At 33.9% G+C, this 57671-nt stretch carries 54 protein-coding genes and 2 pseudogenes (2 of these 56 running past the window's edge); 29 read left to right on the top strand and 27 right to left on the bottom strand.

Going from position 1 to position 57671, the window contains the following annotated elements; all coding sequences use genetic code 11:
- From MK119_RS04790 to MK119_RS04780, 3 genes are all read left to right on the top strand, one after another.
- Positions 1–15, top strand: partial view of a DUF2589 domain-containing protein gene (locus MK119_RS04790; RefSeq protein WP_290671402.1) — the 3' end only. 522 nt of this gene lie to the left of the window's left edge; the window shows 15 of its 537 coding nt (coding positions 523–537); its start codon lies beyond the left edge, outside the window; the stop codon is at positions 13–15.
- 65 nt (positions 16–80) lie between these two features.
- A complete protein-coding gene (locus MK119_RS04785; RefSeq protein ID WP_290671401.1) occupies positions 81–890 on the top strand; it encodes a hypothetical protein in 810 nt (269 codons plus the stop codon).
- Positions 891–940: 50 nt separating this feature from the next.
- Positions 941–1477, top strand: coding sequence for a hypothetical protein (locus MK119_RS04780; protein ID WP_290671400.1), 537 nt, complete (start codon positions 941–943; stop codon positions 1475–1477).
- Positions 1478–1566: 89 nt separating this feature from the next.
- On the opposite strand, the gene sufD is transcribed toward MK119_RS04780, so the two are convergent.
- The 5 genes from sufD to MK119_RS04755 all read right to left on the bottom strand — a co-directional run bounded on the left by sufD (position 1567) and on the right by MK119_RS04755 (position 6093).
- Complete coding sequence (gene sufD / locus MK119_RS04775; protein ID WP_290671399.1) at positions 1567–2886, bottom strand: Fe-S cluster assembly protein SufD; 1320 nt, start codon at positions 2884–2886, stop codon at positions 1567–1569.
- Positions 2887–2898: 12 nt separating this feature from the next.
- Positions 2899–3651 (bottom strand): Fe-S cluster assembly ATPase SufC, encoded by a 753-nt coding sequence (sufC, locus tag MK119_RS04770; RefSeq protein ID WP_290671398.1) that lies wholly within the window; start codon positions 3649–3651, stop codon positions 2899–2901.
- 27 nt (positions 3652–3678) lie between these two features.
- Entirely contained in the window at positions 3679–4122 is a 444-nt protein-coding gene (locus tag MK119_RS04765) for a hypothetical protein (RefSeq protein ID WP_290671397.1), read from the bottom strand.
- 21 nt (positions 4123–4143) lie between these two features.
- On the bottom strand, positions 4144–5592 hold the full coding sequence (gene sufB / locus MK119_RS04760; RefSeq protein WP_290671396.1) for a Fe-S cluster assembly protein SufB: 1449 nt from the start codon (positions 5590–5592) through the stop codon (positions 4144–4146).
- 171 nt (positions 5593–5763) lie between these two features.
- Positions 5764–6093, bottom strand: a complete 330-nt coding sequence (locus MK119_RS04755) for an iron-sulfur cluster assembly accessory protein (RefSeq protein WP_290671395.1) — start codon at positions 6091–6093, stop codon at positions 5764–5766.
- A gap of 1276 nt (positions 6094–7369) precedes the next feature.
- Here MK119_RS04755 and MK119_RS04750 point away from each other — a divergent pair.
- A complete protein-coding gene (locus MK119_RS04750) occupies positions 7370–8362 on the top strand; it encodes a LamG-like jellyroll fold domain-containing protein (RefSeq protein ID WP_290671394.1) in 993 nt (330 codons plus the stop codon).
- A 58-nt stretch (positions 8363–8420) separates the two neighbouring features.
- Here the strand turns inward: MK119_RS04750 and MK119_RS04745 are convergent, their stop codons facing one another.
- Positions 8421–9491: a cytochrome c peroxidase gene (locus MK119_RS04745; RefSeq protein ID WP_290671393.1), complete on the bottom strand. Its 1071-nt coding sequence runs from the start codon at positions 9489–9491 to the stop codon at positions 8421–8423.
- Between the two features lie 178 nt (positions 9492–9669).
- On the opposite strand from MK119_RS04745, the gene MK119_RS04740 reads away from it, so the two are divergent.
- Entirely contained in the window at positions 9670–9852 is a 183-nt protein-coding gene (locus MK119_RS04740; RefSeq protein WP_290671392.1) for a hypothetical protein, read from the top strand.
- 94 nt (positions 9853–9946) lie between these two features.
- On the opposite strand, the gene MK119_RS04735 is transcribed toward MK119_RS04740, so the two are convergent.
- From MK119_RS04735 to MK119_RS04710, 6 genes and pseudogenes are all read right to left on the bottom strand, one after another.
- Complete coding sequence (locus MK119_RS04735) at positions 9947–10111, bottom strand: LuxR C-terminal-related transcriptional regulator (protein ID WP_290671391.1); 165 nt, start codon at positions 10109–10111, stop codon at positions 9947–9949.
- A 63-nt stretch (positions 10112–10174) separates the two neighbouring features.
- On the bottom strand, positions 10175–10465 hold the full coding sequence (locus MK119_RS04730; protein WP_290671390.1) for a two-component regulator propeller domain-containing protein: 291 nt from the start codon (positions 10463–10465) through the stop codon (positions 10175–10177).
- 1536 nt (positions 10466–12001) lie between these two features.
- A complete protein-coding gene (locus tag MK119_RS04725; protein ID WP_290671389.1) occupies positions 12002–12760 on the bottom strand; it encodes an MbnP family protein in 759 nt (252 codons plus the stop codon).
- 3 nt (positions 12761–12763) lie between these two features.
- The gene (locus MK119_RS04720) at positions 12764–14155 is read right to left on the bottom strand and encodes a hypothetical protein (RefSeq protein ID WP_290671388.1); all 1392 of its coding nucleotides are present in this window, start codon (positions 14153–14155) and stop codon (positions 12764–12766) included.
- Between the two features lie 3 nt (positions 14156–14158).
- A pseudogene (locus MK119_RS04715) lies at positions 14159–15411 on the bottom strand (choice-of-anchor B family protein).
- A 34-nt stretch (positions 15412–15445) separates the two neighbouring features.
- Complete coding sequence (locus MK119_RS04710; RefSeq protein WP_290671387.1) at positions 15446–16873, bottom strand: choice-of-anchor B family protein; 1428 nt, start codon at positions 16871–16873, stop codon at positions 15446–15448.
- An 88-nt stretch (positions 16874–16961) separates the two neighbouring features.
- Between MK119_RS04710 and thiL the strand changes: the two genes are divergently transcribed.
- Positions 16962–18008 (top strand): thiamine-phosphate kinase, encoded by a 1047-nt coding sequence (gene thiL / locus MK119_RS04705; protein ID WP_290671385.1) that lies wholly within the window; start codon positions 16962–16964, stop codon positions 18006–18008.
- Positions 18009–18032: 24 nt separating this feature from the next.
- Here the strand turns inward: thiL and MK119_RS04700 are convergent, their stop codons facing one another.
- Together MK119_RS04700 and MK119_RS04695 are read right to left on the bottom strand one after the other, a co-directional pair.
- Entirely contained in the window at positions 18033–18263 is a 231-nt protein-coding gene (locus MK119_RS04700; protein WP_290671383.1) for a hypothetical protein, read from the bottom strand.
- 253 nt (positions 18264–18516) lie between these two features.
- Entirely contained in the window at positions 18517–19299 is a 783-nt protein-coding gene (locus tag MK119_RS04695; RefSeq protein ID WP_290671381.1) for an alpha/beta hydrolase, read from the bottom strand.
- 60 nt (positions 19300–19359) lie between these two features.
- Between MK119_RS04695 and MK119_RS04690 the strand changes: the two genes are divergently transcribed.
- From MK119_RS04690 to MK119_RS04665, 6 genes are all read left to right on the top strand, one after another.
- Positions 19360–19908: a hypothetical protein gene (locus MK119_RS04690; RefSeq protein WP_290671380.1), complete on the top strand. Its 549-nt coding sequence runs from the start codon at positions 19360–19362 to the stop codon at positions 19906–19908.
- Positions 19909–21219: a branched-chain amino acid transport system II carrier protein gene (gene brnQ / locus MK119_RS04685; RefSeq protein ID WP_290671379.1), complete on the top strand. Its 1311-nt coding sequence runs from the start codon at positions 19909–19911 to the stop codon at positions 21217–21219.
- A 248-nt stretch (positions 21220–21467) separates the two neighbouring features.
- The gene (locus MK119_RS04680; protein ID WP_290671378.1) at positions 21468–22313 is read left to right on the top strand and encodes a helix-turn-helix domain-containing protein; all 846 of its coding nucleotides are present in this window, start codon (positions 21468–21470) and stop codon (positions 22311–22313) included.
- 652 nt (positions 22314–22965) lie between these two features.
- Positions 22966–23433 carry a carboxymuconolactone decarboxylase family protein gene (locus tag MK119_RS04675; protein WP_366512772.1) on the top strand — a complete coding sequence of 156 codons (468 nt, stop codon included), beginning with the start codon at positions 22966–22968 and terminating at the stop codon, positions 23431–23433.
- A 121-nt stretch (positions 23434–23554) separates the two neighbouring features.
- Positions 23555–23911 (top strand): hypothetical protein, encoded by a 357-nt coding sequence (locus MK119_RS04670; RefSeq protein ID WP_290671377.1) that lies wholly within the window; start codon positions 23555–23557, stop codon positions 23909–23911.
- Positions 23912–24007: 96 nt separating this feature from the next.
- Positions 24008–24388: a plastocyanin/azurin family copper-binding protein gene (locus MK119_RS04665; protein ID WP_290671376.1), complete on the top strand. Its 381-nt coding sequence runs from the start codon at positions 24008–24010 to the stop codon at positions 24386–24388.
- 58 nt (positions 24389–24446) lie between these two features.
- Here MK119_RS04665 and MK119_RS04660 read toward each other — a convergent pair whose 3' ends face one another.
- The 8 genes from MK119_RS04660 to MK119_RS04625 all read right to left on the bottom strand — a co-directional run bounded on the left by MK119_RS04660 (position 24447) and on the right by MK119_RS04625 (position 33084).
- Positions 24447–25037, bottom strand: coding sequence for a hypothetical protein (locus tag MK119_RS04660; RefSeq protein ID WP_290671375.1), 591 nt, complete (start codon positions 25035–25037; stop codon positions 24447–24449).
- 184 nt (positions 25038–25221) lie between these two features.
- Positions 25222–25722 (bottom strand): DUF6090 family protein, encoded by a 501-nt coding sequence (locus MK119_RS04655; RefSeq protein WP_290671374.1) that lies wholly within the window; start codon positions 25720–25722, stop codon positions 25222–25224.
- A 184-nt stretch (positions 25723–25906) separates the two neighbouring features.
- A complete protein-coding gene (locus MK119_RS04650) occupies positions 25907–27217 on the bottom strand; it encodes an aminopeptidase P family protein (protein ID WP_290671373.1) in 1311 nt (436 codons plus the stop codon).
- A gap of 107 nt (positions 27218–27324) precedes the next feature.
- Positions 27325–27495 carry a hypothetical protein gene (locus MK119_RS04645; RefSeq protein WP_290671372.1) on the bottom strand — a complete coding sequence of 57 codons (171 nt, stop codon included), beginning with the start codon at positions 27493–27495 and terminating at the stop codon, positions 27325–27327.
- Entirely contained in the window at positions 27485–27886 is a 402-nt protein-coding gene (locus MK119_RS04640) for a hypothetical protein (protein ID WP_290671371.1), read from the bottom strand. Before MK119_RS04640 ends, MK119_RS04645 begins: the two co-directional genes overlap by 11 nt.
- Before the next feature lie 27 nt (positions 27887–27913).
- Complete coding sequence (locus MK119_RS04635; protein ID WP_290671370.1) at positions 27914–29656, bottom strand: T9SS type A sorting domain-containing protein; 1743 nt, start codon at positions 29654–29656, stop codon at positions 27914–27916.
- A complete protein-coding gene (locus tag MK119_RS04630) occupies positions 29653–31371 on the bottom strand; it encodes a hypothetical protein (RefSeq protein WP_290671369.1) in 1719 nt (572 codons plus the stop codon). The genes MK119_RS04635 and MK119_RS04630 overlap by 4 nt, the downstream gene beginning before the upstream one ends.
- Before the next feature lie 1128 nt (positions 31372–32499).
- A complete protein-coding gene (locus MK119_RS04625) occupies positions 32500–33084 on the bottom strand; it encodes a Crp/Fnr family transcriptional regulator (RefSeq protein ID WP_290671368.1) in 585 nt (194 codons plus the stop codon).
- 186 nt (positions 33085–33270) lie between these two features.
- Between MK119_RS04625 and MK119_RS04620 the strand changes: the two genes are divergently transcribed.
- The 4 genes from MK119_RS04620 (at position 33271) to MK119_RS04605 (ending at position 38006) form a co-directional block, all read left to right on the top strand.
- Positions 33271–36126: a glycosyl hydrolase gene (locus MK119_RS04620; protein WP_290671366.1), complete on the top strand. Its 2856-nt coding sequence runs from the start codon at positions 33271–33273 to the stop codon at positions 36124–36126.
- A gap of 74 nt (positions 36127–36200) precedes the next feature.
- Complete coding sequence (locus MK119_RS04615; RefSeq protein WP_290671364.1) at positions 36201–36890, top strand: alpha/beta hydrolase; 690 nt, start codon at positions 36201–36203, stop codon at positions 36888–36890.
- Positions 36891–37264: 374 nt separating this feature from the next.
- A complete protein-coding gene (locus MK119_RS04610; RefSeq protein WP_290671363.1) occupies positions 37265–37456 on the top strand; it encodes a hypothetical protein in 192 nt (63 codons plus the stop codon).
- Between the two features lie 106 nt (positions 37457–37562).
- Positions 37563–38006: a hypothetical protein gene (locus tag MK119_RS04605; RefSeq protein WP_290671362.1), complete on the top strand. Its 444-nt coding sequence runs from the start codon at positions 37563–37565 to the stop codon at positions 38004–38006.
- 116 nt (positions 38007–38122) lie between these two features.
- Here the strand turns inward: MK119_RS04605 and MK119_RS04600 are convergent, their stop codons facing one another.
- Both MK119_RS04600 and MK119_RS04595 read right to left on the bottom strand, forming a co-directional pair.
- Positions 38123–38827, bottom strand: a complete 705-nt coding sequence (locus MK119_RS04600) for a LytTR family DNA-binding domain-containing protein (RefSeq protein WP_290671360.1) — start codon at positions 38825–38827, stop codon at positions 38123–38125.
- Positions 38817–39872: a histidine kinase gene (locus tag MK119_RS04595; protein ID WP_290671358.1), complete on the bottom strand. Its 1056-nt coding sequence runs from the start codon at positions 39870–39872 to the stop codon at positions 38817–38819. Before MK119_RS04595 ends, MK119_RS04600 begins: the two co-directional genes overlap by 11 nt.
- A 235-nt stretch (positions 39873–40107) precedes the next feature.
- Between MK119_RS04595 and MK119_RS04590 the strand changes: the two genes are divergently transcribed.
- Positions 40108–42462: a TonB-dependent receptor gene (locus tag MK119_RS04590; protein ID WP_290671356.1), complete on the top strand. Its 2355-nt coding sequence runs from the start codon at positions 40108–40110 to the stop codon at positions 42460–42462.
- Between the two features lie 73 nt (positions 42463–42535).
- Here the strand turns inward: MK119_RS04590 and MK119_RS04585 are convergent, their stop codons facing one another.
- Complete coding sequence (locus tag MK119_RS04585; protein ID WP_290671354.1) at positions 42536–43981, bottom strand: PLP-dependent aminotransferase family protein; 1446 nt, start codon at positions 43979–43981, stop codon at positions 42536–42538.
- Positions 43982–44072: 91 nt separating this feature from the next.
- On the opposite strand from MK119_RS04585, the gene MK119_RS04580 reads away from it, so the two are divergent.
- The 7 genes and pseudogenes from MK119_RS04580 to MK119_RS04550 all read left to right on the top strand — a co-directional run.
- The gene (locus MK119_RS04580) at positions 44073–44519 is read left to right on the top strand and encodes a GNAT family N-acetyltransferase (RefSeq protein ID WP_290671352.1); all 447 of its coding nucleotides are present in this window, start codon (positions 44073–44075) and stop codon (positions 44517–44519) included.
- Positions 44512–45915: a pyridoxal-dependent decarboxylase gene (locus MK119_RS04575; RefSeq protein WP_290671350.1), complete on the top strand. Its 1404-nt coding sequence runs from the start codon at positions 44512–44514 to the stop codon at positions 45913–45915. Before MK119_RS04580 ends, MK119_RS04575 begins: the two co-directional genes overlap by 8 nt.
- A 171-nt stretch (positions 45916–46086) precedes the next feature.
- A complete protein-coding gene (locus tag MK119_RS04570) occupies positions 46087–46584 on the top strand; it encodes a nuclear transport factor 2 family protein (protein ID WP_290671348.1) in 498 nt (165 codons plus the stop codon).
- A 60-nt stretch (positions 46585–46644) separates the two neighbouring features.
- On the top strand, positions 46645–47973 hold the full coding sequence (locus MK119_RS04565; protein ID WP_290671346.1) for a hypothetical protein: 1329 nt from the start codon (positions 46645–46647) through the stop codon (positions 47971–47973).
- 152 nt (positions 47974–48125) lie between these two features.
- Positions 48126–49805 (top strand): helix-turn-helix domain-containing protein, encoded by a 1680-nt coding sequence (locus MK119_RS04560; protein WP_290671344.1) that lies wholly within the window; start codon positions 48126–48128, stop codon positions 49803–49805.
- 101 nt (positions 49806–49906) lie between these two features.
- Complete coding sequence (locus MK119_RS04555) at positions 49907–50140, top strand: hypothetical protein (RefSeq protein ID WP_366512771.1); 234 nt, start codon at positions 49907–49909, stop codon at positions 50138–50140.
- Positions 50141–50350: 210 nt separating this feature from the next.
- Positions 50351–50656, top strand: a pseudogene (locus tag MK119_RS04550) (serine hydrolase); the annotation flags it as partial.
- 1073 nt (positions 50657–51729) lie between these two features.
- On the opposite strand, the gene MK119_RS04545 reads toward MK119_RS04550, so the two are convergent.
- Positions 51730–52695 carry a succinylglutamate desuccinylase/aspartoacylase family protein gene (locus MK119_RS04545; RefSeq protein WP_290671341.1) on the bottom strand — a complete coding sequence of 322 codons (966 nt, stop codon included), beginning with the start codon at positions 52693–52695 and terminating at the stop codon, positions 51730–51732.
- Entirely contained in the window at positions 52673–53581 is a 909-nt protein-coding gene (locus MK119_RS04540) for a RimK family alpha-L-glutamate ligase (RefSeq protein ID WP_366512770.1), read from the bottom strand. The genes MK119_RS04545 and MK119_RS04540 overlap by 23 nt, the downstream gene beginning before the upstream one ends.
- A gap of 251 nt (positions 53582–53832) precedes the next feature.
- Between MK119_RS04540 and MK119_RS04535 the strand changes: the two genes are divergently transcribed.
- The 5 genes from MK119_RS04535 to MK119_RS04515 form a co-directional block, all read left to right on the top strand.
- Entirely contained in the window at positions 53833–54219 is a 387-nt protein-coding gene (locus MK119_RS04535; protein ID WP_290671339.1) for a hypothetical protein, read from the top strand.
- Positions 54161–54610, top strand: coding sequence for a hypothetical protein (locus MK119_RS04530; protein WP_290671337.1), 450 nt, complete (start codon positions 54161–54163; stop codon positions 54608–54610). Before MK119_RS04535 ends, MK119_RS04530 begins: the two co-directional genes overlap by 59 nt.
- A gap of 99 nt (positions 54611–54709) precedes the next feature.
- Positions 54710–55402 (top strand): succinate dehydrogenase cytochrome b subunit, encoded by a 693-nt coding sequence (locus MK119_RS04525; protein WP_290671336.1) that lies wholly within the window; start codon positions 54710–54712, stop codon positions 55400–55402.
- Between the two features lie 15 nt (positions 55403–55417).
- A complete protein-coding gene (locus tag MK119_RS04520; RefSeq protein WP_290671334.1) occupies positions 55418–57415 on the top strand; it encodes a fumarate reductase/succinate dehydrogenase flavoprotein subunit in 1998 nt (665 codons plus the stop codon).
- Positions 57416–57491: 76 nt separating this feature from the next.
- Positions 57492–57671 carry the 5' portion of a succinate dehydrogenase/fumarate reductase iron-sulfur subunit gene (locus MK119_RS04515; RefSeq protein ID WP_290671332.1) on the top strand. It continues 567 nt past the right edge of the window, so 180 of the gene's 747 nt are visible here — the first part of the coding sequence; its start codon is at positions 57492–57494; its stop codon lies off the right edge, out of view.

Genomic DNA, 57671 nt, shown 5'->3' with positions numbered 1-57671 from the left:
ATTACAGAATCTTAGAACGTACTACACTAACAAATTCAGGAAGCCTCTTCGGAGGTTTCCTTGACTTAAAAACAAAAATCATGATTACATTAAAAGACTATATAGGAAAGATTTATAAAGAAGTCACTAATGCAAAAGTGCAATCAGATATTGAAACCTTAGCCATTGCTCAGGAATATATTCAAAATCCAATGCTAAAGCATTTTGCGGTACCAAATATTCGTATCAAAGACATGCAATTAACTATTCCTGTTGCAGTAGATACCACACAAACAGTTACAAGAGAGTATACAGAAAGAGAAATTCAAGATGTATATGAAATGGCATTCTTTAAAGTAATGGATGACTTATATCCAACAAAGACAGATGATCAAGTTGCCTATTTAGAAAGCATCAAACCAGAATTGGCTGCAAAAGCAGAAGCACAGTCTCAAGAAGCCGCTGTTGATTTGCGTCAAGCAACTGCAGCAGATCAAGCAATATCAGCTCCACAAGCAGATACACCAACAACAGATGCTGCTAGTAGAAATGTAGAATCATCTACTGTAAAAACAACTGGAGAAACTTCATCAACACCAAACAATTATTCAATTGCAGCAAATAAAGCAGCGATCAAATTTGCAGAAGTATCGTATGCTTTTGTAGGAGCAGTGTATGTAGAAGAGCATGTATATCAGAGTGCTTTAGTACAAGAAATTGAAGCCAATTTGCAACCAAAATCACCGGAAATTGAAGAACTTCCTGTCATTGTAGAAACACAACGCTTAAAAGAAATTGATGATCCTGCAAGCTTAATTAGTATTAAAGTAAATATTACTGATGACGCTATGGAGTGGACAACCGATGTTGATGACAATGGCAATACTGTACAAGTACTAGATTATCTATAAACGCACGTACTTCATGCAGTTTTGTATGAAGTAGCACAAAATAGAAACACATGAAAACAAGTATAATAGAAAAAAATACCTTTTATGAAGCTTCCATTTTTAAAGTAGACTTGATTTCTGAATTGCTTCGCTCCAAATCATCACGCTTTTTAGCAGAGATTGAACGTTGGCTTTCAGAAAATCAAGAAGTACTAAAACAATTTGGGTTTGTAGAATCAAGTAGAATGAGCATTTTGCAAAATCAACTATTTGTGGCCAAAAACAAAGATGTTCCACAAAAAAGAAGACATCTGTTACTCATTGGAGCCAACTGTTTGGAAATGGCACATAGTGTATTGATGAATTTACATGAACCCATCAAAACGAAACTTACACAAGGAAGAGAAACCATTCAGCAAATTTTAGTAATGGTCAAAGATAATCCAGCGTATCAGCAAGGACAGCGAGAAAACTTTAATCAATACGTAAAAAATACCTGGAAACGATTGCGACAAGATCCACAATTTAGTTCTGTAGCTGTACAATTGCAAACGGTACTTCCTGAAGTAGATATTTACAGAATTATTGCGGAAGAAGTAGAATTATAACTCATGTAGCAGGACCTGTCAAATGAGTATTTCAAAAAAAATCCCAAAGCGTTTCTGCTTCGGGATTTTAGTTGTCTTTTATCTTTCCTTTATAGATCGAATCCTAGATTTACGCCTAATTTTTGCGCAATTAATTTATTGATTCGAGTTTTAATGGCGTTCACCTTCACGCTTTCTAAAACGTTATTAGCAAAAGCATACATTAGTAATGCTTTTGCTTCCTTCATCGGAATTCCACGTGAACGTAGGTAAAATAAAGCATCTTTATCCAATTGCCCAATAGTACAACCGTGCGAACATTTTACATCATCTGCAAAAATTTCTAACTGCGGTTTTGTATTGATAGTTGCTTTATCGTCTACTAAAATATTATTATTTGCTTGAAATGCATTGGTTTTCTGTGCTTCTTTCTCTACAATTACCTTTCCATTGAAAACTCCTGTTGAACGATCGCCAAAAATTCCTTTATAGTCTTGATGACTTTCACAATTTGGTTCAATATGATGCACCAATGTATTGTGGTCAACATGCTGCTTATCACCAATAATCGTAATTCCTTTCATCGTAGAATCAATGCGTTCTCCCTTTTGGAAAAACTGTAAATTGTTACGTATTAACTTTCCTCCAAAAGAAAATGTATGTACAGAAACATTACTACTTTGTTTTTGTGAAATGAACGTATTATCAATCAAAGAAGCTTCTTGATTGTCGTTTTGAACTTTATAATAATCAACAATAGCACGTTTGTTTGCAAAAACTTCGGTTACCGAATTTGTCAATACCACATTGGATGTTAAACTTTGGTGACGCTCAATAATTTGTACGTGTGAGTTCTCGTCAACTACGATCAAATTTCGAGGTTGTAGCATTACTGAAACTTCATTTCCTGTTGAAAAATGTACAATTTGTATTGGTTTTTCAACTACTTTGTTTTTTGGAATATGAATATAAGCTCCTTCTGAAGCAAAAGCAGTATTCAAAGACGTCAAACTGAGATCGGCTTTAGCGGCTTTATTATAATATGAATCAATAATGATTTTATATTTCGGCTTGTTTAGTGCAGAACTCATTAAACAAACATCAATTCCATCATGTGTAGTTTCCGAAAGGAATGAGCTATACTTTCCATCAATAAAGACAATTTTATAGGTGTCAATATCGTGGATAAAATATTTTTTTACATCCTTAAACTCAATCGCAGATTCTTGTTGCGGTGAAATCGTGTAGTCATGCTTCAATAAGGATTTTAACGAAGTATATTTCCAATCTTCATCTTTCTTTGTCGGAAATCCTTTTTGCTGAAATGTCTTAATCGCCGTGTTTCTGATTTCATTCAATTCTTTTGATTGATCGTTTACACGATCTTCAAAAACCATAAAGGATGACAATAATTTATCTTTTAACTCCATTTGTAACTCTCCTTAAATAGTTGCTTCTTGCTTAATCCAATCGTATCCTTTTTCCTCTAATTCTAAGGCCAATTCTTTAGTTCCTGATTTTACAATTTTTCCATTGTGCAATACGTGAACATAATCAGGTACGATATAATCTAACAAACGTTGATAGTGCGTAATAACAATAACAGCATTGTCTTCGCTACGTAATTTATTTACACCATTTGCCACAATTCGTAAGGCATCAATATCCAAACCAGAATCGGTTTCATCTAAGATGGCTAATTTTGGCTCTAGCATTGCCATTTGAAAAATCTCGTTACGTTTTTTCTCTCCACCAGAAAATCCTTCGTTTAAGGAACGCGATAAAAATCGTCTGTCTATTTCTAGCAACTCCGCTTTTTCACGAATTTTCTTTAGCATTTCACTGGCTGGCATTTCTTCCAAACCTTTTGCTTTGCGTGTTTCGTTAATAGCTGTTTTCACAAAGTTGGTTACAGAAACTCCCGGAATTTCTACTGGATATTGGAATGATAAAAATACACCTTCATGTGCACGTTCTTCAGGGCCTAATTCTTCAATATTTTCTCCATTTAAGAAAATTTCTCCTTCGGTAACTTCATACTCTTCTTTTCCTGCAATAACTGAAGATAAGGTGCTTTTTCCAGATCCGTTTGGTCCCATTATCGCATGTACTTCTCCTGCTTTTACTTCTAGGTTGATTCCTTTCAGAATTCCTTTTTCTTCAATACCTGCGTGTAGATTTTTTATGTGTAACATTTTAAATGTGATATTTTTTAAATCGAATTATTGATTGTTTGTGATGATAATAGTACCATCTTGTCCGCTTGGTTGTTGTACTGAAAGAATTTCTTTCACTTCAATAACTTCTTTCCAAGCGTCCTTTACTGGATTTGGTTTCTTAATGCCTCTTACAACAACAGGAACCATATCGTGGTTATTCTTTTTGAATTTTTGACATTCTTTATTTAACTCATGCATTTTATCGTCAATGACAACTCCATACATTTTACTTCCAGCAGTTTGTAAAACGGCAGCTTTTTCATCATCTAGATATAAAAACATGCCAGAGAATGTATCGTTTACATCTCCAACTGTACGTGTGGTTGTAATTCCAGATTCGCTAGTTGTTTCACTTTTTGCTTTTGTTTCTGTTTCGTTCGCTTTAGGGTTATTTTTACAACTTACAATGAGTAAGCATAATGCGAAGATGAAATAGATTTTTTTCATATTGTATGATTTTATGATTGATTATCCAACAGAACCTTCTAATGAAATTTCTAATAGTTTTTGAGCTTCAACAGCAAATTCCATTGGTAATTTGTTCAACACTTCTTTGCTGAAACCATTTACAATTAATGCAATAGCTTTTTCAGTATCAATTCCACGTTGGTTGCAATAGAAAATTTGATCTTCTCCAATTTTGCTTGTCGTGGCTTCGTGTTCTATTTGTGCAGATTTGTTTTTTGCTTCTATGTAAGGAAACGTATGAGCTCCACATTTGTTTCCCATTAAAAGTGAATCACATTGCGAGAAGTTACGTGCGTTTTCTGCTTTGGAAGCTATTTGCACCAAACCTCGATAGCTGTTTTGGGATTTTCCAGCAGAAATACCTTTGGAAATGATGGTACTCTTTGTATTTTTTCCAAGGTGAATCATTTTTGTTCCAGTATCAGCCTGTTGGTAATTGTTTGTTACGGCGATAGAGTAAAATTCACCAACCGAATTGTCACCTTTCAATACGCAACTTGGATATTTCCATGTTACAGCAGAACCTGTTTCTACTTGTGTCCAAGAAATCTTAGAATTGGTTTCGCACAATCCTCTTTTGGTTACAAAATTGAAAACACCTCCTTTACCGTTTGCATCTCCGGGGAACCAGTTTTGAACGGTAGAATATTTAATTTCGGCATCGTCCATGGCAATCAATTCTACCACGGCAGCATGCAATTGATTTTCATCACGTGATGGTGCTGTACAACCTTCCAAATAACTTACGTAGCTACTTTCGTCAGCAATCACTAACGTACGCTCAAACTGTCCTGTTCCAGCTTCATTGATTCGGAAATAGGTTGATAATTCCATCGGACAACGAACGCCTTTGGGAATATAACAGAAAGAACCATCGGTAAACACAGCCGAATTTAACGCTGCATAAAAGTTGTCTGTTTTAGGAACTACAGTTCCTATATATTTTTTTACTAACTCAGGATGTTCTTGAATAGCTTCCGAAATAGGGCAGAAGATAATTCCTTTTTCAGCTAAAGTGTTTTTAAAAGTAGTTGCTACAGAAACCGAATCTACTACAATATCAATAGCAATTCCTTGAAGCTTCTTTTGCTCATCAATTGAAATTCCTAATTTCTTATACATTTCCAATAATTCTGGATCTACATCATCAAGTGTTTTGTTTGGATCTGCTTTTTTTGGTGCTGAATAATATGAAATCGCTTGAAAGTCTGGCTTTTCATAATGAACATTTGCCCAATCTGGTTCTTCCATTTCTGACCAAATTCTAAAAGCATCCAATCGCCATTCCGTCATCCATTCCGGTTCATTCTTCTTTTTAGAGATTGCTCTGACGATATCTTCATTCAGACCTTTTGGAAACGTATCACTTTCAATATCAGTATAAAAACCGTACTCATACTCTTTGGTTTCCAGCTCTTTTTGTAATTCTTCTTCAGTATACTTACTCATTCTTTTGTTTGTTCAAAGTTTAAAGTTTCATGTGTAAGGTTTTATTGTACTTCCTTATTTCATGTCACTTTTTGACAAATAATTTATAAATGCGCTTATTTTTATCATTTCATGTTGGTAGGTAATATTTCAAGATCATTGTATCAAAAAATACCACATGCCAAAAGATAGTTACAAAGAGAATGACTCTCCGCAACCACAGGTGCGTTGTGCATTTGGATTGTTAAAAACGAACCCTTTTCCGTTCAATCCGCCTGAATATTCTAACGTTGTTCCTACGAGATATAAGAAGCTTTTTTTGTCGACGATAATTTTGATACCATTGTCTTCAAATATCTTGTCTGCTTCGTTTTGACTTTTGTCAAATGTTAAATCGTACGACAACCCAGAACATCCACCACTTTTCACACCAACACGAACAAAATCAGTAGTTACATCAAAACCATCATCGGTCATGAGCTCGACTACTTTTTTACGGGCTGTGTCTGAAACTGTTATCATTTTTTAATTTACGTTTAATTTTACCTGCAAAGATACGCTATTTGCCGCTTTATTCTAAAAAACCTAACATTTATATAATAAATTGTTTGATAGAATTTTTTGATGATAACTTTTTGAGCCTTTTTTTGAAGAGAATTTACAGTTGTAAAGTGTGTTTATTTGTATTTTAATTCGATCATTTATTTGCCAATTCATAAGCGTGTTACTTCTTCTTTTTTGGGAATAGAAGGAGCAAATTGTACAATGATTTTTTGCTTTTTCTTAGCCTTTATCTTTTGCTTGTAATCACTTTTTGTAAACCGAAAACCTGTTTTAAAGAAATAATCAATACTATGTAAATTGTCATTCTTATTTACTAAAAAATAGTTTCTAAATCAACAATTTGTACTTCGGAAGATTTGTTTTAAAAATGAGCATAATTGTTGCGCACTTTTGATTTTTTTCAGCTTTAATTTTATAGTCTTCTCTAACACCATATCGGCTTTTGGAAATTGTATACGCCCTAAATTCCATATGGTACTGAATATTAAAAAATTGCTTTTTTTATCAATTGTATGAGTTAAAAGGGTCGCAGAAAAAGAAGAAGTATCAGGAGTAATGATTTTTTCAAGTCGTTTGAATTTATGATTGAATAGCAAAATTATTTTTTTGACTCTTCCAAAGACTTTTGTTATGACTTGGTTTTTGATCATTCAAAGAATCATTGGATAGTTATGTTGAGTTTTGTGGATATTATTGTTTTATATTATCAAGTATTTCAAAAAAGGATCTATGATTTATTTGTAATTAGTAGTCTGCATAGGCAATAGGAAATACTTTGTAATTATTGATAGTCGGTTTTTGTGAATATGTATTAATGTTAAATTTACATTAACATTCCTCTTAAACAAATTATATATTCTTGTGAGAATCTTTTCTATTTAACCTTAATTTTTATTTATGTTTAAAACATTGTAAATCAAGTATTAGTATTTTTTATTTACAATAGTTTAAAAGAAAAATATTGTTTTGTAATAAATGTATGTTTGAGGTAAAATAGTATTTCATTTGAAAGAAATACGCTATGTGTTTTTACCTGTTGTTATCAATTACGTAATCCTCTACATGTTTGTAGTCCACGGATGTGTTAAATTTGTATAGTTTTAAGATAAGGACATCTTTTTTTACACTTAAATTTTTAACCCCTATTATTTATTTAAATTTTATTATGATGAAAAAAAATTACATGTTACTGTTGATTTTTATTTTTTGCATTTATGGAGTAAATGCTCAAAATTTGAATTATGCATATTGTTTTGATGGCGAAAATGATTTTGCTGAGTTAGACGATTCAAATCCAAGTACACCTATAGAGACTGGTATTTTTGGAGACAATATCGATAATGATAGTTTTACAATTGAGTTTTGGGTGAAAGACAATAATAATGGAAGTGGAAACTATATGCTTTCTAAACATTACGATAGTGGAACCGTTAAGGAAGGATTTTTTATTAGAAAAAACCCTTCAACAGGATCAGCTGATGCAGGAATTGCAGATAATACTAATTCATGGACTATGATCTCAGGTAACAGATTAATTAATGATAATGACTGGCATCATATGGCTATTACTTTTGACATTGCCACAGGTCGGTTTAAGTTTTATATTGATGGATATTGGGAAGGTACTAGTGCACCCATTACAGCTGTTTTTGGTAATACTGTTAAATTCAAAATAGCAAGTTCATATCTAAATACATTTTTCGGAGGTTCTTTTGATGAAATAAAAGTATATAGTGGACCAAACGCAGTTAGAACACTTGCACAAATTAATATAGATAAAAACATAGAACTAGATACTGCTTCACCTCCACAAGATTTAATAGGATACTACAGATGTAATGAAGGTATTCCAAATAATTATAATTGGGAGTGGATAATACTTCAAAATGTCTTGGGTAACAGTGATCGTGATTTAGATTTAATAAACACTCCTAGAATTGGCCCTTGCTCTAATTGGGTAGACTCAGTTCCAAACTCTTTATTGTCTGTTGATACTTTTGAAACTCCTAATAATGGGCTACAAATATATCCAAACCCAACAAAAAGTATAGTGCAGATTAAGGGTTTGAAGTTAAATCAAGAGTTCGTAATTCAGAATTCTTTAGGTGCGATTGTAAAAAAGGGAATGGTGTCAAATACTTCGGAAATTTCAGTCGCAAATTTATCAAAGGGAATGTATTTTTTGACGCTATCAGACAATAGTAGGCTAAAGTTCATTAAACAATAAGTAAATAAAATATATATTCAAAATAGTAGTAAGCCTTTTCTATGGTTTACTACTATTTTTAAAACTCCGAAAATCGCTGATCAAAAATGAAATCAGTATCAGTAAGTGTTTTTAGGAAGTCTATAATACGAACTTTTTCTTCATCTGTCATTGGAATTCCCAAAGATCCATCTGGTTGTTGGAAAATTGGATCTAAGTTTACAGTATTTTGAATGCCACTTCGGTAATGTTCTAAAACATCTTCTAAGGTAGCCAAACGTCCATCATGCATATATGGAAAAGTAACTTCTATGTTACGAAGGTTTGGTACTTTGAATTTGTAATTATCCTGAGTAAATCCAGTTACACGCGCACGACCAATATCATTGTATTGCGGATCAATTGCCAAACCATTGTTGCGATATGATTGATCGGTAAACAATTCGCCAGCATGACATGAAGCACATTTTTGATTGAACAATTGCATGCCTTGCATTTCGTTTACTGTTAAGGTAACATTTCCTTCATTGCGACTAAATTTGTCGTATTTACTATTAGAAGTCACCATCATAACCATGAATTGTGACAAGGCTTTTAAGATATTTTCCGAGTTGATTTCTCCATTTTCAAAAGCTTCACGGAACAATCGTGGATAATCAGGATGTGCCTGTAGTTTCGCGATTACGTTAGTGAAAGTTTCGTTCATTTCCAATTCGTTCGTAATCGGAATGATCGGTTGCATATCTAAATGAATGGCAGCGCCGTCCCAAGTAAATTCGTTTTGAAAAGCCAAGTTGTGTAAGGGTTGTGCATTTCTGCTTCCCAACGCGCCATCAACTCCGTGACTAATGATATGTGTATGATGTGTAAAGGCAAATTCTTGAATATGACAAAATCCACAAGCTACCACATTATCAGATGCCAAACGACCTTCATAGAACAAACGCCTTCCCAGCTCAAAACCCGTTTCAGTTGGCGGATTAGCTTCTATATCATAAACTAAAGGAGGAAAATTTGAAGGCACTGTAAAATCCAACGGAACACTTTGGAATTCGCCAGCTTCTTGTCCGGGAATTTCCTCATACGGTTCGTTTTTGCAGGACACAAAAAAGAGTGCAACAAATACAAATATGTAAGGGTTGAATTTCATAGCTTTTGCTAAGATACCAAATGTCTAGTGATTGGGCAATGAAGTACTACATTTTGTGCTATTTTTCAAGGAGACAAGAGGCTTTTGAGAGAATCCTACATTTTGGACGATTCTGTGCTTTGTGTTGTCAATTACTTTTGAAATAAACACAAAATTTAGAAATTATGAAAAACAAGAAATGAAAAACAAATTGAATTTGAAGCGAAATGTGATCTCAAATTTTGAAAGCAACGAAATCACAGGAAAAGGCCCTGAAACTTGGACTTGCGATTGTTGGACACGCAGAAAAAACTGTAAAACGTATGAGCCAACACAAGATGGTTGCCAAAGTTTTTGGTGCTCAGGAATTGGATGTAGCTAAAAGAATCTTCATGAGATATATTTTTAGTTTTTAAAACTAGACTCACAGTTTGCAATACAAAGTTTTAGGTTTATTGGTTGTACTGTGAGTTTTTTTATATCATTTTCTTTTCATTTGCCAATTGAATAGCTTCTGCTTTAGAGTTGACATGTAGTTTTTGATATATGTTTCTAATATGTGTGCGAACCGTAGTTTTGGATACAAATAACTCTTCTGCAATATTGTTATACGTTTTGCCTAGTACTACTTTTAAAGGCAATCGTTACATGATCTTCTCGAATATTTTTTGTGTGTAATTCTATTTTTGGTGGAATGGTTATATCTAATAATTTTGGATTAAATTCCATAGTTCCATAATTCCATTTCCTAAAGTAATCCAAATGATACCTTTTGAGTCTTGATAAAAAGTGTAAATGTTATTAGAATTGGTGCCGTTTTTTGTATTAAAATGATATTGAAAATTATCCATAACGACCCAAAAACCTTTGTTAGTACCAAAATAGATATTGTCATCTGAGTCTATGAACGTATCATCGTGACATACATTTTCTTCCGTAAATAACAAAGGCGAAACATTTTCTTCGTCATAAGTATACGCTTCATAAGGAGTCATTATAATGAGTTGTTTTTTATGCGGAAGTATTTCTCTGATAACACATTGTTTTAAATGTTTATGCAATAGTGTATCAAACGTCTTCTCCCAAACATTTGCATCATTTTTATAAACTTTTCGATGCCATTTTGTGTTCCTATAAATACAGTATTACGATACAGTGAGCCAGCATTTATTTTTTTATCTTCTTTGTTATATTCTATGCAATAAACTTGGTTTTTGTCATTGTTATGATACCGAGTTAAGTAATACTGAGAAAAAAATAGCGTATCATTTTCTTGTGCATATATAAAATTGCTCACACGGCACTCACTACTTTTTTTAGCTTAGCGTTATATAGTTTCTCATGAGAAGATAGATAGCGTTCATTTTGAAACTCGAAAATAGTATTGAGTCGAAATGGATTTTTTTGTTGAACGAAAGAATCATTTTCCTTGAGTACATAGGAAAGATTTTCAGTAGCAAATACCATATTTCCAGCTTCGTTTTCATAACTAAATTTAGTTGTCGGAATTTGATAGTCTTTGTTTTAATTCGATTTAAAGAGTGATGGAAATATTTTATAGATTCCATTTCCATAACTCGCAATATAGATCGTTTTACTGTCTACAAAAATGTCGCAAATACCATATTTAATACTTAAAATAGATTCTACATTGGTGATCTTAGTGTAGCTTTTGTCAAAAGTGAGAAGAGAATGTAAAAGCTGTTGTATTCTGCGCGATGTTGCAATTGAACCAGAGCTCGATATTTTTCATAAGGAATTATTTTTTTTATGGTGTACGGTTTTTTGAATTGATGTGTGTACACTTGTTCAGGATTTTTTTTGAAATCCATGATAATGTCCCTTGTTGATCTCCCCAAAAAAAAATGAATTGATGCGTTGCATCGTTTTTATTGCTGTTGGATTTATCCAAAAAATCCCCGTATCATTGCCTTTCCAATTATAAGAGTGAATGGTATTATTTTTACAAACAAAAATGGAAGACTCGTCAATAGCGATGCGCCTGCCACGATTTTCTTTTTCATACCTTATGATGGTATCAACCTATTGTTTTTGATTGATGCTTAAAAGTGCTGAATTATGATATGAGTTGAATGATAGATTTTTTTCCTGATACCTAAGTACTCTGTTAATGCGCGCTGTATTTATATTTTGAAGCGAATCATTTTTTTTGAGGAGAATGCCATCTAGCCATGAGCCAATATATAAAACACTATCTTTTTGATTCAATAAGGTAACGGTATATCGATTTTTTTTACGATTGTGAAGTTTAAAATTGATACCGTCAAAAGTAACCAGTCCGCCATCAATAGCAACATAAATTTCATCTTTAAATTTTTCAATGGCAAAGGTTTAATTGTCTGGCAAACCATTTTCTACATTAAAATGTTGATTTGTCCAGTATTACGCATTTAGAACAAAACAACTCAATAAAAAAATGCTATGTAGTAAGATTTTCTTCACCTATGGAAACGCATGTTTCCTTAAATGTAAGAATTATGTCGAAGTTGTTATACTACAAACTTTAGTATTTATTCTGCGCTAAATGTGCTTTCTAAGTTTTTAGCAATTCTTGGTGCATTTACAGGATCTACTTGAATATCACTTGTATCTTCTAATTTGATTTGATTGGTTGCGTCAATGATATTTTGAACATACGCTTCTATATTGACGACAGCGGTATTTCCTGTGGCTACATTGATAGTATTTGCTAACGGAAGCATAACAAATTTATAGTTATCTAAATTCTGTCCATGACTTCCAACATGTATTACAAATGGACTTTCTGTGCCGCCTTGTGGGGTAAATGTTCCTTCAAATTTGATGAATTTGTAACCTGCTGCCCAATTCCATAACATACCAGCATCTTCTGCTGTAGGAATAAAATTCATCACGCCGCCATCTAATGGATATTTAGATTGATCAACGCCAATTCCGAATGAAATTTGCGTATAATTTCCAATAGGAATTCCTGTTAAATTTAATGTCAAACTGCTTGAATTTTCTTCATTGATGACAAAGTAGGAATCCTCTTTCGGATATTCAAAAACAGTTCCGTTGTCCTGTGTTAAAGCAATGTTTGAAATGATATATTTAAGCTCATTCGTTACAACACTTTCATTGTTTTGATTCACATAAACTGTAGTTCCTAAGTCTAAATCTTGACTTGAAGAAATACGATTGTCAAATATAATTTCAATGGCAGAAGTCTCTATAGCATTTGAATCGTTATTACACGATGAAACAAGTATTAATGTTAGTATTGAGAGTGTATATGTTAACTTTTTCATTGTTTATTTTATTTTTAGAATCAACGCATCTTTGATGCCTTTATTTTGTGTAATGTCTCCATCATTACTTTGTGTACTTCCTGCAATGACTAGCTTTTTATCATTGGTTTCTACAATTCCGAAAGCAATGTCTAATTGTGATCCACCGAAGTTTTTCTCCCAGGTCAAGTTTCCAGTATCTGTAATTTTAATCACCCAAAAATCATTTTGACCATAATTTGCATCTACATCAACATTGTTGCTTTTAGCACTTCCTACAACAGCAAATCCACCATCTTGAAGCGGAGTGATACCTCGTGCCGATTCAAAATCACTTCCTCCATAAGTGCGTTCCCAAAGTAATGAACCATCGGTATCACTAATTTTGATAATCCAAAAATCTGCGGATCCTTTCAGATTGGCAATGTTTCCATCGGAACTTCTTGTATCGCCAACTACAATATAATTTCCATCATTGGTTTTGGTAATATCATAGCCAATATCAATTCCAGTACCACCATAGGATTTTTGCCAAATCAAATCGCCTGAATTGCTAAGTTTTACCACCCAAAAATCGTAACTTCCTTGACTGTTGGTTACATCAAAATCATCGCTCTCAGAAGAACCTGCGATGATAAAATTGTTGTCATTTGTTTCTAAAGTTGAATAAGAGCGGTCGTTGTTAGTTCCACCAAAAAAACGACTCCAAACTATAGTTACATTTGCGTCAAGTTTATGACACCAATATTCGCCAACACCATGTTTAGGAGTTACGAGACTTTCATTATTTCCACTAGGTTTTCCAAAAGTTCCTTGTCCGCCAGAAGCGGTAACATCTAAAAAACCAGTCGTAAAATAACCACCATCATTCGTTTGCATAATGTCAAATGCTTGATCGCTTCCAGAGTAACCAAAGCTTTTTTCCCAAACCAAGTTACCATTCGCATCAAGTTTTACAATCCATTGATCGTAAAATCCATTATTTACACTTACATCTTCATCTGCACTTCTGCTATATCCTGTAATGATAAATCCGCCATCGGCAGTAGTTTTAATAGCTTCACCACGATCGTCAGCTGTTCCTCCATAGGTTTTGCTCCAAAGTAAATTTCCCTCTGCATCCAAACGTGCTACCCAATAATTATTTTGTTCTGTAGCGTTGTCTATAATATCGCCATCAATACTTTTAGTATAACCAACAATTGCGTATCCGCCATCAGCAGTAATAGTAATATCTTGAGCAGTATCTTCTTGTGTGCCGCCAAGTGTTTTTACCCAATCAATTTCTCCTTGAAATACAATTGGATTTGTTGTATCATTTGTATCTCCAGAATTGCCATCGTCAGAAGAACAACCTACCACAAATGTCAATAGAAAAACTGCATAAATTGTAGTATATATTTTTTGTTGTGTCATGTGTTATTCGTTGTTTTTACGGATGATGAATAATCCTGAGTTGATGTCGCTTATAATGATATTTCCGCTTTCAAAGTATGGATATACATTCCAAGCACCTCTAAAAATGGCATCGTCATTTCAGGATAAGTATCAAAGAAACCTTCTTCCTGAATGACTCCAGTACCAATATTTGAAATATCTAATACGCGAATTCCAGCTGTGTAGTTGGCTAAGAAAAACATATCATCTTTTGCATAACCGTTATGATCAATAGCAGCAGTTGGTCCTACATAGGACATGTGTATCGATGGATTGTCTAAATCTTCTAAATCAAATACAACGCTTCGTGTGTTGAACCCAAAGTTGAGTTCATCTAATTCGTCTCCTAAAATAAAATAACGTTGGTCTTCTGTGTACCAACCTTGATGCGTGTATCCAATATTTGTATAATCAATTGTTGATAATTGAATAGGATTGTTTTTATCGGTGATGTCGATAATAACGACTTCGTTTGTATTACTACCAATTAAAATTTCTTTTCCAATATGTTCCGTATCGGGGCCATTATAGGTAATCACTTGTGCATCATGTGAATAGGCATCATTCGGATAACCGCCAGCAGCAACAGGATTTGTTGGATTTTGAATGTTTACAAAATGTGGTCCACCATTAAAAGAAAAAATAGTATCGTCAAGTGTCATGGCGCCAACTGCATATGCAAATCCGCTTTCTTCATTGATGACAATATTATGGGCGCTTCCAAAACCATCATACCAAGCATCAGGAGTGAATGTTTCTGGTGGATTGGCAACATTACGCAAACGCGTTAAATCGAAGACTTGCATTCCGTGGCTTGGCGCTTCACTTACAATAAATGCGTGATTGTTATACACTTTGATATCCCGCCAGTTACTAGATACGGTTTGTGCTGGTAAATTTCCTAAATAGATTGGATTTGTTGGATTGGTAATATCTACAAAAGCAGCGTTTACATCAGTTCCAATCAATGCGTATTCTCGGTTGGTTTGCGGACCGGTCCATCCCCAAGAATCATTTCCTCGCAGAGCGCCAAACGTATCTAATGAAAGATGTGCCATTAAATCATAACCATTACAAGGATATCCTCCAGCAGAACCATCTATACAGATACTTGCATCAGGAAATGCTAGTGAATTAGGGATTTCACCTAGCTGAATAGAATCTCTATCATCATCTGCACAAGCACAAATAGCTAGTGCTACCATGAAGAGAAGACATTTTTTTATCTTTTTCATCTGCAATATTTTTGTGAGGTAGTGAGCTAATTCTTTAATTTACAACTAATTTCTGAGAAGTTGTATTGTTTATTTTTACAACATACATGCCTGAAGGGAATTTTGAAACAGGCAGTTGAAATAGAATTTCATTGATATTGGTATGCTCAGTAACTTTTTTACCTAAAATATCTCTTACTTCTATTGTTTGGATCAGCATATTTTCACCAGCTCTAATCATGGTATGGTTTGAAGCTGGATTAGGGTACATCATAAAATCAAATGATGGAGCTTCCGTAGTGCTTAATAAGTTGCTATCTCTAATGATAATCAAACCTCTGTCAATATCACTAATAATGATGTTGCCACTAGCAAAATATGGATACACACTCCAAGCGCCAAAAAATGTAGTATTATTAGATTCTGGATGTGTATCAAAATACCCAATTTCAGTTACATTCATCGGGTTGGTAATGTCTAAAATTCGTAATCCAGCTGTATAATTAGCTTGATATAATTTATTTCCGTTTGTATAGTAATTATGATCAATAGCGTTGGTGTTTCCTGTGAATGTGCTTATAAAAGACGGATTGTCTAAATCGAGAAAATCAAACACCAAACCACGTGTTTGATATCCAAAATCAATTTCATCTGTTTCATCACCTAAATAAAAATAACGATGATCATCTGACAACCAACCTTGATGTGTGTATCCAACATCTGTATAATCAACTCTTGAAATTCGTACAACAGAAGATTTGTTAGAAACATCTAAAATTACAATTTCGTTTTCATTACTAGCAATCATGATTTCTTTTCCTTGATGTTCAGTATCAGGACCATTATACACAACAATTTGTGCATCATGTGTATATCCATCTGTTGAATATCCTCCAGCTGAAACAGGATTCGCAGGATCAGAAAGATCTAAAAAATACGGTCCACCACTAAAGGTGTTACAACCAACAAGGTATGCAAAGCCTGTATCTTCATTAATGGCAATATTATGGCAGCTTCCTACATCAGTCAAAATGTTGTCTGGAGTAAAAGTTTGTGGAGGATTGCTCACATTGCGCAATCGTGTTAAATCGAATACTTGCATTCCGTGACTTCCTACTTTATCAGCAACAATATAGGCGTAGTTATTGAACACTTTAATATCTCTCCAAAAGTTTACACCAGCATTGGTTGGAATATTTCCTAAATAAATTGGATTCACTGGATCGGAAACATCGACAAAACAAGTTTTATCTTCAAAGGTAATAAGAGTATATTCTTTGCCTGTTGTGGAATCTGTCCATCCCCAAATATCACTTCCGTCTTCATTACTGAAGGTTGATTTGGGCAGATTGGATAATAAATCATATCCATCACAAGGAAATACACCAGCAAATCCACCAGAACAAGGAACCATTTGGGCTATAGAAGGGGAAATACTAAAAAGTGCAAGAACAAAGAGTAGATTTCGTGCAATACGTGTCATTTTTTTGGCTAATTTTGCGTTTTTATAAGATCGAGGCTAAAAACTGCGGACTAAAATACAATTTTAACTTAATAAATACTATTACAGCATGTTAAAAGATAAGGGTGAACAGCGTACGTCGCTAGCAAGTTTGGGAGAGTTTGGATTGATTGATCATTTGACAGCAAACTTCAAGATTACGCAAAGTTCTACAGTGAAAGGAATTGGTGATGATGCCGCTGTATTGGATTTTGAATCAAAAAAAGTGGTTGTTTCTACAGATTTGTTAGTAGAAGGCGTACATTTTGATTTGAGTTATATGCCACTAAAGCATTTAGGATATAAAGCAGTTGTTGTAAATGTCTCTGATATTTATGCGATGAATGCCAAGGCAACACAAGTTACCATTTCGATTGCTGTTTCCAATCGTTTTCCGTTAGAAGCTTTGGAAGAATTGTATGCAGGAATTCAATTGGCAGCAAAGATGTATAATGTAGATGTGATTGGAGGCGATACTACTTCTTCCACAAAAGGGTTGCTTATTAGTGTGACTGCTATTGGTGAAATAGAAGAAGAAAAAATTGCTTATAGAAATGGCGCAAAAGAGAATGATTTATTAGTGGTTACAGGTGATATTGGAGGCGCTTTTTTAGGCTTGAAAGTATTGCAACGTGAAAAAACAGTGTTTGAGGTAAATCCAAACAATCAACCAGATTTGGATATGTACTCATATATTATTGAGCGTCAGTTAAAGCCAGAAGCTAGAAAAGATATCCCACCTTTATTACATGATTTGGATGTGAAACCGACGTCAATGATTGATATTAGCGATGGATTGTCTTCTGAAATTATGCACTTATGCAAACAATCAGATGTTGGTTGTAATTTGTATGAAGATAAAATCCCGCTTGATCCACAAGTAATATCTACCTGTGAAGAATTCAATTTAGACAGTACAATGGTAGCCTTAAGCGGTGGCGAAGATTATGAACTTTTATTCACTATTAGTCAAGAAGACTTCCCAAAAATTAAAGCAAATCCAAATCTTACGGTTATTGGACACATGACGCAAGAGAGCGAAGGTATTCACTTAATTACGAGGGCAAATACTAAGATTCCATTGCAAGCGCAAGGATGGAATGCTATGGATCAATAGGACTTTACAAGTTGAATTCAGAAATTAAAATGCTGGATTCTTCTTTTTGTGAAAAGTGGTTAAAGTTTCGTTGATATCTTTCAACTGTGGAGTCAGTTTTGTTATTTTTCCTTTGTCATCAGTCGTAGCTTCATGTCCACAAAGCATACATTGGTATTCGTTGATGTGAGAGGTAACTTTTCTTGTGACTCTGTAGCGATGACCGAATACGCTACAATAGATTCTTCCGAGTGAAAAAGTAGTTTTTGTACTCATATTTTCCATTACAAATTAAGTAGGTTAAGATTTTCTTTGGTTACACCTAATATACAGATAACTAATTAAAAATCCGATGAAAAGACATATTTTTTAGACGAAATGCATATTTTGCATCAAAAATTGATAAAAAAACACTTTTCTAGCGTATTTTTAGAATTAAAATCTTAAATAAAAAAATATATTTTCTTACTTAGTTTTTTGTTTGAAATAGAGATTTTGAGTTTTTAAGATAAGTTTTAGCTGTTTTTGGTTAATTTTTCACAAATTTTTCAAGAGAAAATAATAAATCTTCCTTATTTTCAATGTGACTCATGTGACCATCTGGGAAAATATCTACATCTACTTCTGAGTTTTTTGTTTGATCGAGTAAATCTTCAAAATTCAATACAGGATCATGTTTTCCAATAATCATCATTTTCTTATACGGAGAAAAATGGAGTAAGACTTCTCGATCTTCTCTAATTTTCATTCCTTCCAATGCAGCTACAATTCCTTGCAAAGAGGTTGTTAATGCTTCTTTTTTAACTTCTTTGATTTTCTGAGTAAAGATTTTACGGTTTTTTGGTCTGAATAAGTTTGTAATAGAAATACGAATAAATTGCTTGTGGTTATGCTTTACAGCTCTAATAGCACGATCGCGATTTACTTTTCGTTCATCAGTATCTGCTCTTGAAGTAGAATTGATTAAGCATAAGCCTTTTAAATAATCAGGATACATTTCGGCGAAAGCCAAGGCTACATAACCGCCCATCGAATGACCAAATAGATGCATTTTCCGCAACTTTAGATCTTTTACGACAGCAAAAACAGTTTCCGCCATTTCTTCCATCGTCTGGATATAACCCAAACATGGCGTTTTTCCATGACCTAACAAATCTATCGCAATGACTTTGTGTGTTTTAGAGAAAATATCAATATAGGGTTGCCACATTGTACTTGTTTCCAAGAAACCGTGCAAAAAGATCAATGCATTTCCTTGCCCAGAAACGGTATAGGCAATTTCTATATTTTTATAGCTGACAAACTGTTGCATGTCGCAAAAATATGTATCTTTCGTTAGTTGTAAAACCAGAAACAAAAAATGTTTAACTCCATGTTGAAAAAACTATCACCTTCTGCTGAAAAGAAATTACTTTTCTTGGCGATTGCTACCTTTTTATTAGCAGGAAGTTGTATGATGTATTTTGATACTTTGCTCAAAAATGAAATAGCTCCGATGGGAATTGTTTCGTTTGAATTGGCAAAAACACTCGATTACAGCACACAAATTTTAGATTCTTGGAAAAGTACGGAAGGCGCTATGCAATCGGCCGAATGGAGTTTATGGTTCGATTATATTTTTATTATTGCCTACACATTACTTTTATGCTTATTCATTCATCGAGTGCGACGAAATATTTGGACAAATGGAGAAAGTTTAGTAAACCGACTTGGAGTTGTCATGATTCGAATTGTGATTTATGCAGGTGTTTTAGATATGGTAGAAAATTTTGCATTACTTCAACTATTCTATGATGATTTAACATCGCATTGGTCTACACTGGCTTTTGTCACGGCAACCATCAAATTTATCAGTATTCTTTTGGCAATTCTATACGTGCTTATTAGTTTGTTAATTGCTGGAATTAAAAAAATCACATAAATGTCAAAAAATAACGAACTCTTTGTTACTGCTTTCGCTTTATTCTCAATGTTTTTTGGAGCAGGAAACTTACTATTACCACCATTATTAGGATATCAAGCAACTGATCAATGGTTTTGGGTTACACTTGGATTTATGATTGCTGCGGTAGTAATTCCTATTTTTGGAATTTTAGCACATGCGCGATTGCAAGGTTCGATGTACGATTTTGGAAAAAAAGTATCGCCAATCTTTAGTACGACATTTTGTATTATAATTTATATCATTTCAGTAGCTATTCCATCACCGAGAACGGCTTCAGCAACGCATGAAATTTCTATATTTCCCAATTTTGGCACAAGTGCTTTACTCACAAGCAGTTTATATTTTGCCTTAGTATTGGTGTTTGTGTTGAATCGCTCTAAGATTCTCAACTTTATTGGAAAATTCCTAACACCGTTAATTGTATTAATTTTACTAACGATTATAGGAATTGGGTTATTTATGCCACATCAGGAAGTTGCAACTTCTACAATTCAAGGTTCGCCTCTGTTTGCAGGATTGTTGGAAGGTTACCAAACCTTTGATGCTATTGGTGCAATCGTTATTGGCGGAGTCATTATAATTTCGCTGAACTTACAAGGGCATGATTCGTTTGAAGAAAAGAAAAAACTCATTGCAAAATCAGGTTGGATTGCTGGTATTGGTTTGTTTATTATTTATGGAGGTTTGATACTGCTCGGTTCCTATTTTAGTGGTGAAATTGAAATTGATATGAGTCTAGATAGCGATCACAAGCGTGCAGCTTTATTACGTGGTATTAGTACTGAAACTTTAGGAAATATCGGAACTGCCTTTTTAAGTGTATTGGTTACTTTAGCTTGTTTTACCACTGCTGTGGGAATCATTACAGGAACTGCCGATTATTTTAAAGGATTATTCAAAGGTTCTAAAGATGCGTATACAATCACAGCTGTTGTTGCATGTTTACTAGGTATTGGTGTTGGACAATTAGATTTTCATGATATCATCGTGATTGCCATTCCTATTTTAAAGTTTATTTATCCTATTGCGATTGTATTGATCTTTTTAAATGTGATACCACAGAAAATTGCCACGCCACTAGTTTTTAGAGCTGTTGTTTTGGTAACATTTTTGTTTGGATTGGTAGATGCAATTAACTTTTTCTATGGAACAAATAAAATTATTGTAGCAATTAGAGAAACCATTCCTTTAGGAACAGATGATTTTGGATGGGTATTGCCTGCGTTTGTTACATTTTTGATAGCTGGATTTGTATCTCATAATAAAAATGAAGCGTATAAATCTTAATCCGTACCAAAATAGTAGAGAAAACTTTATGTGAACCAATGCCACAGATTCAGTTACCGTAGAAAAAATATAATTTCTGAGTAATTCTCGATACAAATTTGTTTCACAAATTCACTCGAACTAACGTTTGGGAAAATCTAAAAGTGTTAGCGTTATAAAAGCACAGCGAATCTAATTTTTTACGTAAATAATCATTACCTATTACGACCAATATTGCATCAATCATTTAGAAAAAAGAAAAATCAAACATGGCAGTTCAAGATATTACTACCTATACGTATGAAAACACTTTTTCATTAAGTGTTGTGCAATTTGAAAAAGCCTTTGTTGTTAATAAACCCGAACAAGTAGATCCATATACCATTTATTGGATTAGGGAAGGAAAAGGAACGTATCATATCGATTTTGAAGAATATACATTTGAAGGAAATATCATTTTCTTTTTGTCGCCAGGACAAGTTTTTTCAGTAAGTTCAGAGAAAATCAAAGAAGCGTATAAGCTATCTTTTCAACGTTATTTTTATTGTATTCAAACTCATGATCAAGAGATTTCCTGTAATGGTGTGTTGTTTAATAATGTATACGATTCACCGTATGTGATTCCGAAACCAAAAGATATTCAACGCTTGAGTTTGTTATTGGAAGATTTAATTGAAGAGTTTAATAATGAAAACTCTGGACAGTATGATATGTTGCAAAGCTATTTGAAGCAATTTATCATTCATTCGGTTCGTGTAAAGAAAGAAGACTTTATCGTAAAAGAAGAAACGGAAACCAAACTCTACAAAGATTTTAGTGTATTGGTAGAACAGAATTTTAAAAAAATGCATTCAGTTTCTGCTTATGCAGATCGTTTGGGCGTTTCTCCAAAGTCCATTACCAAACATTTTCAAAAACTTGGAACGGCAACACCTAGTGACTTCATCAAAAACCGAATTATTCTAGAAGCCAAACGTCAATTATTATATTCAGAACATTCTGTAAAAGAAATTGCTTTTGATTTGGGCTTTAATGATCCAGCCTATTTTACACGCTTTTTTACCAAAGCCACTCAAAAATCTCCCTTAAACTTTAAAGCGGAACATAAGAAGTAGGATCGCTTCGCTTTTGGATCGCTTCGCGTAGCTACTTATATACTCAAAGTGTCATTTCGCATATTATTTTTGACCACGAATACACGATTGTTTCTTTATAGAATAGGAGCGTAATACAAAACAGATGACTTCACTATCACTCTTAATAACAATCCTTAGTTTATTATGAGAAAGTAAACCAAGTTTAGCTAGACAGTATATGCATAGTTTCTCTATATAAATCAGTCTAAAAGTCTAACAAATTTCACAATCTAACTATCAAATTCCCATTTGTCCAATTCTTAGGAACTTTTGTCCATTTTTCGAAACACCTTTCCGCCGCATCTTTGTACTGTTCAAATGAAACAACGCTTTTAGAACTATAAATAGGTAAAGAAAATTGCAGTTTGAAAAGTTGAAAACAAAAGACCAAGAATTATGAAAAATATTGAAAATACCGTTTGCCCAAATTGCTGGGGATACCAAGAATACGACGAGCAATATCCAGAGAGACAAATCTGTGAATGCAAAAACTAAAACAAACACATATAACAAAATAAAAAACTATTAAAAAAACAAAATTATGAGTACAAGAATTGAAACTTTAAACCCAGAAGCAACTACAGGAGAAGCAAAAGAATTATTTAATGCAGTACAAAACAAATAAGGATTCATTCCAAACCTAATTAAAGTATTCGGAAATTCTCCTGCAACGTTAAAATCATATTTAAGCTTAGGTGAATTAACAGCTAGTGGGAACTTTAGCAACAAATTCAGAGAGCAATTAGCTTTAGCTATCGCAGAAGAAAATACATGTAACTACTGTTTATCAGCACACACTGCTATCGGAAAAATGAACGGATTGACAGAAGAGCAAACCGAAGCAAGTCGTCAAGGAGTAGCAAACGATGCTAAAGTACAAGCAGGATTACAATTTGCACAAAGCGTAACAAAAAACAGAGGACAAGTTACAGGAGAAGAAATTGCAGCAGTAAAAGCAGCAGGATATAATGATGGAGATGTTTTAGAAATCGTATTGAACGTAGTTGCTAATACATTGACAAACTATGTAAATCACATTGCTGAAACAGAAATCGATTTTCCAAGTGTTGAAGCAGGAAAATTTACAGTAGCTCAATAACATCTAGGCTGGTTCTAAGCGACAGAAGAAGCCTAAAAAACCACATGAATTTCCTGAGTTTTAGGAATAAGATTCAGGAATTCATTTCCCAATAATCAATAACAATAAAAATTAACCAATTATGGAAGACCAAATAAAGAAAAATTTAAAACACGTTCATGAACTTTTAGCAAAAGGAGCTTTTATCGAAGCAATGGAAACATATCTACATGATGAAGTTGAATTAAGAGAAGCAAATGGAGCACCTAAAAAAGGAAAAAAGTTTAATGTCGATTTTGAACACGATTTCATTAACAATCAGTTGGAAGAATTTGTAAGATACGATGTAAAAAATCTTGCTGTAAATGGAAACCATTCTTTCTATACAGCCGAAATGGAATTGAAATTAAAAGATGGAAGTACCATGCTTTCTGAACAAGCAGTTGCTACAGAATGGAAAGATGGAAAAATCTATAGAGAACGTTACTATCACGCATAACATACCCTTAAACATAAATATAAATACGAATCTTTTACACAATTAGATTCACACAAAAATTAATAACAAATACATAATATTTTAAAACCAAGAACAATGAAAAAATTAATCGCAATCTTAGTATTATTCGTAGGGTTTTCAATGAATACGCAAGCACAAAACAAAATGATGAAGAAAGGTGTAAAAACAGTTTCTTTAGAACAAACTAAAGGTGAGTTTACACAAAAATCTATTACGCTTTCAGAAGGAATATACGTTTTTGAAATTGCTAACACAGGAGTTGGACATGATGTTGGATTCGTATTAGCACCAAAAGGAAAAACAGATGCTGCTAATCACATTAAAAACGCTTACGTAACAGAAGTAGTAAAAAATAACGCGACAGGACACTCAAAAGAAGTAACGCTTAAAAAAGGTGAGTACGTATACTTTTGCCCATTAAATCCTACGCCACAATATACCTTAATAGTAGAGTAACTACTATTGTTTTTTCATGATTGATAGTGAGAAGCGAGCTCTTTTGAGTTCGCTTTTTTTATTTTTTAATATGTAGTTGAATAGCTGTTTTATGTAACTTTTTATGTATTTCATCAATCTTTTTTTGCAAGGTTGTTGGGCTGATAGTCAAATTAGGAAAGATAGTTGGAGCAGGTTTTACGGTTAGTTTTGTATAATTTTTTTGTTCGTCGCTTCCGCAGATAGTTCTCGTTTCGGTTTTTCCTTCTTTAAAAGAAAACACTCCTTTTTCTCCATTGGAATAGGTGAGTAGTGAACACCATTCGGAAGTTGCATTGATTCGTATTAAACCCACTGATCCACAAAGTCCAGATTCCAAAACTCCTTCTTTCCAAAGTTCAGGGAAATTAGTAGTCTTTACCAAAACAGCTTCTGCCTGTGTAATGTCACCCAAATAATCGTGATATACTTCCAAAGACATGCTCGAGTTAAATTCCACAGAAAAAGAATCAACATATAGATTCACGGTAATTTTTGTACTACCATGATCAATAGTATATTGAATCATTTCTAGTGGAAGCGAATCAAGCGTTTTTTCTTCAAACAAAGTTTTAAAATACCATTGCGGACGCAAGCGAATATGGTCGAAGGGTTCAATATGGCAAATCATCTTTTTAAGTGTTCTATGTTAAAAATTTGAATCATTTTTCCAATTCTTCTTCAACTTTTGCCAAGAGTTTTTGGTTACTCTCTATACATTCTTTATTTCCTTTTAACACCATATAATATGAGCCTTCTAGACTTTGTACAATGTTCCTAAGTAACGGTTTTTCTAGAAAATCATACTGTCCTTTTTACATGTTTGTATAATCAATTTCATGGATGAAAAAGTCACCTAGGTAATTTTCATGAATTTTATGAATTCGCTCATAATTTTGCAAAACCTGCTTGTGAAACGCATAGTGTTCTTCCATATTTCTTCGAAGTTGAAAATCATTAATGAGTTTCATATCTCTAGAATTTATCAATGTTTGGTGTGTTGTATTTTCTGGATGAAAATTAATGGTACGTGCTAAATTGAAAATATGTCTTGCAATACTATCCCTGTTTCCTTCATTGACACCTAAGAATGGTCTGATAACTTTTATTCTTCGAAGTTTATCATGTATACTTTTTTGATTTTCTTCAAGCTGATTGATTTCTTGTTGAATATCAAGTACTAAATTTTCTAAATATTGCTTTTTTTGCTGTTGATTAGCACTGTTTTCTTTCCAATTGTTTAACCAAAAAGCAATGGAAATACCAATAATGACAATTAATATTTCGCCCAAAGCATATTTCCACTTTATTTTCATTCCAATGGTAATGAGTTGATGAAAACTAAAGATAGGTAAAAAGTAGCAATAGACAATTACGAATGAGTTATGGGAGTTTAGTATTTAGAATTCAAAAAAATAGTCTTTAACTATCAATGAATTCGATAGTAAAGACTATTATAAAACTTAAGATTCAAAAAATAAAAAAGCCAAAAGCTAAACGCTAATGGCTAAGTATAATCTTTTGATTCATTAAATCTTCTATTTCGTCTGCTTCAATAGGAATATTGCGCATTAAGTTGAATGGTTCTCCCGTTTCTTGAATGACAACATCATCTTCTAAACGAACTCCAAAACCTTCATCTGGTAAATAAATTCCCGGTTCTACCGTAAATACCATATTAGCTGTCATCGGTTCTGTTAAGATTCCGTAATCATGCGTGTCTAATCCGATATGATGCGAAGTTCCATGCATAAAGTACTTTTTATATGCTGGCCAATCTGGATTTTCATTTTGTACGTCTGCTTTGTCCAATAAACCTAAGCCCAACAATTCTGAAGTCATAATTTTTCCAACTTCAACATGATAATCTGCCCAAATAGTTCCCGGAATTAACATTTTTGTAGCTTCATCCTTTACACGATTTACGGCATTGTATACTGCTTTTTGACGCTCAGTAAAACGACCAGATACAGGAATTGTACGTGTCATATCACTTGCATAATTTGCGTATTCAGCTCCAACGTCCATCAAAATTAAATCGCCAGCTTTACATTGCTGATTGTTCTCAATATAGTGCAATACATTTGCGTTATTTCCAGAAGCAACAATTGGTGTATAGGCAAATTTTTTAGAGCGATTTCTTAAGAACTCATGAATTAATTCTGCTTCAATTTCATACTCCCAAACGCCTGGTTTTACAAAGCTCAATAATCTACGGAAACCTTTTTCAGTGATATCACATGCTTGCTGCATCAAATCAATCTCAATTTGATCTTTTACAGAACGTAAACGTTGTAAAATAGGATTACTTTTGGCAACACTGTGTGCAGGATATTTGTCTTTTAACCATTTTGTAAAACGATCTTCACGTGTTTCCGTTTCTACACTGGCACGGTAATGTTCATTTGTATTGATATACACTGTATCGCATTGCGTCATGATTTCAAACATCACTTTTTCTAAGTCTTGCAACCAATACACGGTTTTAATTCCAGACGTTGCCAAAGCAGCTTCTTTGGTTAATTTTTCACCTTCCCAAATGGCAATATGCTCGTTGGTTTCTTTTAAGAATAAAATTTCACGATGTTTTTCTTTTGGGCAATCTGGAAACAATACCAAAATACTTTCCTCCTGATCTACGCCGCTGAGGTAAAAGATATCTCTATGTTGCTCAAAAGGCATGGTACTATCAGCACTAATAGGGTAAATATCATTTGAATTGAACACAGCCAAACTACTTGGTTTCATCTGTGCCATGAAGTTTTTTCTATTCTTGATAAATAGGTTACGATCTATTGGATGGTATTTCATTGTGGTAATTTTAATTGATTTCCTTCAAAAATAGTCAAACTAAAAAGGGATGAAGTAGCCAAATGGCGGTTTTTTTCCTGCAACATTGTGCTACTTTGAATATGTATTTAAGTTAGTATTAATTTGCAATATCCTTTGATAGTGTAATTACACTCGTCATCGAATTCTATTTCTTGATAAAGTTCCTCAATACCTGCGGCTTGTAGTGTTTGTGAAGCTACCGATTTAAAATCTTTATTTTGAATAAAAGTATGATAAATAGGATTGTCATCGCCCATAATCCAACATTCGGTGACATTTGTCTTTATTCGCAATTTCTGTACACATAAGCTTAAATTTAGCTGCGATTTCTGGCTCTTCTGAAATTGCTATATGCGCTCTAATCATACTCCAAAGTGAAAATCCAGTATTACTAAACTGTAGTGTTAGTTGTTCAGGTATTGCAATTGCAGCATTTATGTTGGGTAATTTTGGTCTTTTTGAAACTTTCTCTTCATTTACATACCATTGTACAAGTGTGTGTGAACTTTCAGGAAATCCTTTTGATACAGTGGTATTGTAAAAGTCTTTTATAGAAAGACATTTTTGCGACTCGATTTGATCTATAAGATGATGAATTATTTCTTCAGATAGCTTCTGAGGAAAAATCGCAGTAATATTTACGCCCATAATTAATCAGTGATCTTTGATTGCCTATCAATACACAATCAATTTTCCTTTCTTTATTTTATTATTTGAACGGATATTGTATAAATACACGCCAGCACTTAAATCCCATTGCTGCGTTGGAATAGGTGTATTGGTTTGTGTAAATATAGTTCCTATCAATTTTCCTTGAATGTTGTATAATGAAAACTTAATGTCTTCATCTTTGGTGCTTTTTACAAAAACTGCATCATTACTTTTTACAGGATTTGGGAAGAAGCTAATCGCATCAGTTGCAACTTCATTTACACTTAATATACTTCCTAAATTGATGTTGTCGACATATAAAGCTTGTCCATACGCATTTACATTTCTAAACTTTACTTGTACATTTTCATTACCAATATAACTTGTTAAATCGATAGATTCTGTACGCCATTGTGTAGCTGTTGGTACAAATTGAGCCGTAGTGTTTGGCGCTGTTGCCAATACGTCTCCAAATTTACTGTACACAGAAGTCCATGTCATGCCACAATCTGTGGAAATATACACTTCTAGTCCATCTGCATATGCAGCTGAATATAAGGCATAGGCAACATCAAAAGTTAGCATACCATCTGTTACATCAGTATTTGTCATATTTAAAGGAGCAATAATATCACAATACGTTCCTTGTTGAGAAATCACATAATTATTTACTACCATCGAATTGGTGCTGAGTCCAAAACCACCTACATTATTTTCATATGTCCAAGCATAATTCCCAGTAGATTCTTGTGTCCAACCTTCTGGGACAAAAGCTACTTCAAAATCTTCTTCTAGGTTTGTGTTAGTCAACGCTTCTACATTAATTGTAATAGAATCACTTGACGAAATACCTGCATCATTGGTAACAGTTAAGGTTACTAAATGACTTCCAGTACCGTTAAAAGTCACTTGCGGATTACGTAACGAAGAAGTCGCAATATTAGCATTTTCAAACGTCCATGCCCACGTAGCATTCGTATGATTCAACATGGAATAATCATCAAAATAAAAAACATCTCCAGCACAATTAGCAGACAACTTATCTACCATAATTTTAGCTACGGGTCTTGAAGGCGTTTCAAACAAAGCACTTTCCCAAATACCTTTTCCGTAACTCGCCAAACGTATTTTTCCATCTCTATAAAATGGACGTAAGTCATTTGCACCAATAGTAGTTGGTAAGTTGGCATTGTCCAATGTCCATGAAGCCATGGAATTATTTTTATAATAAACAGACATGCTTGTACCAACATACACACCGCCATCAGTTCCTCCAATAGTAGTTAATACTTGAATATTTTGCCCGTTTAATTCATTTGAAGTTTCATTAGTCCAAGATGTACCACCGTTGTTACTTTTAAATACTTTATTACCATTTGTGCCACGAGGATATGCCAACCAAATTGTTTCATCATTTTCAGGGTCTAAACTAATCAAAGCTAGTGTTCCATTGCCACTTGGTAAGGTAATTGTACTTGTACTTGCCCAAGCATCAGTTGTTTTTACTAAATACGAATTTCCAGAATTTGGACGCACAACAATATACATAGTGTCTGTATTGATACGTGAAATTTCTATACCTAAAACTTGACTATTTGCAGGTGCAGTATAAATGGCATCAAAACTTGCTCCTGCATTTTCGCTTTTAAATAATTGATTGGAATTCCCAGTATATACATAATTATAACAACTTGGATGAAACTCCATTTCAGACGATTGTGCAAACCATGGCGATTCATTTGGTGATATTCCAAAGGAAGCATTCAAAACAGCACCGCTAATAGTTGTTGGATAAAACGACCACCAATATTTGTTGAATAAATTTGCTCTGTTCCTGGGTTTACATAACCAGAAGCAGGTTCGCCGCCACCTAAATCTAAGAAACTTCCAAAAGGAAATCCTTCCGAATATACATCTACACCATTGTGGAAGGTTCCGCCAACTAATAAGTCACGATTCCAGCCAGAGCCAAATCCCCAAAAATCGGTCCCGTGGACACCTGTCATTTTAAATTCGGGTTGTGTAGCAAATAAATCGTTCGATTTAAAAATACCTCCATCAGTAGTGGCCCAATATTCGTTTCCAAAAGCTTTAAAATCTTGCATATCTACGTGCATCGGATTGTGGATTCCGCAGCCGTAATTAAAAATACAGGTAAAAGTTTGTCCACCATCATTCGATCGCCACATTCCAATTCCTCCAACCAATACTTCATCAGCATTTGTATTGGAAGCCATGATGGCACAATTGTAAAACCCTTGATTGAATCCACCACCAGAAGGATCAGAATTTAATAAATTCAGATGTGTTGCTGTATAAGGTGCACCATCATATCCCATTGTATTTACCCAAGAAACTCCTGCATCATCACTTTTGTAAAGACCGATAAATCCATTATCACCAGCTTTAGAATCACCGATTAAAAACGCATATACTTTATTAGAATCTGCATTACTGACAGCAATTTTAGCACCAACGACACTTCGATTCGGATCTGTAGAATTATACCAACCTGTAGTTTGTGCTAACCAAACAACGCCTCCGTCCGTAGATTTTAAAAATTGATGTGTATTGGTTGCCGTATTATTTCTTACCACATATAAGGTATTCGGGTTTCCAGGTTGTGCTTTCAGATCAAAAACTTCATTCACTACAACTTGTGACCAATTTAATCCACCATCTGTAGAACGGTGAACACCTGCTTTTCCAGCAAGAAAAACAATGTCAGGATTGGTTGGGTTGATAAATATTTCTGAAGGATTATCAATATATCCAAACAAAGGAATATTACTATCAAATACAACGGTCCAAGAAATACCTCCGTTTACGGTCTTGAATAATTCACTTCCAGAACCTGCATATACAGTATCAGGATCGTTAGGATGTACTGCAATGGCTCTTACACCTCCATTGGCAATCACCGCTTGTGGCGCTAAAGTTGTTACTAAAGTTTTTGAAGCATTGGTCCAGTTGTCACCTCCATTGGTAGTTTTATATACTTCTCCAGATTCTGTTCCACAGTATAAAACATTCGGAGTATTTAAGCATTGACTAATGCTGTAAATATTGGTTTGCGCTCCACTGAAAACGGTACCGCCTTCACGATAACTTTCAAAAGGTCCCATAACAGACCAATTGCCTACTTGTTTAGCGTTTACAGAGCCTTGAAGTGTTCGTGCTGCTTCTATGGCTTGAAGTTTTTTAGTATGATCGTAAAAACCTTCATTATTTAGAAATGGATTGATAGCTCTTCGCCATCTTTTGTAATATTGTGTATGATATGATTTTACATATTCATGTGTTTCATAATATTCTCGATACAATTGATCAATTGTATTTGCATTTGGATTTTCACTATACATCAATTTTGCCCATTCAGGGGCATCCTTGTACAATTGGTTTGAAATACTTGGGTCTGGAGATTGTTGAGAATATCCAACGATTGCAGTTAGCAATACGAAAAAGAGTACTAGTTTTCTCATAGCGCATGTTTAGTTTATGTGGAATAAAAATCGAGGCAAAAGTTGAGTCTTATCAATATAACATTAATAAGATATTTGTAAATGTATGAAATTAAGCTAGTTTTAGCATCAATATATTTAATTTATTATAAAGGTTTTGTGAAAATAATAATGAGATTAGTTACCTAAGTAAGTTGAATTTGACATGAGAATTGGCATATCCAATATAAAAAAGAGTAGAATATTTAATGGCTTAACGTATCAATACTAATTTATTAAAATAATACGGTTTGTAAGTGGAATTACTGACATTTTCTGTTCAATTGATAATTTTGTGCTGAATTTGTCCCTTTTTGGAAAAAAACCTGATTGTTAATGTTTAAAAATGCATTGAAACTTCAAAATTGAGTTTATCAGAAGACATGACTATTCGAGTTATTTTCATTTATCTGGATTTGAACCTTTAAAGAATTTTGCGTAGGATATGCTTGTAAGCATTTATATATCGACTTCCCAAACTTAGTTTCGTGTAATCCTATGTTACAAAATAGAGATTCATGGCACTAGCAATCTATCTCAAATTTTGTGGTTTAGCTCATTGTACAGGCATAAGTTTTATTCATTTTTCACCACTTTAGGTTTGTGATAAAACAAGAATCCATAGTTTTGGCGTGTTTAAAATGTATCTAAACCTAGACAATGTCCTTTGGGCTAGTTCTATGGCTTTAAATTACGCAACATCAGGAGTTATTGACTTTTTGATTTCATGAGGTAATACTGATGACTGTAAGCCACAAAGGTGTAAAGCTTTTTGGTAAGTTATTTGGCGATAAAGGATATATTTTTTCTAAAGCTTTTTACTGAACTAACCTTTAACGGAATCCATTTCAACACTAAGCTAAAAAACAATATGAAAACAATACTACTAAAAGATGCGTATAATCTTTGAAAAAAAGCCATTATCAAAACTTTTTTTGATTAATTAAATAACATTTGTCAAGTAGAACACTCTAAACATAGATTTGGTACAAATTGCTTTAATGACATTTTTGCTGCTTTGATTGCTAATTAGTAAAAAAACTTTTCTGAACAACAAGTTTGTTAATACAAAACATCTAACAATATTTTAAAAATCATATCTAACACAACTCAAATAATATTCTTTCGGATACGACTCATGTGTCGTGATGAAATTCCTAAAAAGGAAGCCAAATAATGCAGCGGAACTTCTTTTAGTAGTTTTGGTTCATTCAAAAGAAGTTTTTTATAACGTTCTTCTGGAGTTAACGTTAATAAATCTATTCGATAGTCATCAATTCTGTAGATTTGATTCTCGATTAAGTTGTAATAAAAACGTTGGAAAGCTTCGTTATTCTTTAATAGATTTATGAATTTTTTTTGATCAATCACAAATAGATTACATTCACTAATGGCTTTTATATTTTTTCGTGATGGAATTTGATCAATAAAACTTTTTAGTGCCGCCGTGGCGGAATTTTTCAGAGCAAGATAGGTAGTCTTTTCTTCTCCATCAACCAAAATATTATGCTGTAAAATGCCGCTTTCAATGAAGCAGAAATAGGGAGCAATTTTACCTTCTTCCACAAAAAGTGTATTCTTTTTGTACTGCAAATAATGGAAGGCTTTCAAAATCACAGGAATTTGGTCATTCAAAGAATCATCTTGAATAAATCGCTTTAAATATAATTCCAGATTTTTAGTAGAAATGCCCATTACCAATATTGAAAATAAAGCTTTAAAAGTACAAACTATTTTAAATTTTGCAGATAATTCTTTTCTAAAGAATTAAAATTGATTGTTACAAAGACTGAAGAAACCATAACTATTGTTAAAAATACAAGCAAAATTTTGCCAAGTTTGCAACATTGAGTACTTTGAAAAACTAAAATAAACCAATCCATGAAACCTAAAATTTTACTCCTTGCGTGCTCACTTTTTGTAGCACAATTTGGCTTTGCACAAAGTAACTCAACATCGGCAACGAAGGTGCAAGAAGCATTAAAACAGAAAGCAAAACTTACACAAAACTCTAGTGTTAAAAACATTGAATTTACCAATATTGGACCTACGATTATGAGTGGTCGTGTGGTCGATTTAGATGTGAATCCAAATAATACTGCTGAATTCTACGTAGCATACGCTTCTGGAGGATTATGGTACACAAACGATAACGGAACTACTTTTACGCCTGTTTTAGACAGTTCGCCAACTCAGAACATTGGTGATATTGCCATCGATTGGAAATCAAACACCATTTGGGTTGGAACCGGAGAAAATAACTCTTCACGTTCATCGTATGCTGGAATTGGAATCCTAAAAAGTACCGATCAAGGGAAAAACTGGGAAAACATGGGATTGCTAGATTCACATCATATCAGTCGTATTTTAATCAATCCGAATAATGGAAATGAAGTCGTTGTCGCGGTTTTAGGACATTTATATTCGCCAAACGCAGAACGCGGAATTTTTAAAACTACTGATGGTGGAAAAACATGGAACAAAACATTATTTGTTAATAACGAAACGGGAATTGTAGATTTAGCTGTTTCGCCAAATAATTTCAATGTGCAATATGCTTCTTCATGGGAACGCGATCGTAAAGCGTGGAATTTTATTGGAAATGGAATCAATTCTGCAATTTATAAAAGTACAGATGCTGGAAATACTTGGAAAAAAGTAAGTGAAAAATCAGGTTTTCCAGAAGGTGATGGCGTTGGAAGAATCGGATTGGCTGTTTACGATGACACTACAGTATATGCTTTTCATGATAGCCAATTTAGGAGAGAGAAAAAGAAGGAAAAAGAAAGTGATTCTAAAGCATTGACAAAAGATGATTTTAAAACAATGTCTTCAGAGAAGTTTTTAAGTCTGACTGATAAAGAATTAAATACATACTTAAAAACGAACGGTTTTCAGGAAAAATACAGAGCTGAAAATGTAAAGCAATTGGTGCGTGCAGGAACGATCAAACCAATCGATTTAGCGAAATATCTAGAAAATGCAAACTCTTTATTATTTGATACACCAGTAATTGGAGCGCAGATTTTCAAAACTACCGATGGCGGAAAATCGTGGAAAAAAACACATGACGATTATTTAGATGATGTCGTATACTCATACGGATATTACTTCGGAATGATTCGTGTAAGCCCAAAAAATCAAAATCAAATTTACATTGCAGGAGTTCCAATTTTGCGTTCGCAAGATGGAGGAAAAACGTTCAAATCAATCAACGGTCAAAATGTACACGTAGATCACCATTCACTTTGGATAAATCCAAACAATCCAAATCATTTAATCAATGGAAATGATGGTGGAGTCAATATTTCATACAACAATGGAGATAATTGGATCAAATGTAATACTCCAGCTGTAGGACAGTTTTATGCAATTTATGCAGATGAGCAATCGCCGTACAAAGTATATGGAGGATTGCAAGATAATGGAGTTTGGGTAGGTCCAAATAATTATAAAGCTTCTGTAAAATGGCATGAAGAAGGTGAATATCCATATAAGAGAATTATGGGTGGAGACGGAATGCAAGTACAAGTAGACAAACGCAATCCAAATATTGTATACACTGGATATCAATTTGGGAATTACTTCAGAATCAATCGTGAAAATGGTTCTCAACAATACATTCAGCCAAAGCATGAATTAGGAGAATCACCATACAGGTTTAACTGGCAAACACCAATTCATCTTTCGGTTCACAATCAAGATATTCTGTACTTAGGAGGGAACAAATTGCATAGATCGCTCAATAAAGGTGACGAATGGGAAGCAATTTCAGATGATTTAACCAAAGGAGGGAAAAAAGGAAATGTAGCGTATGGAACTTTGACAAGTATTTCTGAATCACCTTTTCAATTTGGATTGATCTATGTGGGAAGTGATGATGGATTAATTCACGTAACCAAAAATGGCGGAGGCGATTGGCAAAAGATTTCAAACAGCTTTCCACAAGATCTATGGGTGTCGCGTGTCATAGCTTCATCGCACAAAAAGGAACGTGTGTATGCAACTTTAAACGGTTATCGTTGGGACAATTTTGAAAGTTATATATACATGTCAGACGATTACGGACAAACTTGGAAAAGTATTGCAAACGGAATTCCTGCTTCACCAGTAAATGTTATCAAAGAAGATCCTGAAAACGAAAGTGTACTGTATGTTGGTACAGATAATGGAGCTTACGCTTCCCTAGACATGGGGAAAACATGGCAACCTTTCCACAACGGATTGCCAAATGTGGCAGTACATGATATTGTTGTACAAAAACAAGCAAAAGATTTACTATTAGGAACACATGGGCGTTCTATTTATAAAGCTAATATTGCGGTATTACAACAAGTCGATGCAGCAATTGTGGCAAAAGATGTTCATGTATTTGATACAGAAAGTGTACGTTCGCGTCCATCTTGGGGAACTACGTGGAGCAAATGGTTAGAAGCAAGAGTTCCTAAAAAGGAAATCTATTTTCATGCGAAAAAGGGAGGAAACTTTACCGTAAAAGTTATTGCGAAAAATGGTGTTGTAATGAACGAAGCTAAAGTCACTGCTGATGCAGGATTCAATACATGGAATTACGATGTAAGTGTGACTGAAAAAGCACGTAAAAAATATTTGAAAAAAGACGAAAACGCAACTATTCCTAAAAAGAAAAATGGTGCTTACTATTTACCAAAAGGAACGTATACAATTGAAGTTTCTGGAAATGGTGGAACAGATAGTACAGATTTAGTTATAGAATAAAAGAAATAACAACAAATAAAAATAAAAACGTACACTGAGCAGAGTCGAAGTGTGCGTTTTTTTATTTTTGAAGCATGAATAAACAAAAACTCTATTTCCTTTCAGGAACGATGTGTACGCCAGAATTGTGGGAATATGTTTGTAATGATTTGACAAAGTTTGATTGTATTTTTATCGATACCACTTTGGCAACTTCTTTTGAAGAAATAGATCAACTTTTGGATAGTACTTTAGAAGAAAACGCTTTTGTGGTTGCTTTTTCCATGGGCGCGTATGCAACAATGCATTTTACGGTTTCTCATCCAAATCGAATTCAAAAATTGATGATTCTTGCTGCTTCTGCGAATGGTTTGAATGCTAAAGAACTACAATTGCGAAAAAGTACGATTGACTTTCTAGAGGAACACACTTACAAAGGAATTGCTACTGCACGTGCACAACAATTTTTACATCCAAAAAAACATCAAAACCAAGAATTAATTCAAGTCATAAAAGATATGGATACTACTTTGGGAAAAGAGGTTTTAATACGTCAACTCAAAGCGACTTCACAACGAGTTGATCTCACAGAAAAACTATCAAAAATTCTAGCAAAAATTCATGTCATTGCTTCTAAAGAAGATGCTTTAGTAAATATTGAAGCTGTAAAACATTCACAACAACAATTTGACAAAGCAACGATAAGCATACTTAAAAACTGCGGACATATGATTCCGTTAGAAATGCCTGATTTGGTGCGAGAAAGTATCCTTCGATTTTTTTAAAAATCTTCAAACTTCTTTGATCTTACACAAGATTATCATAGATTTAAATTAAGTAACACAGAATTATGAAAACGAAACTATTACTCATAGCAATTCTTATAACGACACTTTCTTTTAGACAAGATTCAAAACTTTCCATATTTGATAATTTGGTTTCAAAAACTTAGAAAGCCGAAGGAAAATGGGACGATGGCAGCAAGTTTGTACAAGAAATTACATTCAAATATTCCTCAGATAAAAAACTCGTCATTGCAGAATCTATTGGATTTGTAGACAAAGCTCAAACCAAACTAGGACCACGAAACCATGGAATTCGTCAATATGATGCTGCAACAAAAACTGTCAAATTTTGGGAATTTGATGTATTTGGCGGATTGACGGAAGGAACTGTTTCTGCGGAAGGAAAAAATATCATCTATATAGACAAATACGGAAACTCTGTTGTCACAGATATGTGGGAAAATGTAGATGATTCTACATATAAATTTAAAGTTGGAAGCTACGAAAATGGCGGGTGGAAGAAAGTGTATTTGAGTACGCAGTTTGTGGAGAAGAAAGGAAAATAAAAAAACTATGTAGCATTTGTAAAACATCGAATTAAACTAATTGTATAATTTTAAGCGCAACCTTTTATTGTGTTTTGTATATAGTTGTAAATCGATGTTACTAAAAATGAAAAAGCCTTACATTACACTACTTACCTTTGTATTTATGATCATTCTTTTTTCTTGTAAGAATGATGATGATTGTGGTTCTCCTAATTGGATTACACCTAATAATCTTGAAAATGAATATGGCTGTGTAAATACAAAATATCAGATGGATATTGATTTAAATAATGATTACACAATCATACGTTCACAAGAATCGTTTGACGATTTAGTTACGGGAACGTGTGCTCCACAAATTGATGTTTCGATGTATGATTTATTAATTGGAAAGCAAGCACTTACTTCTGGGAATACATCTATTAATTATAGTTTTATGAATCACCCGTGCAATGGAGAACCGTATTTACAGATTGATTTTATTCAAAACGCAACCACTGAAGCGCCAAATCTTATATATCATTCACTCATACCAAAGTTAAATGCTAGTGAAACCATTAGTGTTTAAATACACATAAATTAAACTTTTTACAGTGTTGTGTAATAAAATAAGTTATGTACTAGCTTCAATTAAATATTGAAAGATAATATTACACTCAAAAAAGAAGGTTTGAAAAATTTAAACTATTCCTTCAAAATCGCCAATACATATTCCTTATAACTCGCGCCAATAGGAACTTCTACATCGTTAAGTTCAATATCATGTGGTGTAAATGCGGTTACTTTTTTACTATTAATCAAGTATGATCTGTGCACACGTAAAAATGCATGTTTGGCAAGTTCGGCCTCTAAATCGCTAATTTTTTGTTTGGAAACGATGCTTTTTGAAGTCGTATGAATCTTTACGTAATCTTTTAAACTTTCGATGTAAATAATGTTTGAAACCACAACTTTATGATATTTAGTTCCTGACTTAATTTGAATCAAAGTTTCTTCTTCCTTTGGCAAAGTAGTCACCGAAACCTGCGTAGGTTTGATATCTCTGTAAAAACGTTCCACCGCTCTAAAAAATCGATCAAAGGTAATTGGCTTCAATAAGTAATCGGCAACATCCAAATCGTAACTTTCCAAGGCATATTCTCGGTAAGCTGTTGTAAAAATTGTTTTTGGCGGATTACGCAAAGATTTTAAAAAATCGATTCCTGTAATCGTTGGCATTTTAATATCTAAAAACAACAGGTCAATGTCGTGTGTGTTTAAAATTTCCAAGGCTTTCATGGCATTATTGCAGGTTGCTACAACTTCAAAGGAAGCAATCTTCGCAATATGATTTTCCATCAATTTAATTGCCAACGGTTCATCATCTACCAATAAACATTTAACTTTCATACGCAGTAGTTTTTAAGGTGATGATCACTTGAAATGAATTTTCTCGCTGTTCAATCGTAATGGTATGTGTGTTTGGATATAACAATTCCAATTGCTTTTTTATATTATCTAATCCAATGGCACCATTTGCATTCTTTTGTGGCTGATTGGCAGTTGTGTTAAAAACTCTAAATGTCAAAGTTGAATCTTTTTGCTGTAAATCAATCGTGATTTTTGGACTACCAGAATCTTCTCCAGCACCATGTTTAAATGCATTTTCTACAATGGATAGTAAAATTAGGGGTGCAATTTTGGTATGTGAAGATACATTATTTGTAAATGTTACTTCCAAACGTTCATCATAACGCAAACGTTCCAAAGAAATATAATTTTCTAACAACATAATTTCTCCTGACAAAGGCACATACTTTTGATCACAGCGATACAAAACATAATCCAAAATTTCAGACAATTTCCCAATGGATTCTGAAGTTTTTGGTGAATTGATCACGGATAAAGAATAAATATTATTCAAGGTGTTGAATAAAAAATGCGGATTCAACTGCGCTTTTAACATCTTTAACTCAATAGCCGTTTTTTCCTTATTAAGTGATTGTTCTTCGACACGTTCCAACGAAAGTTTTACAAATAAAAATAGAAAGGTAATAGAATAAATATTTAAAAAGTAGCCTTTAATTAACTTTCTCCAATCGGTTAAAATCTCTACAATAGGTTCTTGCTCAAACGGACGAACTCTAAATAATGGTTCTGCAACATGCACCATTAAAATTCGAGAAAACACACAAATGATATATGCACTGATAAAACCGAAAATAAAAAACTGTAAGTGTTTTTTTGAATATAAATACTTAGGAACTAACCAATATGCTAAAAAATAAGATGAGATGATATGTGGAATCAAATGCGATAACTTTGCAATAGCAATGACCCAAAAAGGCTCCTTAGAACTCTGAGTAAAAACAAGAAATGTGTAAATGAGGCACCAAAAAACAATATGCTTTAAGACGCGACGATTTCTAATATATGCAATTATATCTTTTATCATGACTATATATCAAATCTAATAATATTCATAAAAGTACGCATTAGACTTCTTTAAAAATTACAGATCGATAAACAACTGAAAAAAATACCTGAACACCGTAAAAAAGTAGACGAAACAAATACTTCTGTATTTTTTGAACTTTTGACGACTATACAACGGTATTCGGCTATTTATAAATATAGTATCTGTTTTAACAACATATTTGCAGCATCAATCAAACATAAAACGAACAGATATGAAGAAAATAGTCATTCTATTTGTGTATTTAGCTTTCATGTTGGCACATGCGCAACAAACTAAAGAATACACAATCAAAGGAAAAGTTGTTGATAAAACAACACAACAAGCATTAGAATATGCTACAGTCACCATTTTAGACACCAAAACAAATAAAGTTCTAGAAGGAGGTATTACTAACAGAAAAGGAAATTTTTCACTAGATATTGCACAAGGAACATACACGATTAAAGTGGAATTTATTTCTTTTAAATCTTATGAATCAAAAAACGTAACAGTAAATAAAGACCTCAATCTTGGAACCATTAGCCTGGAAGAAGATTTGGAAGCTTTGGGCGAGGTAGAAATTGTCGCAGAAAAATCTACAGTAGAATTAAAATTGGATAAAAAAGTATTCAATGTTGGAAAAGATTTATTAACGCAAGGTGGAACCGTAAATGATATTCTAGACAATGTTCCTTCCGTAAGTGTAGATGCTGGTGGCGGAATCAGCTTACGCGGGAACGGAAACGTGCGAATTCTGATCAACGGAAAACCTTCTGCTTTGGTAGCAAACAATGGTTTGGATCAAATTCCAGCCGAAACGATTGACAAAGTTGAGGTAATTACAAATCCTTCAGCACGTTATGAAGCACAAGGAACTGCAGGAATCATCAATATCATACTCAAAAAGAATAAAAAAGGAGGATTGAGTGGCTCGGTACAATTAGGCGCTGGAGATCCAAGAGATTTTAGAGCCAATTTAAATTTGACTTATAAAACGGATAAAGTGAATTTTTTTACGAATGTTGGCTACAGAAACTCTAATTACTTTGGAGAAGAGACAACTCGTCAAACCGTAACGAATAATGGAATTACTACAGGATTAACGCAATTTAACGATCAAGATAGAAATGATGATGCGCGTAATATCTTTTTTGGAGGTGATTATTATATCAATAAAAAGAATACCTTAACGGCGAGTTTTTACCATACATTCTTAAAAAATACGGACGAAACACGTTTGAATTATTCGTATTTAGATGCCGCAGGTACTATTGATAGTACTATTTCGAGAATAGAAAACTACAAAGAGCCACAAAACTTCAATCGTTTGGAGATGAATTATGTGAAAACCTTTGACAAAAAAGGGCAGAAGCTTGAAATGGATGTACAATACGATTTTTGGAACGATGATGAGCAAGAACGTATTCGCCAACAAAGAACACAACCAACAACAACCGATTTTACTACGATTAACAGTGATGATGTAGAAAGCAGCAAAGACTTTTTGTTTCAAGCAAACTTTGTATCTCCATTAACAAAAACGTCACGATTAGAAACAGGAATTCGAACAGAAATTCGAAGAATTACGAGTGATTATATGGTACATATTGACGATGTGTTAGTGCCAGATTTAGACAACGAATTGGATTACAATGAACGTATTTACGGTGTGTATGCCCAATACGGAAATAAAATTGGAAAATTCAGTTACCTATTAGGGTTGCGTGTCGAACATTCAGACATTGGAATTGATGATGAAAAGCGTTTGTTTAACGATGATAAAAACTATACTAACTTATTTCCGACAGCACATTTTACCTACCAAGTGGCTGACAGAACAGATGTGCAGCTAAGTTACAGCAGACGTATTAATAGACCAGGATTTTGGCAATTGAATCCTTTTGGCGGATTGACAGATTTTAGAAACTTGCGTGCAGGAAATCCAGATTTGAATCCGATGTATACCAACTCGTTTGAAGTTGCCTTTTTAAAGCGTTGGGGGAAATTTTCGATCAATCCATCACTATATTATCAGCGTACAACCGACTTTTTCAACTTTGTTACCAACCAATCTACCGATGGAAACTTTATCACATTTCCTGTGAATTTAGACAAGGAAGATCGTTTCGGATTTGAATTTTCAACAACATATAATCCTTTTAAATGGTGGCGATTATCAGGAGAATTCAACTTCTTCCAATACGATCAAAAAGGAGATTTTGAAGGACAAAACTTTGATACTAAAGACGAAGTTTGGTTTTCACGTATCAATTCTAGAATGCGTTTCAAAAAAGGATTGTCTATGCAAACAAGTTTCAATTACAGAGGAAGAAATCAAAACGGACAAACCTTACAAAAACCACAATACTTTGCAGATTTTGCCATCAGTAAAGACATTTTTGGCGACAAAGGCGCTATTACCTTAAATGTTAGAAATATCTTCGATTCTAGAATTCGTGATGTAGTTGTAACAGGTGAAAACTTCCGTTTAGCATCGGAAAGAAAAGCAATTGGAAGAAGAGTTTCACTAACTTTTGTATACAGATTCAATCGTAAAAAAGGACAACGCGACCGATTGCCTGATTAAAAGATACACAAACAGTTTTTCGTTTTAATTAGTTAAATCTTGAGTTGTATCTTAAGTGATGCAGCTCAGGATTTTATAAGTAACTTTTCTGAATCAACGCTTTTGCCAAACTTCCCAACACTTCAATAGCTTTCTCAATAGGTTCAGTTATGGGTGTTGAAAAACTCAATCGTATATAATTTTTGTGCGAAACATTCATAGAGAAAATCTGCCCTGGAGCAATAATCAAATTCTGCATTTTAGCTGCTTCAAACAAGGCAACACTGTCAAAATCTTCAGGAAAAGCAATCCATAAAATATAACCGCCTGTTGGTGGTACAAAATAAATTTCTTCAGGAAAATATTGGTAAATCAATTTGCAATAACTGAGCATATTTGCTTGTAATGTATGGCGCAACTTTTTTAAGTGATACGGATATCTTCCTTTAGATAAAAAACCAACCAAAGCTTGTTGTGATAAAGTGCTAGAACCTAGTGAATGAATTCGTTTCAAACGTGTCACGGTTTCTGTAAACTTTCCAGCAATAGTATAACCAATACGATAACCTGGCGCTAAGGTTTTAGAAAAAGAAGAACAATACAATACCAGTCCTTCAGTATCAAACTGTTTGCAAGTACTCGGACGATGTTTTCCAAAATACAATTCGCCATACACATCATCTTCAATCAATGGAATTTGGCGTTTTGTGATGAGTTGTACCAACTCTTTTTTTTGTGCTGTTGACAAACTTTTTCCCGTTGGATTGTTAAAATTAGTAGTCAACAAACAAGCTTTTACAGGAAACTTTTCTATTGAACGTTTCAAAAATTTCAAATCCAAACCTGTTTTGGTGTGAATTGGTATAGGAATAAATTTCAAACCTAAATCCTTAATGATTTGATGAATTCCGTAATAAGTCAAACTATCCGAAATTATAATATCTCCTTTTTTGGTTGTAGCTCGCAAACACAAAGTTAACGCTTCTGTACAGCCATTCGTAACTACAATGTCTTTTGTAGTATAGGCTTTTCCTAGTTTAATCTGTTGTCCAGCAATTGACTGTCGCAAATGTATATTTCCTGATGGATGATCGTAATTCAAAATATCAGCGCCTAAAGCAGTCAATGCAGATTTAACACTCTTTTGCAAGCTGGCAGTTGGCAACAAAGACAAATCTGGTTTTGCAGATGACAAGTGTGTGTAATTTTCAGCACTTAACAAATCTACAATATGAGAAATCATGCCATCGGTGGTCAATTCATGAATTGCGGGAATTTCTTTCTGATTCGAGTTAACGATATCAGATCTATACTTTTTAGGTTGATAAATTACGTAGTATCCAGATTTTGGTCGCGCTTCAATCAAACCTTTTGACTCTAGTGTGTAATATGCCTGAAAAATGGTAGAAGCACTTACATTGTGTTGCTTGCTGAACATTCGCACAGACGGAAGTTTGTCTCCTAATTGCAAAACACCATTCAAAATCTCTTCTTCAATATGACTTGCAATATCTTCATATAAAAAATTAGCTACTTTCACATATATCTGATATGGTGTAAATATAAAAAACTGAATCTGTTTTGTTGTAGAATTATCTTTTAAATTTACAACAATCAAAAAATGAACACAGATGGAAGTAATCTATAAAAAAGAAACATATTCCATAATAACGGATATTGACAAATTAGACATAGGAATGATTCATAAATATTTAAGCGAAGAATCCTATTGGGCACAAAACATACCCATGCAATTAGTGAAACAGTCTATTGAGAACTCTCTGAACTTCGGACTCTTTCATGAAACGACTCAAATCGGATTTGCACGCGTAGTAACAGATAAAACTAAGTTTGCATATCTATGTGATGTTTTTATTGTGGAATCCTATCAAAAAAAAGGCTTGTCCTCTTGGTTGATGGAAGTTATTATGAATCACTGTGAATTAAGAGGCATAAGACTTTGGATATTGGCAACAACTTCTGCCGATTGGTTGTATGAAAAATATGGCTTCACAAAACTAAATCAACCCGAACGATATATGGAAAAACGAAACATAATAGACTATAAAAATGTATAAACAATTACAAACGGATAAAGAAAACATGGGAGCATTGCTGCAAAGTGTACAACAATTGGCACTGCAACGTTTTCAACATATAGAAAGCATTCCTGCTGCTGCAAAACCACAGGAAGTTCAAAACTATCCATTACCAGAAGAAGGATTGGGTGCGGCAACAATATTGGCAAAATTTCAAGAAGAATATCAACATCTGATGTGTGGTTCGTCTGGGCCAAGATATTGGGGATACGTAACTGGTGGTACAACGCCTGCTTCTGTTTTAGGAGATTGGTTAGCAACAACCTTTGATCAAAATACACAAAGTGTAAAAGGTAGAGGTGATGTGTCTGCCATTCTAGAGAAAGAAACGATTCAATTATTACTAGACTTTTTAGAATTGCCAAAGCATTTTTTTGGCGGATTTGTAACTGGCGCTACGATGTCTAACTTTACCTGTTTAGGAATTGCACGTCAATGGATTGGAAAAAATCAAGAATACGATGTTGCACGTACAGGATTGCAACAACCAATTCAAATAGTTGCAGGAATGCCACATTCGTCTGTTATCAAAGGAATTGCGATGTTGGGAATGGGCAGTACAAACATTCACAAAATTCCACTTCTCGAGGGCAGAGAAGCGATGGATATTGAACAACTGGAAGAATTCTTAAAACAAAACACATCTGGAGAAACCATGGTATTGTCAAGTGCAGGAACGGTCAACAGTGTCGATTTTGACGATATGAAAGCCATTTCTAAACTAAAAGAAACTTATGACTTTTGGTGGCATATTGATGCTGCTTTTGGCGGTTTGGTCGCTTGTATAAATGATAAAAAGCATCTCATCACAGGTTGGGAACAAGCAGATAGTATTACAGTTGATTGTCACAAATGGTTCAATATTCCATATGATAGTGCCGTATTTTTTGTGCATGAAAAACACCAACAAAGACATATAGAAACGTTTCAAAACTCCAATGCACCGTATTTGGGCAATCCGATGGAAAACTTTTCGTATTTAAACTTCTTACCGGAAAACTCAAGGAGATTCAGAGCATTGCCAGTTTGGTTTTCGTTAATGGCGTATGGCAAAAAGGGGCATCAGGAAATTATTTCCAGAAACATTCAATTAGCACAACAATTGACAAGCTACATAGAAAAAAGTGATGTGTTTGAATTGGTAGCGCCAACAAGAGTAAATGTAGTATGTTTCAAACTAGCGGGAGTTTCGCAAGAAAAACAAGATGCATTCATACAAGAATTAAACAGCAGACGAAAAATATTCATCACGCCATCTGTATACAAAGGAAATTCATGTTTTAGAGCAGCATTTGTCAATTGGCAAACAACGGATAAGAATATCGTTATTGCTATTGAAGAATTAGAAGCTAGTTATAACATCATAAAAAAATAATACTACTAAATTCCTAATGTCATTTAAGTAAAAGTGTTGATGCAAATTGGTAGAAGTGTTCACAAATGTTGAATAAGAAAGGAATAGAAGTGTTCACACCGAGCGAAGTCGAAGTGTAACATTATCATGGAAACATAGTCTTTTATATAAATCATAATCAAAAAACAAACAATGAAATCAAAACTACTATTACTCTTAGCATTAGGAATTTTTACCACGTCGTGTTTATCCATTAAAACAAAATCCAAGCGAACGGTAGTCGCCAAAGAGAAATACATTCCTGTAGATCAAGAATTATACAGTACGATTGTTGCTTTAGATACGCGTTTCTTTGATGCATATAATACCTGTGATATGGAAACACAAGCAGAATTGATCTCAGAAGATATAGAGTTCTTTCATGACATGGGCGGATTGTCAACTTCTAAATCACAAATCCTAGAATCCCTAAAAAATAACATCTGCGGAAAAGTAACACGTACACTGATAGAAGGTACTATTGAAGTCTATCCAATCAAAGGATATGGCGCGGTACAAATGGGAAAACATAAATTCTTCAATAAATTAGAACCAAATGCGAAATCCGTTCCAAGCAAATTTGTGACCATCTGGAAAAATGACCACGGGAAATGGGTAATGACGCGAATTGTGAGTACGCATAAAAACTAACTGTATTTTGAAATAGAGTAAGATTATCATAGTTTTAGCGATTCACAATGAATCACGAATATGAAAAAGACACTATTCACTATATTTCTTAGCTTCACATGTATAACCATACATGCACAAACTGGCATCGAAAATAATTCGGAGGCAATAAAAAAAGCACAAGCAGCATTAGCATCCGATTTGGAATACTTTTTTTCAGATTGTCTTGTCTATAAAGATTGTGAGGATTGTATTAATGAATTAGTTTCCAAAGCTAAAAATCCGTATCAGCAGTATTTAGTCGGAGGTGCCTTGTATTCTATTGCTCCAAAAATTTCATACGACTTGCATAAAAAGGCTTTTGAAAGCAAACCAAATGAACGCAATTTCAATTTGGAATATGCGCTTGAAAGCCATCGAATTGAAGATTATAAAACAGCAATAAAACATTATAAAGTATACAAAAAAGCAGTTCCTCAAGATTACCGATTACATGTCTGGCTAAGTGAATGCTATTTGCAATTAGACAATTATCAAAAAGCCATAGAGCATTGGAACGCAGCAAATCATCCCAAAAATCATACTGGAATTGACAAAGCAATCTATATCATTCATGGAGATGCAGAGCAAGTAAGAAAACGTTCAGAACTCTTAAAAAAGATAAAAACAAAAGATGCTAGAAGTGCTTATGAACTGATCTTTTTAGATATGAATTGGGAATTAGATTGGTGGAATAATAATGTGCAAGAATACTTTCTAGAAAAAGACATTGCTACAATTAAAGATGTTTTTGGTGAAACCAGTAAAGAATATCTGCAACTAGCAGCTTATAAAAAAATTAAAAAACTCTCTGAAGATTTTGATCCAGAAGCTACAAAAGCAGCATTTTTAGAAGCTAAATTAGTTCTTGACAACAACGAAATACCTGTAAATGGCAACATTGCTTCTGACTTATTACGAATTTCATTTCTTAATAAATTTTTAGATGAAAAGACATTCTTTGAAGAGCGAGGAAACGAAATCGTACAATTGGCAGATACATACATAGACATTGAATTGCTGAATATTTATGCATATTTGGAAGCGGTAGTCTTGGGACATGTTTCTCCAGAAACGGACAAAAAAGGATGGAACGAATACAAAAGTGAAAAATTTGCCATTAGCTATTTCATAGGACTGGCAGATAAAAATACCTATGACAATCCTGATTTAACAAAAGCTTTAAAAGACTTTCCAAATTCCTCAAAAATTCATTGGGTAAAACTCAATTGTGCTAAAATTGAAAGAAGGGACATCAAAGAGGATTTAATAGAAGTATTAAAAAAAGAATTTAAAACCTTAGGATCTGATCCTAGTAACTATTCTTATGCTCTCAAAAGCTATTTTTATATACTAGAAACGAAACCATAAAAACACAAGCCGCGACAACGTACTTTAGAACAAAAAATAGTACGGAACTAAAAGAAACCTTCAACTCATACAAAATTTACAACCAACCAAAAGAAAATCAAGGGTATCATTGGATTTTCTTGGTATCTTTAAGTAACCAAACCTACTTAAAGATGTTAGATTGGAATTTATATAATACAACCATATTTATTGGCGCTATTGGACTTTTAGTGTTGGTGACGTATCATATATTCATAAAAAAAACGCAGGACAAAACTTCGCGGTACTTCTTTTGGTTTTTGATGATTACGGCCATTGCGATTCTGCAATACATTTCGTTTGATATTGGAATTGCAAAACAATATAAAGCTGTCATGCTGTTCTTTTTTCCATTAGAATTTTTAGCGCCTGTTATTTTTACAGCGTTTACCTGTTCGTATTTGCAAAAAGAACAACTCTTTAAAAAATACAAATACTACTTGCTCATTCCGTTTGTGGCATTCTTTTTAATTTACACAGTTATAAAGATCAATGTATTTGTAGATTATTCGATATTTTCTCGAGAAACCATTGGAAACATTCACATGGAATGGAATGAAAATCTAGCCTTACTTTTCACTTTTATAGTAGGAATTTGGAATTACAACATCATCAAAAACTATGAAAAGAGCTTGGGCGAACTGTCTTATCACGCTGTAATTCGTAAAACAAAATGGTTAAAAAACATCTATGTTACGCTCATTTTACTGAGTGTTTTTTGGTTATTGACACTTTTGTATATCAAAACTAACAGTAATGTTAGTGGAAATCATAATTACTATCCATTATGGATTGCGTATTTGGCGTGTTACTACTTGTTCTATGTGAAAAGTACGATGCACCTAGACAAAATTCGACAAGAAAGAAATGAAGAAGGAAAAGTGTTCCATCTTTCTGGCTTAGATACATTGTTTGAACCAAAAGTGTTACAAGTATTACGACAAAATCAATCGCAAGTAATTGCTATTCTGAGTTATTTCGCCACATCTTTATTTGACAAAAATAAAACGAAGGAAGTACTTTGGGACATTCTAGAAAACTGTGTCTCCAAACTAAAATTAGAAGATTGTGTCTTGTATCTTTTAGACGAAAAACGAAAAGTTTTAATACAAGAAGCTGCTTTTGGAAACAAAAAACAAGATGCTTTTGAAATTCATCAACCCAAAGATATTCCTGTTGGAAAAGGAATTGTAGGAAGTGTGGCTAAAACTGGAAACTATGAACTCATAAAAGATACAAGTAAAGACAAACGCTATATTATTGATGACAAAGCACGCTTATCCGAATTAGCAGTTCCTATCTATATAGAAGGAACACTCAAAGGTGTTTTGGATGCCGAACATTCGGAGCGTAATTTCTTTACAGAAAACCACTTGTATTTATTTCAACTCATTGCCAAACTCACAGAAAAGAAACTCATACAGCTTCAGCATAAAAAAGGAATCAGCATTACGGACGATAATGCATACTATAAGGAAATTTGTGCGCTCATGGAAGAAGAAAAGCGCTATCGAGATCCTGAAATAAAACTTGCTACACTTTCCAAGGAGATTAATATTAGCGCAAACTATCTTTCACAAGTAATCAATGCGTTAAGTGGGCATAACTTTTCAGATTTTGTCAATAGTTATCGTATCAAAGAAATAAAGTCCAAACTATCGCATCCTGCTTTTGTAGAATATCCTGTATTATCTATTGGGTTAGAAGCTGGGTTCAATTCAAAATCAGCTTTTTATAATTCTTTCAAAAAACACACAGGAATGTCACCTACGGCATTTCGGGAAAAACACCCATACGAGTCCCAATTCATTTAGTTTCAACAATACGGGACACTTGAAACCCTTGCCAGTACTAGGTTTGTATCGTCATTAATTTGAAAAATAAAAATGACATATACAAAAACTAAATTGGCATTATGGGGAATGATACTACTACTTTCGTTCTCTTATGCTGGAACAGAAAAAGGCAAAAATGCCGAAAAAGAAGCGCAACCCTATGCAGCAAAAATACTCAAAGATATGCCGCACGTCATGGGCTTTCTTCAACTCAATATCAAAAGGAAGTTGACAAATATTACAAAGCAAGTTATCGACTCGCGTATGTTGATGGATATTATGTAAATGGAAAAGTAAAGTTTGCAGCTTTATAGAAAAACAAAGAACAAAAGGACTATGTATGCAAAACTTAGCTTGGGAAAACAACTTAAGTCCCGAGAGAAAAGATAAATGGAGCGATCCGATGTTTCAGAAGAAAATACTAAATAGGAGGCAATATATCAATTGGGTTTTACGAAGACGTAATCCGATATACATCAGGAGCCTATTACCAATATTCAAATTTTGGATAGAATCTTTTAAGAAGAATCATTGAAAAGAAAACGGGAAAAAGTTACGAAAACTATGTTCGTAACAATATCTTAAAGCAATGTAGAATCTCGCAAATGTTTATTGGTGCCAACAAAAAGAAAAACCGTCGTTACAAAGAAGTGGTATACTATTCCAATAGAAAACCGTACGACTTACAAATGCGCAGAATGGACAGTCATGGTGGTTGTATAGCTTCTTCGGTAGACTTACTTAGATTCATGGTTCGTGTAGATGGACAAAGTTCTAAAAAAGACATTTTAAAAAGTAGAACAAATAACACCATGACAACAGGTTCATAAGTCAACTCTAACTATGCAAAAAGTTGTTCTGTAATTGGTATTACTTGGTTACATGGAGGAAGTATGGTTGGTATAGGGACATTGTGAAAGAAATGTACAATGACATCAGTTATGTAATTCTTACAAATTATTCAAAAAAATGCAAAGAATGCGATACCTCACACCGAAGTGTCTTAAAAAAAGAAGTTGAAGACGGAATAGGAACCATCAAATTTTGGCCAAACTTAGACTTGTTTTAATGAAACTCGATTTTGAGAGGCCAGAAATGGCGAAGTCAAAATTGTAAGTTGGATTAATACTGATGAAAATCAGGATCTCACAAAATACAGAAAATAACCTTGAAGTTGTAACTTCTCTTTTCTTTTTGAATCAGAACTATTTAAATTTATGATAAAGCCTTAAATAGACTAAAAGAACTCCAAAAAAAAATCCCGAAAAAGAAAAAAATGAATTTTTAGATTGGTAGCGAAAAGATATGAGAATTTAATATAGCATTTCGACAACGCTCAATATAAAAGTATTGAGATTTTTGATAAGTCATTACGAGGAAGCATGACGAAGTAATCTCATACTTTTCATATAAAAATTTGTCTTTGAAACTACCAGATTGCAACGTTGCTCTCTCCTCGCAATGACGTATCTAATAATTAGAAATTTAAAAAACATTCGTGAATTCATGGTAAAACTTTAGCGCAAGAGTAAGCAGATTAAAGAAAGAGTGAGATTCCACATTAAGTGGGGAATGACAAGAAGAGTAACTACTAAAATGCCAAGAGCGAAGCGATACCAAAATACGAACAATCCAAAAGCAAAGAGCTTTTAAAAATCTATCGATCTAAAGCGCTAGTGTTTCTAACAAGTCTAACTTCAAAGTACTTCTCGATACAATTTTCTATATTTATTTCGAAAAATCACTCGAAGTGACATTTAGAGATTTCGACAATTAAAAGATTTAAAAAGCACCTAACAACATTAAGAAAAGTCTAAAAGCGCTCACACTGAGCGGAGTCGAAGTGAGGCCGTTCTGTAAGCGAAGCGATCTAACAAGGAAGTGGTCTAACAGCAAAGCGTATCTAAAAACCAACATGAAACAAAGCATCACCTTGATTCACAACAGCTTGGTTATTAATACAAAACACAAAACCATTATATGGAGCTTTCACTTCTTCACAATAATTAGCAAACGTATCAGTCACAAAACCTAAAACTTCTCCTTTTTCAATAGAACCCCCATTCAATACTTGCGGTACAAACATTCCAGCTGTTGGCGCGCGTAACCATTTGCGTTTCGTAATGAATTCGCTTTCCTCACGTTCAATCAACATTGGGTCAATTTTATCAATCATTTTGGCGTATTTCATCACATTCAACACACCTTGAATCCCTTCCTTAATCGAATATTCATCAAAACGCATACTTTCGCCACCTTCATACACAATAATTGGAATCTTTCGGTCATAAGCTGTCTTTCGAAACGATCGTTCAATCAAAGTAGTCGCAAAATAAAAAGGCGCATTAAACACTTCTGCCAACGTTTTGCTCTCAGGCAAATCTCCGGTATAACGAATCTGTGGATGATTATGACGTTGTGCACCACCTGTATGTAAATCAATTCCAAAATCTACTTGTGGCAACACTTCATTCGTCACTTTATAAGCAATTCGTGAAGCTAAAGAACCATTTTTAACACCTGGAAAACTACGATTCACATCTTTTCCATCGGGCACTTGTCGTGAAAAGTGAATAAACCCAAAAATATTCAACAATGGTAATACGATCACAGCGCCACGTTTCACTTTAAAAAGTTCTTCAAACAGCATTCTGCGGATAATTTCCACACCATTAATCTCATCTCCATGCAAACCACCTTGTACCAATAATGTTGACCCAGCTTCTTTTGCGTTAAATACATACACAGGAATATCAATCAAGGTTCCAGTAGGCAAACGATCAATAGGAATCTTAATCCATTTTGCTTCTCCGGGCGCCACAGTTTCTCCGTGAATAGTAAGTGTCTTATTTTCTGAATTTTCGAGCATTCTTTTCTACATATTTAATAATCTCACCAGCCACATTCACTCTTGTATGTGCTTCAATCCCTTCCAAACCTGCGGAAGAATTGGCTTCAATCACCAAAGGGCCACGTTTTGAACGAATAATATCCACACCGCAAACAGGCAAACCTAACACTTTTGCTGTATGAATAGCAATCTTCTTTTCGAACTGTGTCAAGGTTACGGATTCTGTTGTTCCTCCGCGATGTACATTACTTCTAAAATCTTCATCGCCACTACTACGCATCATAGCAGCCACAATCTTATTTCCCACAATATAAACGCGAATATCTTGCCCGTTGGCTTCCTCAATAAACTCTTGCATAATAATATTTACATTCATATTATACAAAGATTCAATAATGGATTTTGCCGATTTCTTACTATCTGCAATCATCACACCGAGTCCTTGAGTTCCTTCTTGAAGCTTAATAATAATTGGAGCGCCACCAAGCAATTCAATATGTTCCTTAATATTAGAAGTATCTTTCGCAAACAAAGTTTTCGGAATAGGAATGCGCTTTCTTGCTAAAATTTGCATAGTACGAAGTTTATTTCGCGAACGGATAATACCTAGCGACTTTGCTGTCGTAAACACGCCATTCATTTCAAACTGTTTTACTATCGCAGAACCATGTCGTGTTACGGAAGTTCCTATACGTGGAATAATGGCATGTGCGCCATTTGTAATATTTTCGGAACCAAAATAAATTTGGGGTTTTGCTTCCTCACCAAGTAATACAGCACATTTTGTATGATCGACGATTCTAACATTGTGTCCTTTCTTGGCAGCTTCATGATACAATCTATTCGTAGAATAAATTCGGGAACTAATAGATAGAATATAGATATTCATTGAAAGTGGAATCAAGTAAGATTTTTTTAAAAATAAGTAAACTTTCTTACTTTAAGAATTTGCAATGCTAAAAAAATATAAAATGATGCTAATGCTATGTTTATCGTCAAAAAATGCCAAACATACTTGAATGAAGTATAAAAGCATAAAAACTGTTATTTATTTACTATGGGATTAAAAGAGGTAAAACACTAGGCATTAGTTTTTTTTCTAATCCAGAAAATGAAACGGCAACTGTTACGGAAAAAGATACTTGGAATTTTTGGGTGTTCAGGCTTGGAGCTGCAGGTTATTTTAATGGAGCAGAAAAGAATAAATCAAGCAATTTAAATTTTAATATATCAGCTAAAAGAGTGACTGAAAAAAATAAATTTTCAATAAGAGCTAGCTTCAGCGAAAACAGATCAACCTTTACTTTTGATGGCGATAAAATTATAGCTATTAATAACAATAAGTCTTTAAATGTAAGTGATGTTTTTAGAATAAATTGCCGTTGGTCTTATGGCTTTTTTGGAGATATTGTAACATCAACCTACAGCAATTATAAGTTGTTTTGGAGGTTTAGACTTGCAACAGAATATAACTTTTTTAAATATGAACAATCTGCAAAAAAAACAACTCATTTTATCGTATCGAAACGGATTAGTTTTTAATGATTACATAGAGCGATCTGTATTCGGAAAAGAGCAAGAACTCTTATTTGAACACACTATTTTATCAGGAGGAAGTGTTCGTCAAGAATGGGGAAACATCAATGGCGATGTGTCTTTTAATCAGTACTTACACGATACAACACTGAATTCTTTGGGATTTTATTCAGGAGCTAATATTAGAGTATTTAAAGGTTTTAGTTTTAATGTTGGAGGAAATTATAGAATTAAAAGAAATCAAATCAATCTTCCTGCTGGTAATGTGTCGCTAGAAGAATTATTACTCCAACAACAGCAATTGCAGTTGGACTACAATTATTGGGCTACCATTGAATTTAGTTATTCATTTGGGTCAATTTATAATTCTATTGTCAATCCTCGATTCAACTTTTAATTAAATCCATTCTAAATAGACTTCAAAACAAGTCTTAAAACTTGTAGAGATTCCGAGCGAGCCGTATATTTGTGGAACAAATAATTAATCACAATTATAATGAGCGGAATTTTAAATTCTTCGATTGGAAGAAAGTTTGCCATGGCACTTTCGGCACTCTTCCTAATGGTTTTCATCCTACAACACTTTGCAATCAATATTCTTTCTGTACTTAGTCCAGATACTTTTAATAAGGCCTCTCATTTCATGGGTACGTTTTGGGCAGTACAGTATATATTGCAAGCAGTTTTGATTTTGGGAGTTATTTTTCACTTCGTAATGGGATTTGTCTTAGAAATAAAAAATAAAAGTGCAAGAAATGTGAGTTATGCAAAAAATAACGGAAACGCAAATTCTTCTTGGATGAGTAGAAACATGATTTGGAGTGGAGGATTTATATTAGTTTTCTTAGTAATTCACTTTATTGATTTTTGGATTCCTGAGATCAATACAAAATTTGTTGCAGGCGACATGTCAGGACTTATTGATCCAACAAACCTAGAAAGTGGATTTAGATATCATGAAGAATTAGTACACAAGTTTGAACCAATTTGGCGTGTAGCATTGTACTGCGTTGGATTTACCTTTTTAGCATTACACTTATTACATGGATTTGGTTCAGCATTCCAGTCAGTTGGAGCTAATAACAAATACACAATAGCATTGAAAGGAGTGAGTAAAGTATATTCTATTGGAATTCCAGCAGGGTTTATATTCATTGCTTTATTTCATCACTTTACAGGAACTCACTAAAAACTTATCAAAACTATGGCTTTAGATTCAAAAATACCTCAAGGACCACTAGCAGATAAGTGGACAAAACATAAAAACACAATCAATCTTGTAAATCCAGCCAACAAACGTCTTATTGATGTCATTGTTGTGGGAACAGGACTCGCAGGCGGATCTGCAGCAGCTACATTAGCTGAATTAGGATACAACGTAAAAGCATTTTGCTTTCAAGATTCTCCACGTCGTGCACACTCTATTGCAGCACAAGGAGGAATCAACGCAGCGAAAAACTATCAAGGAGATGGAGATTCAACCTACCGATTATTCTATGATACGGTAAAAGGAGGAGATTACCGCTCGCGTGAAGCAAATGTATATCGTTTGGCAGAAGTATCTGCAAACATCATCGATCAATGTGTGGCACAAGGAGTTCCTTTTGCTCGTGACTATGGTGGATTATTAGACAACCGTTCGTTTGGTGGTGTATTAGTATCACGTACTTTCTACGCTAAAGGACAAACAGGTCAGCAATTATTATTAGGAGCTTATTCCTCGATGAACCGTCAAATCGGTCGTGGAAAAATTAAAATGTACAACCGTCATGAAATGTTAGACGTAGTTGTGGTTGATGGAAAAGCAAGAGGAATTATAGCACGTAACTTAGTTACTGGTGAAATAGAAAGACATTCAGCGCATGCGGTTGTACTAGGAACTGGTGGATATGGAAACGTATTCTTCCTTTCTACAAACGCTATGGGAAGTAATGTAACGGCTGCTTGGAAAGCGCATAAGCGTGGAGCCTACTTTGCAAATCCATGTTATACGCAAATTCACCCAACATGTATTCCAGTTTCTGGAGATCATCAATCAAAATTGACGTTAATGTCTGAATCATTACGTAATGATGGTCGTATTTGGGTGCCAAAACACAAAAAAGATGTAGAGGCAATTCGAAACAAAACGTTGAAGCCAACCGATCTTAAAGAAGAAGAAAGAGATTATTACTTAGAGCGTCGTTATCCAGCCTTTGGTAACTTAGTACCGCGAGATGTTGCTTCACGTGCCGCTAAAGAACGTTGTGATGCAGGATTTGGAGTAAACGCTACAGGAGAAGCTGTATACTTAGATTTCGCCTCTGCAATTCAACGTTACGGAAAAGAGCAAGCACACGTAAAAGGATTAAATGAAGATGATGCAGCCTTAGTTAAAAAATTAGGTCAGGAAGTTGTAAAGAATAAGTATGGAAACTTATTCCAAATGTATGAGAAAATCGTTGATGAAAATCCATACGAAACACCAATGATGATTTACCCAGCGGTGCATTACACTATGGGAGGGATATGGGTTGATTACAACTTACAAACGACAGTACCAGGATTGTATGCTATTGGAGAAGCTAACTTCTCTGATCACGGAGCTAACCGTTTAGGAGCTTCTGCATTAATGCAAGGTTTAGCAGACGGTTATTTTGTATTGCCTTACACAATTGGCGATTACTTAGCTAATGACATTCGTACGGGTCCAATCTCTACAGAAACAAAAGAATTTGATGAAGCAGAAAATAAGGTAAAAGATGCTATCAATCAATTAGTAAATAACAACGGGACAAAGCCTGTTGACTATTTCCACAAAAAATTAGGAAAAATTATGTGGAACAAATGTGGAATGGCACGTAACGAAAAAGATTTAAAATCTGCCATTAAAGAAATCTCTGAATTAAGAGCAGAGTTCTATAAAGATGTTCGTGTGCCAGGTGAGGCAAATGAATTCAATGAAGAATTGGCAAAAGCAGGTCGTGTTGCAGACTTTTTAGAATTAGGAGAGTTATTTGCTAAAGATGCATTACAACGTGAAGAATCTGCGGGTGGACATTTCAGAGATGAATATCAAACAGAAGAAGGTGAAGCAATGCGTCGAAAAGAATTCCAGTATGTTTCTGCATGGGAGTATAAAGGAGAACCTAAAAACGCTGTGCTACACAAAGAAGACTTGATATACGAAAACATAGAAGTAAAAGAAAGAAGTTATAAATAGATAGTAGTGTTGAGACATGAGATGTTAGGAAGCTAACTGCTCAATACTCAATACTCAATACTAAAATCTAAATTGTATGAATTTAACATTAAAAATATGGCGTCAAAAAGGCGCAAATGATAAAGGAAAAATGGTTGATTACCAAATCACCGATGTTTCTCCAGATATGTCTTTCCTTGAAATGCTGGACGTTCTGAATAGTGAACTCATTACAAAAGGAGATGAGCCAGTTGCGTTTGACCATGATTGTCGTGAA

Origin of the sequence: Kordia sp., assembly GCF_022447245.1 — a bacterium.
Lineage (GTDB): Bacteria > Bacteroidota > Bacteroidia > Flavobacteriales > Flavobacteriaceae > Kordia.
The sequence above is the reverse complement of the archived record's forward strand: the minus strand, read 5'-3'. Positions and strand labels throughout refer to the sequence as shown.

What these genes read in the sequence shown, in the direction of transcription:
- MK119_RS04785 (WP_290671401.1), top strand. Translation starts at nt 81, where the DNA reads ATGATTACATTAAAAGACTATATAGGAAAGATTTATAAAGAAGTCACT.
- MK119_RS04780 (WP_290671400.1), top strand. Translation starts at nt 941, where the DNA reads ATGAAAACAAGTATAATAGAAAAAAATACCTTTTATGAAGCTTCCATT.
- sufD (WP_290671399.1), bottom strand. Translation starts at nt 2,886, where the DNA reads ATGGAGTTAAAAGATAAATTATTGTCATCCTTTATGGTTTTTGAAGAT.
- sufC (WP_290671398.1), bottom strand. Translation starts at nt 3,651, where the DNA reads ATGTTACACATAAAAAATCTACACGCAGGTATTGAAGAAAAAGGAATT.
- MK119_RS04765 (WP_290671397.1), bottom strand. Translation starts at nt 4,122, where the DNA reads ATGAAAAAAATCTATTTCATCTTCGCATTATGCTTACTCATTGTAAGT.
- sufB (WP_290671396.1), bottom strand. Translation starts at nt 5,592, where the DNA reads ATGAGTAAGTATACTGAAGAAGAATTACAAAAAGAGCTGGAAACCAAA.
- MK119_RS04755 (WP_290671395.1), bottom strand. Translation starts at nt 6,093, where the DNA reads ATGATAACAGTTTCAGACACAGCCCGTAAAAAAGTAGTCGAGCTCATG.
- MK119_RS04745 (WP_290671393.1), bottom strand. Translation starts at nt 9,491, where the DNA reads ATGAAATTCAACCCTTACATATTTGTATTTGTTGCACTCTTTTTTGTG.
- MK119_RS04740 (WP_290671392.1), top strand. Translation starts at nt 9,670, where the DNA reads ATGAAAAACAAATTGAATTTGAAGCGAAATGTGATCTCAAATTTTGAA.
- MK119_RS04730 (WP_290671390.1), bottom strand. Translation starts at nt 10,465, where the DNA reads ATGACTCCTTATGAAGCGTATACTTATGACGAAGAAAATGTTTCGCCT.
- MK119_RS04725 (WP_290671389.1), bottom strand. Translation starts at nt 12,760, where the DNA reads ATGAAAAAGTTAACATATACACTCTCAATACTAACATTAATACTTGTT.
- MK119_RS04720 (WP_290671388.1), bottom strand. Translation starts at nt 14,155, where the DNA reads ATGACACAACAAAAAATATATACTACAATTTATGCAGTTTTTCTATTG.
- MK119_RS04710 (WP_290671387.1), bottom strand. Translation starts at nt 16,873, where the DNA reads ATGACACGTATTGCACGAAATCTACTCTTTGTTCTTGCACTTTTTAGT.
- thiL (WP_290671385.1), top strand. Translation starts at nt 16,962, where the DNA reads ATGTTAAAAGATAAGGGTGAACAGCGTACGTCGCTAGCAAGTTTGGGA.
- MK119_RS04700 (WP_290671383.1), bottom strand. Translation starts at nt 18,263, where the DNA reads ATGAGTACAAAAACTACTTTTTCACTCGGAAGAATCTATTGTAGCGTA.
- MK119_RS04695 (WP_290671381.1), bottom strand. Translation starts at nt 19,299, where the DNA reads ATGCAACAGTTTGTCAGCTATAAAAATATAGAAATTGCCTATACCGTT.
- MK119_RS04690 (WP_290671380.1), top strand. Translation starts at nt 19,360, where the DNA reads ATGTTGAAAAAACTATCACCTTCTGCTGAAAAGAAATTACTTTTCTTG.
- brnQ (WP_290671379.1), top strand. Translation starts at nt 19,909, where the DNA reads ATGTCAAAAAATAACGAACTCTTTGTTACTGCTTTCGCTTTATTCTCA.
- MK119_RS04680 (WP_290671378.1), top strand. Translation starts at nt 21,468, where the DNA reads ATGGCAGTTCAAGATATTACTACCTATACGTATGAAAACACTTTTTCA.
- MK119_RS04670 (WP_290671377.1), top strand. Translation starts at nt 23,555, where the DNA reads ATGGAAGACCAAATAAAGAAAAATTTAAAACACGTTCATGAACTTTTA.
- MK119_RS04665 (WP_290671376.1), top strand. Translation starts at nt 24,008, where the DNA reads ATGAAAAAATTAATCGCAATCTTAGTATTATTCGTAGGGTTTTCAATG.
- MK119_RS04660 (WP_290671375.1), bottom strand. Translation starts at nt 25,037, where the DNA reads ATGATTTGCCATATTGAACCCTTCGACCATATTCGCTTGCGTCCGCAA.
- MK119_RS04655 (WP_290671374.1), bottom strand. Translation starts at nt 25,722, where the DNA reads ATGAAAATAAAGTGGAAATATGCTTTGGGCGAAATATTAATTGTCATT.
- MK119_RS04650 (WP_290671373.1), bottom strand. Translation starts at nt 27,217, where the DNA reads ATGAAATACCATCCAATAGATCGTAACCTATTTATCAAGAATAGAAAA.
- MK119_RS04645 (WP_290671372.1), bottom strand. Translation starts at nt 27,495, where the DNA reads ATGGGCGATGACAATCCTATTTATCATACTTTTATTCAAAATAAAGAT.
- MK119_RS04640 (WP_290671371.1), bottom strand. Translation starts at nt 27,886, where the DNA reads ATGGGCGTAAATATTACTGCGATTTTTCCTCAGAAGCTATCTGAAGAA.
- MK119_RS04630 (WP_290671369.1), bottom strand. Translation starts at nt 31,371, where the DNA reads ATGAGAAAACTAGTACTCTTTTTCGTATTGCTAACTGCAATCGTTGGA.
- MK119_RS04625 (WP_290671368.1), bottom strand. Translation starts at nt 33,084, where the DNA reads ATGGGCATTTCTACTAAAAATCTGGAATTATATTTAAAGCGATTTATT.
- MK119_RS04620 (WP_290671366.1), top strand. Translation starts at nt 33,271, where the DNA reads ATGAAACCTAAAATTTTACTCCTTGCGTGCTCACTTTTTGTAGCACAA.
- MK119_RS04615 (WP_290671364.1), top strand. Translation starts at nt 36,201, where the DNA reads ATGAATAAACAAAAACTCTATTTCCTTTCAGGAACGATGTGTACGCCA.
- MK119_RS04605 (WP_290671362.1), top strand. Translation starts at nt 37,563, where the DNA reads ATGAAAAAGCCTTACATTACACTACTTACCTTTGTATTTATGATCATT.
- MK119_RS04600 (WP_290671360.1), bottom strand. Translation starts at nt 38,827, where the DNA reads ATGAAAGTTAAATGTTTATTGGTAGATGATGAACCGTTGGCAATTAAA.
- MK119_RS04595 (WP_290671358.1), bottom strand. Translation starts at nt 39,872, where the DNA reads ATGATAAAAGATATAATTGCATATATTAGAAATCGTCGCGTCTTAAAG.
- MK119_RS04590 (WP_290671356.1), top strand. Translation starts at nt 40,108, where the DNA reads ATGAAGAAAATAGTCATTCTATTTGTGTATTTAGCTTTCATGTTGGCA.
- MK119_RS04580 (WP_290671352.1), top strand. Translation starts at nt 44,073, where the DNA reads ATGGAAGTAATCTATAAAAAAGAAACATATTCCATAATAACGGATATT.
- MK119_RS04575 (WP_290671350.1), top strand. Translation starts at nt 44,512, where the DNA reads ATGTATAAACAATTACAAACGGATAAAGAAAACATGGGAGCATTGCTG.
- MK119_RS04570 (WP_290671348.1), top strand. Translation starts at nt 46,087, where the DNA reads ATGAAATCAAAACTACTATTACTCTTAGCATTAGGAATTTTTACCACG.
- MK119_RS04565 (WP_290671346.1), top strand. Translation starts at nt 46,645, where the DNA reads ATGAAAAAGACACTATTCACTATATTTCTTAGCTTCACATGTATAACC.
- MK119_RS04560 (WP_290671344.1), top strand. Translation starts at nt 48,126, where the DNA reads ATGTTAGATTGGAATTTATATAATACAACCATATTTATTGGCGCTATT.
- MK119_RS04555 (WP_366512771.1), top strand. Translation starts at nt 49,907, where the DNA reads ATGGGGAATGATACTACTACTTTCGTTCTCTTATGCTGGAACAGAAAA.
- MK119_RS04545 (WP_290671341.1), bottom strand. Translation starts at nt 52,695, where the DNA reads ATGCTCGAAAATTCAGAAAATAAGACACTTACTATTCACGGAGAAACT.
- MK119_RS04530 (WP_290671337.1), top strand. Translation starts at nt 54,161, where the DNA reads ATGAACAATCTGCAAAAAAAACAACTCATTTTATCGTATCGAAACGGA.
- MK119_RS04525 (WP_290671336.1), top strand. Translation starts at nt 54,710, where the DNA reads ATGAGCGGAATTTTAAATTCTTCGATTGGAAGAAAGTTTGCCATGGCA.
- MK119_RS04520 (WP_290671334.1), top strand. Translation starts at nt 55,418, where the DNA reads ATGGCTTTAGATTCAAAAATACCTCAAGGACCACTAGCAGATAAGTGG.